Origin of the sequence: Flavobacterium sp. (assembly GCF_035299245.1) — a bacterium.
Taxonomy (GTDB): domain Bacteria; phylum Bacteroidota; class Bacteroidia; order Flavobacteriales; family Flavobacteriaceae; genus Flavobacterium.
The window spans coordinates 1-55,050 of sequence record NZ_DATGWY010000020.1; the positions used below are offsets into that span (position 1 = coordinate 1).

General features: G+C 34.4%; 48 protein-coding genes and 1 tRNA gene. 19 read left to right on the plus strand and 30 right to left on the minus strand.

Going from position 1 to position 55,050, the window contains the following annotated elements; translation table 11 throughout:
* Positions 1-1,549 (plus strand): OmpA family protein (locus VK161_RS13360; RefSeq protein WP_324215290.1); only part of this gene is annotated, 1,549 nt, incomplete at its 5' end.
* A gap of 65 nt (positions 1,550-1,614) precedes the next feature.
* On the opposite strand, the gene VK161_RS13365 is transcribed toward VK161_RS13360, so the two are convergent.
* From VK161_RS13365 to VK161_RS13380, 4 genes are all read right to left on the minus strand, one after another.
* Positions 1,615-2,856, minus strand: a complete 1,242-nt coding sequence (locus VK161_RS13365) for a gliding motility-associated C-terminal domain-containing protein (protein WP_324215291.1) — start codon at positions 2,854-2,856, stop codon at positions 1,615-1,617.
* Between the two features lie 10 nt (positions 2,857-2,866).
* On the minus strand, positions 2,867-4,120 hold the full coding sequence (locus VK161_RS13370; protein ID WP_324215292.1) for a hypothetical protein: 1,254 nt from the start codon (positions 4,118-4,120) through the stop codon (positions 2,867-2,869).
* A gap of 18 nt (positions 4,121-4,138) precedes the next feature.
* Positions 4,139-10,384, minus strand: coding sequence for a T9SS sorting signal type C domain-containing protein (locus VK161_RS13375; RefSeq protein WP_324215293.1), 6,246 nt, complete (start codon positions 10,382-10,384; stop codon positions 4,139-4,141).
* 151 nt (positions 10,385-10,535) lie between these two features.
* Positions 10,536-10,982 carry a KTSC domain-containing protein gene (locus VK161_RS13380; RefSeq protein WP_324215294.1) on the minus strand — a complete coding sequence of 149 codons (447 nt, stop codon included), beginning with the start codon at positions 10,980-10,982 and terminating at the stop codon, positions 10,536-10,538.
* Positions 10,983-11,164: 182 nt separating this feature from the next.
* Between VK161_RS13380 and VK161_RS13385 the strand changes: the two genes are divergently transcribed.
* The 4 genes from VK161_RS13385 to VK161_RS13400 all read left to right on the plus strand — a co-directional run bounded on the left by VK161_RS13385 (position 11,165) and on the right by VK161_RS13400 (position 13,561).
* Positions 11,165-11,497: a metalloregulator ArsR/SmtB family transcription factor gene (locus VK161_RS13385; protein ID WP_324215295.1), complete on the plus strand. Its 333-nt coding sequence runs from the start codon at positions 11,165-11,167 to the stop codon at positions 11,495-11,497.
* 12 nt (positions 11,498-11,509) lie between these two features.
* Positions 11,510-11,953, plus strand: a complete 444-nt coding sequence (locus tag VK161_RS13390; protein WP_324215296.1) for an SRPBCC domain-containing protein — start codon at positions 11,510-11,512, stop codon at positions 11,951-11,953.
* 118 nt (positions 11,954-12,071) lie between these two features.
* A tRNA-Met gene (locus tag VK161_RS13395) sits at positions 12,072-12,144 on the plus strand.
* A 52-nt stretch (positions 12,145-12,196) separates the two neighbouring features.
* Positions 12,197-13,561, plus strand: coding sequence for a site-specific integrase (locus tag VK161_RS13400; RefSeq protein ID WP_324215297.1), 1,365 nt, complete (start codon positions 12,197-12,199; stop codon positions 13,559-13,561).
* Position 13,562: 1 nt separating this feature from the next.
* Here VK161_RS13400 and VK161_RS13405 read toward each other — a convergent pair whose 3' ends face one another.
* The 13 genes from VK161_RS13405 to VK161_RS13465 all read right to left on the minus strand — a co-directional run bounded on the left by VK161_RS13405 (position 13,563) and on the right by VK161_RS13465 (position 26,123).
* Positions 13,563-13,775 (minus strand): hypothetical protein, encoded by a 213-nt coding sequence (locus tag VK161_RS13405; protein ID WP_324215298.1) that lies wholly within the window; start codon positions 13,773-13,775, stop codon positions 13,563-13,565.
* A gap of 17 nt (positions 13,776-13,792) precedes the next feature.
* Complete coding sequence (locus VK161_RS13410) at positions 13,793-14,170, minus strand: hypothetical protein (RefSeq protein WP_324215299.1); 378 nt, start codon at positions 14,168-14,170, stop codon at positions 13,793-13,795.
* A 103-nt stretch (positions 14,171-14,273) separates the two neighbouring features.
* Positions 14,274-15,071, minus strand: a complete 798-nt coding sequence (locus VK161_RS13415) for an endonuclease/exonuclease/phosphatase family protein (protein ID WP_324215300.1) — start codon at positions 15,069-15,071, stop codon at positions 14,274-14,276.
* 131 nt (positions 15,072-15,202) lie between these two features.
* Entirely contained in the window at positions 15,203-17,956 is a 2,754-nt protein-coding gene (locus VK161_RS13420; protein WP_324215301.1) for a TrlF family AAA-like ATPase, read from the minus strand.
* 394 nt (positions 17,957-18,350) lie between these two features.
* Positions 18,351-19,223, minus strand: a complete 873-nt coding sequence (locus tag VK161_RS13425; protein WP_324215302.1) for a hypothetical protein — start codon at positions 19,221-19,223, stop codon at positions 18,351-18,353.
* Between the two features lie 13 nt (positions 19,224-19,236).
* Complete coding sequence (locus VK161_RS13430) at positions 19,237-21,126, minus strand: phospholipase D-like domain-containing protein (RefSeq protein ID WP_324215303.1); 1,890 nt, start codon at positions 21,124-21,126, stop codon at positions 19,237-19,239.
* Positions 21,127-21,151: 25 nt separating this feature from the next.
* Complete coding sequence (locus VK161_RS13435; protein WP_324215304.1) at positions 21,152-22,204, minus strand: type I restriction endonuclease; 1,053 nt, start codon at positions 22,202-22,204, stop codon at positions 21,152-21,154.
* 5 nt (positions 22,205-22,209) lie between these two features.
* Positions 22,210-22,644, minus strand: a complete 435-nt coding sequence (locus VK161_RS13440; RefSeq protein WP_324215305.1) for a hypothetical protein — start codon at positions 22,642-22,644, stop codon at positions 22,210-22,212.
* Between the two features lie 86 nt (positions 22,645-22,730).
* Positions 22,731-22,970: a hypothetical protein gene (locus VK161_RS13445; protein WP_324215306.1), complete on the minus strand. Its 240-nt coding sequence runs from the start codon at positions 22,968-22,970 to the stop codon at positions 22,731-22,733.
* A gap of 227 nt (positions 22,971-23,197) precedes the next feature.
* A complete protein-coding gene (locus VK161_RS13450) occupies positions 23,198-23,485 on the minus strand; it encodes a DUF6804 family protein (protein ID WP_324215307.1) in 288 nt (95 codons plus the stop codon).
* 120 nt (positions 23,486-23,605) lie between these two features.
* Complete coding sequence (locus VK161_RS13455) at positions 23,606-24,268, minus strand: response regulator (RefSeq protein WP_324215308.1); 663 nt, start codon at positions 24,266-24,268, stop codon at positions 23,606-23,608.
* 8 nt (positions 24,269-24,276) lie between these two features.
* The gene (locus VK161_RS13460) at positions 24,277-25,917 is read right to left on the minus strand and encodes an ATP-binding protein (protein WP_324215309.1); all 1,641 of its coding nucleotides are present in this window, start codon (positions 25,915-25,917) and stop codon (positions 24,277-24,279) included.
* A 41-nt stretch (positions 25,918-25,958) separates the two neighbouring features.
* Entirely contained in the window at positions 25,959-26,123 is a 165-nt protein-coding gene (locus VK161_RS13465) for a hypothetical protein (RefSeq protein ID WP_324215310.1), read from the minus strand.
* 342 nt (positions 26,124-26,465) lie between these two features.
* On the opposite strand from VK161_RS13465, the gene VK161_RS13470 reads away from it, so the two are divergent.
* From VK161_RS13470 to VK161_RS13485, 4 genes are all read left to right on the plus strand, one after another.
* Positions 26,466-27,407 (plus strand): hypothetical protein, encoded by a 942-nt coding sequence (locus VK161_RS13470; RefSeq protein ID WP_324215311.1) that lies wholly within the window; start codon positions 26,466-26,468, stop codon positions 27,405-27,407.
* Between the two features lie 444 nt (positions 27,408-27,851).
* Positions 27,852-28,037, plus strand: a complete 186-nt coding sequence (locus VK161_RS13475; RefSeq protein ID WP_324215312.1) for a hypothetical protein — start codon at positions 27,852-27,854, stop codon at positions 28,035-28,037.
* 181 nt (positions 28,038-28,218) lie between these two features.
* Positions 28,219-28,404, plus strand: coding sequence for a hypothetical protein (locus VK161_RS13480; RefSeq protein WP_324215313.1), 186 nt, complete (start codon positions 28,219-28,221; stop codon positions 28,402-28,404).
* A 202-nt stretch (positions 28,405-28,606) separates the two neighbouring features.
* The gene (locus VK161_RS13485; RefSeq protein ID WP_324215314.1) at positions 28,607-28,792 is read left to right on the plus strand and encodes a hypothetical protein; all 186 of its coding nucleotides are present in this window, start codon (positions 28,607-28,609) and stop codon (positions 28,790-28,792) included.
* Between the two features lie 165 nt (positions 28,793-28,957).
* On the opposite strand, the gene VK161_RS13490 is transcribed toward VK161_RS13485, so the two are convergent.
* The 6 genes from VK161_RS13490 to VK161_RS13515 form a co-directional block, all read right to left on the minus strand.
* The gene (locus VK161_RS13490; protein WP_324215315.1) at positions 28,958-29,509 is read right to left on the minus strand and encodes a hypothetical protein; all 552 of its coding nucleotides are present in this window, start codon (positions 29,507-29,509) and stop codon (positions 28,958-28,960) included.
* A complete protein-coding gene (locus tag VK161_RS13495) occupies positions 29,509-29,634 on the minus strand; it encodes a hypothetical protein (protein ID WP_324215316.1) in 126 nt (41 codons plus the stop codon). The genes VK161_RS13490 and VK161_RS13495 overlap by 1 nt, the downstream gene beginning before the upstream one ends.
* 58 nt (positions 29,635-29,692) lie before the next feature.
* Positions 29,693-30,298, minus strand: coding sequence for an REP-associated tyrosine transposase (locus VK161_RS13500; RefSeq protein ID WP_324215317.1), 606 nt, complete (start codon positions 30,296-30,298; stop codon positions 29,693-29,695).
* Between the two features lie 350 nt (positions 30,299-30,648).
* Entirely contained in the window at positions 30,649-31,134 is a 486-nt protein-coding gene (locus VK161_RS13505; RefSeq protein WP_324215318.1) for a hypothetical protein, read from the minus strand.
* 2 nt (positions 31,135-31,136) lie between these two features.
* Positions 31,137-34,574 (minus strand): DUF6443 domain-containing protein, encoded by a 3,438-nt coding sequence (locus VK161_RS13510; RefSeq protein ID WP_324215319.1) that lies wholly within the window; start codon positions 34,572-34,574, stop codon positions 31,137-31,139.
* A gap of 5 nt (positions 34,575-34,579) precedes the next feature.
* Positions 34,580-34,921, minus strand: a complete 342-nt coding sequence (locus VK161_RS13515; RefSeq protein ID WP_324215320.1) for an RHS repeat domain-containing protein — start codon at positions 34,919-34,921, stop codon at positions 34,580-34,582.
* Between the two features lie 240 nt (positions 34,922-35,161).
* On the opposite strand from VK161_RS13515, the gene VK161_RS13520 reads away from it, so the two are divergent.
* Positions 35,162-35,596 (plus strand): SLATT domain-containing protein, encoded by a 435-nt coding sequence (locus VK161_RS13520; protein WP_324215321.1) that lies wholly within the window; start codon positions 35,162-35,164, stop codon positions 35,594-35,596.
* 103 nt (positions 35,597-35,699) lie between these two features.
* Here the strand turns inward: VK161_RS13520 and VK161_RS13525 are convergent, their stop codons facing one another.
* The 4 genes from VK161_RS13525 to VK161_RS13540 all read right to left on the minus strand — a co-directional run bounded on the left by VK161_RS13525 (position 35,700) and on the right by VK161_RS13540 (position 43,493).
* Complete coding sequence (locus tag VK161_RS13525; protein ID WP_324215322.1) at positions 35,700-36,815, minus strand: DUF2931 family protein; 1,116 nt, start codon at positions 36,813-36,815, stop codon at positions 35,700-35,702.
* A complete protein-coding gene (locus VK161_RS13530; RefSeq protein WP_324215323.1) occupies positions 36,790-38,610 on the minus strand; it encodes a phospholipase effector Tle1 domain-containing protein in 1,821 nt (606 codons plus the stop codon). The genes VK161_RS13525 and VK161_RS13530 overlap by 26 nt, the downstream gene beginning before the upstream one ends.
* Positions 38,611-38,663: 53 nt before the next feature.
* Positions 38,664-42,320 carry a hypothetical protein gene (locus VK161_RS13535; protein ID WP_324215324.1) on the minus strand — a complete coding sequence of 1,219 codons (3,657 nt, stop codon included), beginning with the start codon at positions 42,318-42,320 and terminating at the stop codon, positions 38,664-38,666.
* A 777-nt stretch (positions 42,321-43,097) separates the two neighbouring features.
* Positions 43,098-43,493: a hypothetical protein gene (locus tag VK161_RS13540; RefSeq protein WP_324215325.1), complete on the minus strand. Its 396-nt coding sequence runs from the start codon at positions 43,491-43,493 to the stop codon at positions 43,098-43,100.
* Positions 43,494-44,000: 507 nt separating this feature from the next.
* Here VK161_RS13540 and era point away from each other — a divergent pair.
* A complete protein-coding gene (gene era / locus VK161_RS13545) occupies positions 44,001-44,885 on the plus strand; it encodes a GTPase Era (RefSeq protein ID WP_324215326.1) in 885 nt (294 codons plus the stop codon).
* Here the strand turns inward: era and VK161_RS13550 are convergent, their stop codons facing one another.
* On the minus strand, positions 44,886-45,389 hold the full coding sequence (locus VK161_RS13550) for a hypothetical protein (protein WP_324215327.1): 504 nt from the start codon (positions 45,387-45,389) through the stop codon (positions 44,886-44,888). It lies immediately after the preceding gene.
* A 106-nt stretch (positions 45,390-45,495) separates the two neighbouring features.
* Here VK161_RS13550 and der point away from each other — a divergent pair, with 106 nt between their 5' ends.
* The 5 genes from der (at position 45,496) to VK161_RS13575 (ending at position 50,568) form a co-directional block, all read left to right on the plus strand.
* Complete coding sequence (gene der, locus VK161_RS13555; RefSeq protein ID WP_324215328.1) at positions 45,496-46,806, plus strand: ribosome biogenesis GTPase Der; 1,311 nt, start codon at positions 45,496-45,498, stop codon at positions 46,804-46,806.
* 215 nt (positions 46,807-47,021) lie between these two features.
* Complete coding sequence (locus tag VK161_RS13560; RefSeq protein WP_324215329.1) at positions 47,022-47,654, plus strand: 7-carboxy-7-deazaguanine synthase QueE; 633 nt, start codon at positions 47,022-47,024, stop codon at positions 47,652-47,654.
* A 3-nt stretch (positions 47,655-47,657) separates the two neighbouring features.
* Positions 47,658-48,404 carry an energy transducer TonB gene (locus VK161_RS13565; protein WP_324215330.1) on the plus strand — a complete coding sequence of 249 codons (747 nt, stop codon included), beginning with the start codon at positions 47,658-47,660 and terminating at the stop codon, positions 48,402-48,404.
* A gap of 57 nt (positions 48,405-48,461) precedes the next feature.
* A complete protein-coding gene (locus tag VK161_RS13570; RefSeq protein ID WP_324215331.1) occupies positions 48,462-49,616 on the plus strand; it encodes an aminotransferase class V-fold PLP-dependent enzyme in 1,155 nt (384 codons plus the stop codon).
* A gap of 31 nt (positions 49,617-49,647) precedes the next feature.
* Entirely contained in the window at positions 49,648-50,568 is a 921-nt protein-coding gene (locus VK161_RS13575; RefSeq protein WP_324215332.1) for an FISUMP domain-containing protein, read from the plus strand.
* Between the two features lie 204 nt (positions 50,569-50,772).
* Here the strand turns inward: VK161_RS13575 and VK161_RS13580 are convergent, their stop codons facing one another.
* The gene (locus tag VK161_RS13580) at positions 50,773-51,477 is read right to left on the minus strand and encodes a class I SAM-dependent methyltransferase (RefSeq protein WP_324215333.1); all 705 of its coding nucleotides are present in this window, start codon (positions 51,475-51,477) and stop codon (positions 50,773-50,775) included.
* 80 nt (positions 51,478-51,557) lie between these two features.
* Between VK161_RS13580 and VK161_RS13585 the strand changes: the two genes are divergently transcribed.
* Positions 51,558-52,055: a YkgJ family cysteine cluster protein gene (locus tag VK161_RS13585; RefSeq protein ID WP_324215334.1), complete on the plus strand. Its 498-nt coding sequence runs from the start codon at positions 51,558-51,560 to the stop codon at positions 52,053-52,055.
* Between the two features lie 45 nt (positions 52,056-52,100).
* Positions 52,101-52,334 carry a hypothetical protein gene (locus tag VK161_RS13590; RefSeq protein WP_324215335.1) on the plus strand — a complete coding sequence of 78 codons (234 nt, stop codon included), beginning with the start codon at positions 52,101-52,103 and terminating at the stop codon, positions 52,332-52,334.
* Here the strand turns inward: VK161_RS13590 and VK161_RS13595 are convergent.
* Positions 52,323-53,534 carry a DUF1343 domain-containing protein gene (locus tag VK161_RS13595; RefSeq protein WP_324215336.1) on the minus strand — a complete coding sequence of 404 codons (1,212 nt, stop codon included), beginning with the start codon at positions 53,532-53,534 and terminating at the stop codon, positions 52,323-52,325. The two genes, VK161_RS13590 and VK161_RS13595, sit on opposite strands and share 12 nt — an antisense overlap.
* Positions 53,535-53,600: 66 nt before the next feature.
* Here VK161_RS13595 and VK161_RS13600 point away from each other — a divergent pair, with 66 nt between their 5' ends.
* Positions 53,601-54,836, plus strand: a complete 1,236-nt coding sequence (locus VK161_RS13600; RefSeq protein WP_324215337.1) for an ABC transporter permease — start codon at positions 53,601-53,603, stop codon at positions 54,834-54,836.
* The last annotated feature ends 214 nt before the right edge of the window (positions 54,837-55,050 follow it).

The window sequence follows — 55,050 nt, forward strand, 5'->3', positions numbered from 1 at the left end:
TTATTTGGCTGTTATTAAGAAAAACTCAGGTCGTTATACTTTAGAGAATGCCGGAATCAATTCAGAGTTTTCTGATTATGGTAGCGCGTATTACAACAACAAAGTCATCTTTGCTTCGGCTAGAGATACCGGTGGAGTGCGAAAAAGCAAACACTCATGGACGGGTGAGAACTTCACTAACTTGTACTCAGCTGAAATGGGACAAGACGGTGCACTAACTTCTGCTGAGCGTTTCTCTAAAAGCATCAACTCGCGTTTTCACGAATCGACTCCTGTTTTTTCTAAAGACGGACAAACCGTATACTTTACTCGTAACAACTTCTTGACCAAAAAAGGAAAAGACAAAGACGGTGCGGTACTGTTGAAATTATACAAAGCTACTTTAAACGGTGATAATTGGGAGAACATTACTGAACTTCCTTTCAACAGCAACGAATACAGTGTGGCGCATCCTGCTCTTAGTCCGGATGGAAAAACATTGTACTTTGTATCGAACATGCCTGGAACATTGGGTCAGTCGGATATCTTCAAAGTAGCCATCAATGGTGATACGTTTGGAGCACCCGAAAACTTAGGAAATACAGTCAACACTGAAGGTAGAGAAACCTTCCCATTCATCACTTCAGAAAACGAATTGTTCTTTGCCTCTGATGGTCATCCTGGACTAGGTGGATTAGATGTATTTGCAACTAAGATTGAAGCGGATGGAACTTTTAAAAATGTAGTAAACGTGGGTGAACCACTTAATAGTTCAAAAGACGATTTTGCTTACCTTATCAACAACAAAACACATTTGGGTTATGTAACTTCCAATAGAGATGGCGGACAAGGAAATGATGACATCTATCGTTTTAAAGAAACTAAACCGCTTGTCATCAATTGTGAGCAAACACTCTCGGGTGTGGTTACAGATAAAGATACAGGCGCACCACTTGCCAATGCTAAAGTGGTATTGCAAAACAAAGACTACAAAGTTATTGGTGAGAAAATCACCGATAGCGAAGGTAAATTTGATTTTGGTACAGTAGATTGTGGAACCAAATACATTCTTAAAACCGAGAAACCAGATTACACTACCATCGAAACACCAACCATCACAGCTGAAGAAACGGGTAAAACGTTTGTGCCGATTGAGTTAGCAAAATCAGTGATACCTGTTACTGAAGGCGACGATTTAGCCAAAGCATTCGGAATCAAATTGATTTACTTCGATTTAGACAAATCAAACATTCGTCCAGATGCAGCAGCAGAGCTTGCTAAAATCTTAGACGTATTAGAGCAAAACCCAACGATGGAATTGGATATTCGTTCCCACACCGACTGTCGTCAAACGGCTAAATACAACATGGCATTGTCGGATAGAAGAGCCAAATCAACGATGGCTTGGTTGGTATCAAAAGGAATTGCTAAATCAAGATTGACTGCCAAAGGGTACGGTGAATCACAATTAGTAAACGATTGTGGTTGTGAACCAACAAATGCTTCTAACTGTACTGAAGAACAACATCAAGCCAACAGAAGATCCGAATTTATTATTACGAAATTGTAATCAATACATATGCAAATAAAAAAGAGACTTAGCGATAAGTCTCTTTTTTTATGTTTTATCCAGAATTAATTTAGAAATAAATACCCCGAAAATTTACTAGTTGAATCAGTAGCTTCATCGGTAATCTCAACAAAATAAAAGTAAGTGCCATCGGGCAATTTTTCTTTGTCTTTATACGTAACTCTTGCGTCAGAATATCCTTTAAAAACATTTCCAGCCGAATTGTAAGCCGTGGTTTCAAATACTTTTACACCCCAACGATTGTAAATGGCTACTTTGTTATTCGGACATTCTTCGATTCCGTCAATGGTGAAAACATCGTTAAAAGTATCGTCATTTACCGAAACTAAATTGTGTACTACAACACCATTTCCGTTACATGGTAAAATGATTCGCACACGTGCTAAAGTAAAAACTCCATAATCCGTCAACGGATTGATCACAGTGGTCACTTCTTTGGTAGAAGCATCTGCAATTCCACCTTCGTCTACCCACTTGTTCAAAGCAACATCCCAACGAACAATATGAATCTCTTCATAAGGTGTGCTGTAAATAGCGGTTGGAGTAGTGTCTTCATCCCAAGTCAAGGTCAAAAACACGTTACTGTTTCCTGCGGTTTTTTCAATCGTCCAATATTCGGCATTATCAATCAAAGTAATGTTTGGATCTACATTTGTATGCGGATACAATACATTGGAATCTTCAAAAAAGTATTTTCCAGTAAAAGCATCAGTACTAGTATTCGGTTCCGAAATCGAAGCATAACGATACTGACTTCCATCACCAATAGGAAATCGGAACGCTTCATTACCATTTTTACGAACAAAACCATCCACAAAACTGTCGTCGTCAACATTAAAATGATTGGCGCCGTTTTCAAAAATCATCAATCCACCAAAGTTATCGTTGTCAACAATTCCTTGAAAAAAATCGGCAGTTCCTGAAACACTCACTTCATTCGACAAATGAAAAGCAGGTTGAACTAAATTATTGTCAAATTCACAATCAAACCATCGCATCACATTCGAACCTGAAATATTTTGACTGCCCAACAAACCTCGCATTCGCGTCATTCCAGTTGTAGTTCCTGTTGTAAATGTCACGACACCATCATTATTATAATGATTGTAAACGTACAAATCGCCATCATTAGTCAGAGTTCCAGTTGCCAAATTATTGATTTCAGCCACCGAACCCGAAACACCAATGTTGGTAAAAACACCTTGATTGGTGGTTTGCCCGATGCTGTTCAATGAAAAAAACAGCAAGGTTCCCAACAATCGTATATGTATTTTTTTGTTTTTCATTTCAATGCAATTAATAACGAACCATTAAAACTCCAGTTGCTGTTCGATACAAACCACCAACCGGAACACCAGCCGCAGTTGCCGCAGCATTATCTGCATATACTTGACATCCTTCGATGATGGCCGGAGTCAAATCGGTACCTGTTTTTAGAATATGAATAGTAGCTTGTGGCGCATTCATGTTACCAAAACCACTTCTACCGTTTTTCAAAACCGTAATGATGTTCGAACGGTTGATCGGACTCGTTCCATTAGATAATTGAAAAAACGGATCGTCTGGCACTAAAAAGTCGGTTGGATTTCCGCCTGTCAACACATTGTAACGCCCAAACACCATACTTCCCATTGCTCCTGAAATGTTTCCTACTCCTAAAGTGTATGAAAAATCAGCCAGCGTTTCATTGTTTGCGCCATGTGCAACGGCATTTTCACCACTCACAATATTTTCTCTTCCCATGGCTGAGGCGTACAATCCGGCAACGACATTTCCTTCACCAACAACAAAACTTTTTTCGGCATTCACTACATTGTCAATTCCAATCGCCATGGCATTATTGGCATTCACTGTGTTATTATTTCCAATCGCACCCGAAACATTTCCAAAAACATCATTGTTGATTCCAGTTGCCGATGAATTACTTCCGGAAGCTGTATTATTGGTTCCGAATGCAGCAGAGTTGGCTCCAACGGTTCCCGAATTGGCAATTCCGCCTCTAATAGCACCTCTCACATCCAAAGCGGTTCCTGTCAACATATCGTTGGTTCCGATGCCCACATTTCCCAACTGGTAAATATTTTGAGTATTAACCGAAGCTTGAGTGGTAGTTTGCTCCACTTGCCAAGGCTCAATTTTTAATGAACTTAGATCAATTAGAGGATTATTTCCATCTTCATTATCATAATCCAAAATATTAGTTGTTGTGTTGAATGTCAATTGTGTTGATGTTTCAGTAATTTCTGAGGAAGGCGCAATACGTTCCCATTTGTCCACGTACCAATAGTAAAAACCCGGAGTAACATCGGCTTGCGTTGCCTCGTTATATACCAACAAACTGTTGACGTTTCCACTGTTGATGGTTGTTGCATCGGTTGTGCTGAGTAAGTTGAGTCGTGGAATCAGCATTCCTCTTTTGTTACCGTTTAAATCGGTCGATGTTACATCCAAATTGGCTGCTGTATTGGGAGTTGGCGAACCAATACTGACTTGTGAATGCATGGTTAAGGATAAAAATAATCCAGTAATGAGTACTAACGTTCTTTTCATGGTTTTAGGCTGTTTATGTTAGTTTATTATTTTTTTAATGGTTACTATTCCATCGGTGGTTTTGATTTCCACTAACAGTACTTGATCGCTTGTGCTGCAATCGGAAATGATTAATTGATTGGAATTAATTTTCGATTTTTCGTAGAGCAATCGACCGCTAATGTCGTGAATTTTAACTTCTTCCAATGCGAATCGACTCGAATTAATTTCAATTTTTTTATCAGAAGAAATTATGTCGATGCTGTTTTCAATCGAATTTTCAAGCAAACTCAACTGGTTAGTTGTGTAAATTAATTTGAATCGACTGTTGTGGTAACCGCTTTCCGTTTCAAATTGATACGGTGCAGTTTTTAAATTGTGAGTAATATTCAACAGTTCGTCTTTGATGTAAATCGATTGCGATTCAAACAATCCATCAACAGCAGCAATAGCAAAATTTAAGTTGCCCGAATTAGGTGCAAAATAACCAATGGGCACTTCATCATTCGCATCAAAAGGCAACATTCTTCCTTGCGTTTTGGTTGCTTGATTATTTGCTAATGAATAGACTGAAATAGCATTTTTGTTCGTATTCGGTACATCAAAAAAGTTGTCAAAATTGTTGGTCGCACCATCGATATACCCAATTAATGTTCTGTCGGATTGATTGTCTTCATTCACTACATCCAACCAAATTCGGTGACGTTCTAAATTGCTGTAACCTAAATTTTCTGCGGAAGTTCTGTAGAAAATAGTATTATCGTGTGGCACATTACTCAAATCACGTCGCATCGAATTATTGAATGTAACTGTTCCTGATGCCGCATTTCCTTCAATCATTTGCACAAAAAATCCTTGTCCAGCTCCAATTTTATAATCACCAACTGCTGGGCAACAACTGGCTCCGACTAAATTATACGTTAAATAATCATTCATATCATAATTATAAACATACGAGCCGTAAAACGGATTGGTAACTCCGGTTTGAATGTCAATTCCGTGACGCCAAATATTAATGAATCCGGCTAAAACACCACCATTCGCTTGACGGTTTTCAAATAAAAAATGATTAGCACTAATGGCCGAAGGATATGGATTTCCGATTAAATTCAAATTGTCGTCAAACTCGGTAAATGGTGTACCATTGGCACTAGTATAACTTCCCAAAGTAGCCGAAGTCATCGCACCTCTTGAAATCGTATAGGAAATATTCCCATTATTCGGAACGCCAATAAATGTACTCAAAAAAGGCGTGAGAACAGTGTCGCTGTAACTTGCCGGGCTTCGCGCAATATAACCTCTACCGATGTCCATAATGTTGCCTTGCGCATTGATCCAATTGCCTAAACCACCATTGGTGTTGAGTGTTGTAGGTTCCCATTTGTATTTGGGTCCAGTTGACAAAGAATTATTTAAATTATCTAAATTAAAATTAGCAACGGGCGATGACCAATACACATAATCGTATTTTTTGACCATCGCAATTCGCTTGTAGTTAATGTCGCCCGAATTACTCACATTGGCTATTTGTATCAATTGCGAATTGTTTTCAAAAATCAATGTTCCACCAAGTTCAACTGTAACTTCGTTTTGTACTAATAAATTGTGAGCCGAATTGAAAACAACGGTTCTTCCGGCTTTGACCAAAACCGAACACGCTTCAATGGAAGTCGTCGAACTAAAATTATCATCAAAAATCACTGCTTTTGAAATGGTTGGAGCCGAAGACCAAGCGCCAAGTGCAAAAATAGCGGTGCTTCCACCCATTGTAATCGTAGTTGGATTGGTCGGATGTGTAGTTACATTGTTCACATTACACGCTACTAATCCCAAACTCGGATTGGAAGTCAATTGTGTCAATCGATCTTGGGCAATTACATAATAACTTATGGTTCCAGCGGATAATCCAGTCATGGTAAAATTCCAATACCCATCAGTTCCTGTTCCCGATACCAAAGTTCCAGCAACACTGGTATAAGCGCCTGAATTGATTTTGTAATACAATCGTGGTACCAAAGTTCCACTTGTGGGAACTCCAGCCAAATCTACAATATGAACATTGGTTAACGTTAACGTACTCACCACTGCTCCGCAACTTCCTGGAATTGAAATTGGTCCGTAACTGATGTCAGGAACCATTGCAGTCGTTCCCGAAAACTGTAACGCACCCATGTCGGGTGAACTACCGCGACTCACATTTTTACTGTCTAAGTCGTATTCTGTGGTTAAAACTTGCGCTCCTAATTCGGCATAGGTTTCACCCGATGGTGTCCAATAACCTTCGTCAATTCCGGTGCCTTCGGTTAAAGTTACATTGTCGTAATAAGTATCGGAATCCGTGCCAAAATTACTTGCTCCACCATTCATTAGGGTTTTATACAAACTAGTGCATCCAGTAAATGGTGCAACATTGATGTTGGGATCGTTGATTGCGGCGGTGTTATGATCGATGTTGAATCGGTTGTATTCAGAGCCAAATCCATTTCCTTCGCAATAAAAATAGGAACGTCGGTTGTGAACCGATGGTGCGTAGAATAAATTATTATTGGATGAAGTATGGTAATTAGGCGGACGTATACCCGTTTGTCCCGGATTTGTAAAAGCGGTTGCCAAATCTACATCGTGGTTTTTGATGGCTGCCAAAGCTGATACGTAACCTGAACCTTTTGGCATCACATTCACGTATAAAATGTTATTACGCAAATCGGTCAAACCGGTTCCAACACGGTTGAGATAACCCACTGCTGCTGCTCCAAAATTGGTTGTAATGTTACTTGTTACGATGTTGGAATTATCGCCAATGACAATCGTATTATTGTACACCAAATGATTGACTTCTCTTGATGATAAAGCCATTCCGAATATTCCACCCAAAGTAGAAGCACTCGGATTGTACAATTTTGAAATGTGATTGTTGTAGATTTTATAATCGTTGATGACGGTGTTGAATGACATTCGAACCCAAATTCCGTTTGTATTGGCCGGAACTGGTTGACCAGTCGCAAATCCTGGTCCAGGATGAGTTCCAGTTACGTTATTATTAAGTGAAATGTTAAATATTCTGTTGTTTTTTATAGTCGGATTGTACGAACCTGTTAGTGCATAAATTCCACTGATGTACGTTCGGTTGTCGCAAGTTCCATTCGAGGAGACATTACTGATCACATTATTCGAAATCATATTGTTTTCGGCAGTATCCAACAAAATCCCTGCGATTTCAAAAATGGTCGTTCCTTTGCCCATCGAACCAAACACTTTTACAATTCTGTTGTTGTCAATGGTCGAATTATTCCCATAACTCCGAATGCCATAAATCATAGCAAACCAGGTCAACGCTACTTGATTTCCATTGGAAACCGCAGTATGATCGATCGTATTGCCTGAAATAATTGAATTAGAATTGTTGCTGTTAATTCCGTATGCAACAACATCGCCCAAAGAAGTATAGAAATCGGTTATAATAGTATTATTCGAAACGGTACTGTTGATGTCCGATTGAATTCCGGCCGAAGCGGTTGTTCCTGTTTGTGAATCGGAATTTACGGTTAGTGTATTTCCATCGATTAAACCCATGGAATAAATTCCGAAACTCGAGCTAGTTGTTCCTGCATTGGAGTAGGCAATCAAATTTAAATTCCCCGTAACCGTTGATGCTACAGTTGAATTAATAATTCGGGTTGAAGTACTATTGGCAGTCGAATTACAATTCAAAGTACAATTTGAATTATTGGTAAAAGAGGAAGTAAGCGCAGTGTTGTTGATTCCATAAATTCGTGCCGTACCCAAATTGGCGTTCAATGTTGCTTGAAGGTTTGAATTGGATGAAAAAACAGAATCGGAACCCGTATTGTTTAATCCGTTGATGACGCCATTTCCGTTGGAAATAGTCAATTGAATAGAAAGATTATTGTTGTTTTGAACAACCGTATTAGAAGCCGAATTGGTGATGCCTTGAACCGTTGTTGTGGTATTTGAATTGAATGTTAAAGCAATATTGTTGTTGTTTGAGATGGTTGTCGATGCGCCGCTATTGTTGATTCCGTTAGCAGTAGTTGCTCCTGAAAGCGAAGTGGCTGAAACCGTTATGGCGTTGTTGTTGGAAATTGTCGAATTTGCTCCAGAATTCGCTATTCCGTTCGAAGTAAAATTGACTCCAATTGTAGGTTCTGTTGATGATGGATTAATAAGAATTTTAGTAGAATTCAAGATGTTTGAATTAGCTGCACTGTTGCTAATTCCGATGCACGAAATGGTTGTGATTGTAGTGGGAATTACAGTCGGAGCGATTGTAATATCACTCATAGTTGCATTTAATGTTCCTTCAGCATTGCTGATACCTCTAATAATCGAAGTAACAGGCATTCCTATTGGCGAAATGGTTATGGTATTCGATGTTAAGTTATTGGTAGTACAACCCGTTGTCAGGAAAATGCCGTATGCATCAGGCGAGAACGTATTGATGGATACTGAATTGGAAGTTGCCGTTAGAACACCTGTTCTTCCTACTGTAATTCCGCTAGCACTTCCGCCGTAATTGGTGCCGATAATTGAGATTGTATTGTTTGAAAGTGTTTTGTCTGTTGCGGCTGTTCCGTCGTTATTTGTAATTCCGGAAATAGCAGTTGCTGCGTTGGTTGTAGCCGAATTAGTTAGCATTATAGTATTGTCAGTAATCTCATAAGTTGAAGTTGCCGAACTCGTATTATTACTGTAAATACCAGAAAAAATGGCTACCGAACTCACATTGCCTTTATCAATTGAAATCGTATTTCTTTTGATGCTAACTATTCCGGTTGTTGTTCCTGAGTGTGTAATTCCGAGAACTATTCCCGATGTACGCAGTGTTTTTCCTGATGCAGTTTGAAGCACATTGTCGTTGATTTCTCTTTTAATGTTAATGGCAACATCGGCTTGGATAAAATATGCAGCGTGAGCATGGTCGATGTTGTCGTAGCTGAACGTTATGGTATTGTTGGAAGTATTCAATTCGCCAATTGCAATGTCTTGCAAAATGCCTCGCATCGATTTGTTTGCCACTGCTACAGTTGAGGTATTTGATAATGTAATAGTATTATTGTTAATCGATTTAACCGAAGTAGCCGTTCCGGTACGTGACCATATGCCATAGGTGTTTTCAGACAATCCATTTGTGATGGAAATGGAATTAAAATTACAAGTTGAAGTATTCGACAAAGGTTGTACCATGGTTCCTGTCCAACCATTAAAAATTCCCAAAAGGGTAATTCCAGTTGTAGTTGTTCCGTTGGTACTGCTGATGCTGTTGTATGACACATTGTGATCAGCAATTTGATTGACTAAAATGCCTTGAACTGTACTTCCTAATTTAAGGTAAGCCGAGGCAGCCGTTCCGTTTCCAATGGCAAAATTCGTGATGGTATTTCCAGTTGCAGCAGTAGTTCCGCCAATATCCCAGCCCAAATCCATTGCAGCAGGCGAATTCGAGCCAATTGCTACAATTCCGAAATTGGCATTGTTAATGGTGTTTCCGTAGAGTTTATTATACGAATTGGAACCTGTAAAATTAGTAATTGAAGCAGCCGTAATTCCGTTTCTAAATGTGGTTGCTGTGGTTGAGAATATTCCGAAAGTATTTTGATAATTAGTACTTCCCGTGTTTAGAGTAATGGTACAATTTAGAATTTGATTGTTCTGTGAGCCGTTTGTTGTAGTTGAGTAGAAGAACCCATAACCAAATTCAGTCATAGTGTTGGTGGCAACTGCTGTTGTGGTGTTTAGCGGGTTTTCTTGAACATCAATTCCGTTGAATGTAATATAGTCAGTGCCAACAATTTTGATGATGCCGTCCATAATTCCGCCCGCAAAATGATTCGCCCCAGCGGTAACTAATGGATTAGCGCCTGAACCACTTTTTTGAAAAGTTACAGTGCTGGTTGCGCTTGTTCCCGCTATAACTCCAAATACAATTCCACCCGGAACTGTTGCCGAACTTCCCGCTGGCGCAGTTTCTAAATGATTGGCAGCAACATTAAAAACGACAGAACCAGAAATTCCATTAGCATTCAAGCTCAAGGCCGCATCGTTTATGGTAGCAAAATCGCCCGGAATTGCATAAGTTCCAGATAAGGGAATAAGCAACAATGTACCGTTCTTTCGTTCTGGAGTAGAAGAAAAAACGACGTTTGTCAATAGTAACGTTACGAGAACAATATAAAATGAAATCGATTTCACTTGTACTATGGTTTGCTTCTTGTTTTTGTTGTAAAAAGGAGAAGCTAATCTTCTGATTGCAAAGTAAATATACACTTTTTACTATTAGAATTAAAAGTTTTGATTTTCTTTTTAGCTAAAATCATTCCCAAAATTCAGTTGAATAGAAAAAAGTAAAGTAATTGACTTATAATCAATGCTTCAGCGAGGCAAAGATACAATCAAAATAATAGGTACAGTGTAGAATTTATTCGGTAGCAACCAATTTGCTCGCGCTACGGTACAAGAATTGGTTGTAAATATGACGGCGCGCAAAACGACTAGGTGATTCGGCGTTGATCATTTTGATGTACGTCTGTTTGGGAACGCCAAAATATTCAAACGAATTTCCATCTAAAAAATGCACATACAATACGCCGTTTTCCAAATAAAAATCAGCTATATTGGATGTAGTTGTAGTGTTAGTGTACTCTGCTTTTGTTTTCTCCAAAGTTTCTGGAGCAATACTTACTAAGAAATGATACGCCTCAATGATAGCGATGCTTTTTTGTTCGGCTTCCAAACGTTCATTTTCATCTGCAATCAAATCAGGATGAATGTCTTTCATACTGTTGCGATAGATTGTTTTCAACTCTTTTAATGTGGCTGTTTTGGTAACGTCGAGTAACGCTCGGTACTCAACAATTTTTTTCATGTTCATAATAAGTAAATAAAAAGCTCATTTACAGGGCTTTATTTTTGAAGCGGCAAAAGTAAGCTTAATAATTTGATTTTATTCTATTTCATTAAAATAAAAAAAATCAAATTTAATTTGCGTAACCGAATCATTACATATATATTTGTAACCAAATTGTTACACGTTAAAAGTAATACAGTATGAGAAGAGATGTTTTTCAGGCGATAGCCGATCCGACAAGAAGATCAATTATAGGATTGTTGGCAATGCAAACACTAACCTTAAATGCAGTTGCCGAGAATTATACTATAAGTCGACCTGCGATTTCAAAACACATTAAAGTATTGGAAGAATGCGGTTTAATTGAAATTAAGCAAGAAGGCAGAGAACGTTATTGCAAAGCAAAATTGGATAAGTTAAACGAGGTGAATGATTGGATAACGCAGTACAAACAATTCTGGGAAACCAAACTCGATGCTTTGGGTGACTATCTAAAATCGATTCAAGATCAAAATGTAACAAAAACCACTTAAAAATTTAGAATTATGGAAAATAAAAGTTTTTTGCTGACACGGACTTATGAAGCTCCTTTAGAACTAGTTTGGAAAGCCATCACCGAAAAAGAGCAACTCAAACAATGGTACTTTGATTTTTCGGAAGGATTCAAACTCGAGTTGGGAAGTACTTTTTTTTGGTCGGGTTGTGATCACGATGGGAAGAAGTTCATGCACAAAGGCGAAATGCTCGAAATCATTGAAAATAAAAAGTTAGTGCATTCGTGGGAATATCCCGATTATTCTGGAACATCAGTTGTGACTTGGGAGTTGAGTAAAATAGACGATAACACCACACAGCTTGACTTCAAACACGAATTTATTGTTCCTTTTGATCCATCAGAACCTTCGCTAAGAAGAGAAAGTTTTGTAGAAGGATGGACGCACATTCTTACGATTAGTTTGGTAGACTATCTGAAAAATAAAAATAACTAATGATTGACAACAAACTAATTCAATTTGCCTACGCTCAGTGTTTTAAGGATTAGTTTTTTATTTTTTAACTTTTTTCTTGACTTGTAAGATATTCGTTGTATATTTGCACTCGAAACAGCGCGGGATAGAGCAGTAGGCAGCTCGTCGGGCTCATAACCCGAAGGTCACAGGTTCGAGTCCTGTTCCCGCTACTAGGTCAAAACCATTGAAATGAACGGATTGTGTACGCAATCCGTTTTTTTTATGTCAAAAATTGTATTACTTTTACAGACAGTACACGAAATCGTACACGATTTTGCTATGAAAATGAATTTTTCTGAGCCTAAAATCTATACAGGAGGCGTTCTTTTATCACAATGGTCGAGACTTTCTAAAGCAGAACAAAGCAAAGCTTTAGATAAGGATTGGTATGTTTATTATTCTTTTCGCGATCCTAAATCCAACAAATTAACCCGTCAACCCAATATCAAAGGCGGAGCCAATAAGTTCAAAACCAAAAATGAACGTATTGAAATTTTAAAACGCTACCAGAAAAACTTACTACTCTTGTTGGAAAGAGGTTTCAATCCTTATGATACCAATATTGAAAATTATTCAGAGCTAACATCCCAACCTAAAAGCAATAGGATAGATAGTATTTCAAACGAAACCTATATTCAATCCACTATATTGCATAAAGAAGTTGTTGATTCAAATTCCAAAACAACAAACCTAGTAACTATCCGAGAAGCTTTTGATTTGGTTCTGAAACTGAAGAAAAACGTATTGAGTACAACTTCTTTTCCTAACTTTAATAGCAATGTTACTCGATTTGAAAAATGGTTGAATGAGCACGGACACGAAAATAAATCCATTGAAACCGTTACCAAGAAAATCACCATTGAGTATTTGAACGAAGTGCAGATTAAAACAAGTCCGAGAACAAGAAACAATACGCGAATTGATTTGAGTTCGCTTTTTCAAACTTTGGAAGACAATGAAATCATCAAAGAAAATTTCATTAAGAAAATCAATGTTTTAAAATCAACTCCAGAACGTAACAAAACCTACACTACCACTTTGCAGAGTGACATTTATTCGTATATGGAAGAAAATGATCCAACACTCTTATTGTTTGTAAAGTTCATTTCGTATAATTATTTACGTCCAATAGAAGTCTGCCGTTTGCGTTTGGAAGACATTGACTTGGTAGATCGAAAACTGTATGTAAAAGCCAAAAACAGTCCCGTAAAAACTAAAATCATTCCTGAAATACTTATTAATGATTTACCTGATCTTTCGAAAGGAAGTAAAAAAGATTTTCTTTTTACGCCTAGCGGAATTGGTGGCGAATGGGAAACTTCGGAAACCGACAAAAGAGATTATTTCTCTAAACGATTTAAAAAAGTAAAAGACCACTTCGGATTGGGTAAAGAATATGGATTGTACAGTTTCAGACATACGTTCATCACTAAACTCTACAACGAATTTGCCAAAAGCATGACTCCGTTTGAAGCCAAAAGTAAATTAATGCTCATAACAGGTCACAACACTATGGATGCTTTGGATAAATATTTGCGAGATATTGACGCGGTATTGCCAGAGGATTATTCAGGGTATTTGAAATAAACTAGTCTTCCCAACCACAAAGTGTTAATCCTAAATCTTTGGCTTCTTTTAAGGATTTTTTTACCACTTCGTGTTTGCAGGCATTCAGTCCGCGACAGTTTTCAGTATAGTGGTATTTTGACGATCCTTTTGGGCCACAAATGTAAACGTTTTCACTGATTTTGGTAAATGAAGTGAACGACAGTATAACAAGTACAACAAGTAATTTTTTCATGTTTTTTATTTAGAGGATCAATCCGCTATTTGTAATTCATATTCGTTTCCTTCAGCATCAACGGCTTTTAAAATTCCGTAACCGCTCCATTCTACTTCTACGGGAATTTCTTCGTCATTGCTGTTGGTGATCAAACCAGTACCTGATTTTCCTTCTACGTCAACTTGACCAGTAACTTCATTGCCATTTTCGTCTGTGCCAACTACTTCATAGGTGTATTCATAATGGCCTGATGTACCAGTTCGTTTTTCATACTCGTAAGAGGTGTCGATATGAACTGTTTTTTTCTTTTCAATTTGTTCTGTTTCTTGACTTGGACTGTAAGCGGGTTGAATTTCGCTTTTCTTACAAGCCGTTACTAACAATACTATAAATATAATACAATATGCCTTCATGATTCTATTTTTAAACAAAACTAGTTGGTTGAAAAATGGAATCCTTACGGGAAACCGTAATGAGTGGCTGAGTTTCTGAGAAACTGAGTGACTGAGTTTTTAACTATAAAAAATTCAACTCTACTGATATAGGTATGTGATCAGAGATTTCTCGTGCTTCTTGAAGGGTTGAAAATGACTCGTAAAAGTAGAGTGCTTTGGCGTTGGAGACTGAAATGGTTTTGGAATTGTACCAAATATTATCAAATTCCGATGCTAGGCAATTGTTGTTTACGCATTCTTTTTTGAGTGAGGTTTTTTGGTTTTGAAAGACGCATTTATAACCCATTTTTTGAAGCGGAATAAACACCGTATGCGATTGCGGACAATTGAAATCGCCTGCAAAAACTAGATTTAGTTTTGGGTATTGCGTGGGTAGAAACTTAAAGTATTTGATTTCGGTTTCAGGTTGTTTGCTTTTGGTGATGGCGTGGAAGTTGGCAATCGTAACTTGTTTGTTTTGGTATTGAAAAGTACAGTAAAACGGTTCGCGGTCAATTTGGAGGTGGTATTTTTTTTCGAGCCAAGCGTCACCGATTTTCTTGACTTTAGCGGTTTTCCATAAAAAGGCATAGCGTTCGGTTTTGTAGGCACTGCTGCTTGTTGGATCACTTATTGCATAATCCCATTTGGAACCTTTGCGATTGAGTTCCTCGGCCAATTGCGCTACCGCTTGTGCACCGCCATCGCCCGCCACAATTTCTTGCAAGGCTACAATATCATAACTTTTAACAGTATTGGCAATGAACTCAATATTTTCTTCCGATTTACTACTGCCTAAATTCTCAACGTTCCAAGAAAGGAGTTTGACTTGGGAGAAGGAGAGTGAGGAAAATAGTAAAAAGAAAATTAGGTGTTTCATGGAGTATGGCAAGGTGAGTAAATAAACTTAGGTGATGAAATAGTATGTAATTTTCGTTTCGGTATTGCTATATTCTAAAAATTGTAGATTTTATGTTGTTGTATTCAAATAAAATTTATGAGGTCATATTTTCAAAAGCCATATTTTTCTTCACGTTTTTTAAAAGCTTCTTTACCACCTTCAACTATTTCTGCAATATGTTCTCTAATTCCCATACTTTTTAATAGATCTTTTTCTGATTTTAGTTGAACGAAAGTGTTTTCAAGAGCTCCATTTATATAATCAAAAGTGTATGGGCTTTCACTTAGAATATCATTTTGACCTTTTTGATTGGCAACAATAATATTTTCGGCATCAGCATTAACTACAATATTTGGATTATGTGTAACCAAGATTATTTGTCTATCGGTCTTTTTTTCTTTTAAATATTCAACAAGTTCTTTAGAAACTGAGCGATTATCTAGATTATCTTCTGGTTGATCAATCAATATTGGACCTTTTTCTCTACTTAACTTTATCATTAGTTTTAATAAAATGAAACTTGCTTTACCAGTAGACATTTTGTGAATATCATCTTTGTCAGAAATCACATCCCAATGATCATAGAAGAAATCAGTCATTATTTTCTTGCAAGCTTCTTTAGGCTGATTTGAGCTAATTAATATGTAATTATTCTCTTCAATTCTATCAAAAAGATTTTTTAATGATTGAATAATTTGCTCGAAATCAAATTGTGACAACGCAGTTTTTTCATCATTATATAAATATTCAAATCCTTTTGTATTAAAGCTTCTTTTATCACTCATCGAATCAATTATTCTGTAGAATTTCGGATAATTATATTTTACAGAACCAATTATTTCTACTTTGTCATCTTGTCCTTTAATAGAAGAAATTCTAGGGGTTAATTCATTTATAATTTTATCGTATTCTTTATAATTGGTTTTAAAGTCATTAAATATTTTGTTTTTTTGTTCTGATAATGATTTCTTTTTTGTTTCAACCTCACTTTGAAATTGTTTGATTTCACTCAATTTTGTTTCATCATTAGAAATACTTTTTTGAATAGCATCTATTTGTATACTATTTTCTTGTTTTTCAATAAAAGGTTTTAAATCATTATCAAGTTTTAGGTTTTTACTTTTTATATTGTTAAGTGTTTTTTTTAATTCACTATCAGTTAAAAAGTCACCTTGATCATTCCTCAACAAATCTTTTTCAATAGAATTTATTTCTTCAAGTGTTTTTTCAATGAACTTATATTTTTGTTCAAACTGCTCTTTAATACTAGTTGTATTTATAGAATCTATAACAATTCGTTTTTTACTCAATTGTTCAGTCAGAACTCTTTTTAAATCAGCATTATAATTTTTGATTTTTTCATAATCAAGGTTAAGAGTATTTTGTTCTACGCTCGATTGATTTTTTTGTGCAACAAGGGCATTATATTTTTTAAGGTCTTCGTCTGTAAATGATTTACTTAATAAATCAATTTTTTTCTTGTTCGCATTAATTCCTTCTTGCAAAGATTTTGTATCACCTCTACTAGAAAGTTCACTTTCTTTTTTCTTAATTTCATCTTTTAAGGAAAAGTAATATTCAATATCTCTATTTCTTTGTTCATCATTTTTTTTAACTACATCCACAAAGTCGTCATATTTCTTTTTATATGTTATGTCTTCAAGAATTAAATTGCGAATTAACTCCTTAAGAGTTGCTCCGTTCTTTCTGCTTTTATCAACAAGATTTGATAAATGATTTTGAGGAATATATTTAATACTTGGCAATATGCTTGATGAAGTTTGTCTGTTTCTTAATGATTGACAACTTCCTGAAAAAAGTTCTACATTAAAATTAAAAGAAGAATCATAGGAATCTAGGTCGTATAAATCTTTTGTTTTTCCGTCTTCGCTATCTTTATACTTTAAAATATCATCGTTAGTATTTGCATACAATGTTTTTGCTATTTTATATAGCAGAATTGATTTTCCTGAAGATTTTCCTCCAATAATAACATTAAGATTCTTATTTAATTTAATAGGCTCGATAGTAAATTTATTATTTGATGATTCAAAACTTACTTCTTTTATCATCAAATTATCTAATTTCTCCGATTCAGGCTCTTCTCTTTGGATTTTAACTCTTTCTTTAGGTTCGTAAATAATTTGTTTTAATCCTTCAAAAGTTGGATCTGCTTTAATCCAAAGGTTTTGTTTTAAAATATATTCAGTAATTTTATGGTTATCTGAGCAAATAATCATGGGGACTCTGAAGCCTAAATGAGGAAAAACTTTTTCATTATAACTAATCTGATCAATTTCCTTACCTAATTCGAAAATATCTATATGACCTCTAACTAGTTCTGTTTTTTGAGCCATTTTATCTGGTAGTGAATTTGTGATATTCTCAAAAGTATTTGCTTTAGTTCCTGCATGAACAGTGACAAGCCCACCTAACTCGTGAATTAGATTTGTAGTTTCTTTAAAATCACATTGTATATAAGCATCACCGCCAATATTATTGATGTCAGTTTTTGTTATTTTACAAGTGGATTGTAATTTAATCCAAATATCATTTAGTTGTTGTTCATTTAGCTTTTCAGAAAAAATCCCTATATAATGAATAGATTCACTACCTCCCAATTCCGCCCTAAATTCAATACCAGGTAATACAGTAATTTCACTATCAATACCTAATCTTTGTAGTTCAATTATTCTTGCTACATCAATTAAATGATGGTCAGTTATTGCTACAACCTTTATTTCATTTTCTTTAAGTATTTCAATAATCTTTTCATTACTTATTGATTTATCTTTATAATCATATGAAGAAGGGGTGTGAAAATGTAAATCCCATTTCCTCCATTCAGAGCCTCTATTTTTCATAATTTTGTTTTATATAAATACTGCTTCTTGAGATTCAATTCGCAAAAATTAATTTGCATTAACATCATCATTTAGCTAGTTAATTTTGTTAAACATTAGAAATATTCTTTTTTAACTTAGAGAAAGTAGTTTAATTATTATTCTGATAGTTAAAGGATAATCCATTTTCAAATGTAATTATAAAATTTCTAGTTAATTAGTTGTTTCGATTTATCGCAATTTGATAATTAAAGAAATAAATATTAATCTTTTTTTGACTTTTTGACTTTTTCAATTCTAAGTGTTTATTAATAAGTACTTTTTTTCAGATAGTTTAATTAATCAATTTTCATTAGATTTTATTTGCTACAGTATTATTTAATAATGTTAAGAAGGCAGTATAAATTAAATTTTATCAATACTTTGACCATTCCATTTTTTTAAATCCACTTTCTTTTGCCCATTTTCGCCAAACTGCTTCAAGAATTTCATTGTCTCTTTGACCGGTATGATGTTTATAATTTTGTTGAATCAAATTTTTATCTCGTTCATGTGTTTCCATAATATGAAGAGTAATCAACTTATTTTGATTACTTCTATATGGCGGTAGCCCTAGTTTATTATTTATTTCCAAAGCTTTGTTTGCTGTAACGCCATTTTTGATGCAAAATTGACGAACTTTTTCAATTTCTTTTGTACCAAAATAAAACTGGCTATTTGACTTTTTATCCATGTATTCGAGATAACCATCTGTAAATATGTAGATGTGATTATCAAATTTAATGAATGTAGTGTCAATACCATTAGTTAAGTGTTTGTCTTGCTTAACTGTAGATTCATTTTCAATCTTTTCAATTAACAGGCTAATTAAGTCCAGTCCTTTGTTTCTCTTTGTTTTGTAAAGATTTCCAACAGTTTCTTTAAGCTCTTTTAGTTTTTGTTCTAATCCATTGTTACAGTACTTTCCAGTTGAGTTGATAAACTGTTGTTTTTCACCGAGATTTTTGATTTTATCAATGTCTATTGATGCAGCATTTTTTTCGGAAAAAACAGAAAAAGTTATACATGATTTATCTCCGATTTTTTCGCCAGGCTTAACGCATTCGGTTTTAAATCGATCAATAATTTTGAAAATTTCATCAGTGTCTTTTTGAGGTCTATTATCAAGGCGACTAGATAAATCTGAAAGAATAATGATATTTTGATAAATTAAATTTTTGTTTTGTGATTCACCACCACATGAATAAATCAAAGATGTAGCAAAACAAATTAATAGTACTGTTTTCATGAAATATTATTTATTAAGTTGTAATGATTTGCTCAATTTCTTTAACACGGTTTGCAACTTCTTCAGTTGCATAATATTCAGGAAGATATTCAATAAAGCCAAGTTTGTAGCTAGAGATGACATTATCTAGAATAACATCTGTGAATATTTTTCCACTAATAATTTTAGAATTAAAATCATCAAATATAGATTTGATTTGTTTCTGTAATACATCAAACAAACTTTCTATTCTTCTTTGTTCATCATTAGTGTCAAGCTCTAGCTTTTGTATTTTCTCATTATTTACTTTTATTAGCGCTTCTTTTTCTTGTATTGAATTATTTATTTTTTCCTTTTCATAGTTAAGCTCAATCATTTGTTCATCCAAAACTTGTAGTGATTTATTCTTTTCCGCATCAACTAGCTCTCTTTTTGAATTGGAGTAGGTATGAACAATGTTTTCAATTAGATAATGAGTAATAATTAAAGGAAACATTCCGAAAACAAAGATTAACCAAAACTCACCTTTGCCAAAAACTTCCCAAATTTGGAGCTGTGAATTTTCACCATTTAAAAGGCTTTTAATTTCACTAGTATTTAAAGCGACCATTATTGAGACAACTACATCAAAAACCATTAGTCCAACCCAAAACATAAGTTTATTAACGAATTTGTTTTTACTCCCTAATAATTTTAAGTTGGATAGCATTAATGGGATTAAGAAAAATAATAATGCAATGATACCAAATAGTGAACCCTGTTTTCTGAAAATTTTTATTGCGGCATTAGCATCAACTAATTGTGGAAGTCCGGGGTTAATGCCCGCTTCCAAAGAGTTACGAATTTCGTTACTTTCAAAAAAAACTTTGTAAACAGCTGATGCGAAAAATATGGATAAATAGAATGTGAATATGCATAACCCTATTAACGCAAGAATAGTTCCAGCAGTCCAAAACTTTTTTACAATTAATGATTGTTCAATTGATTTTTTTTCAAGTTGAATCTTTTCGATTTCTCTATTAATCTGTAATAATCCTTTTTCGCCAGAATTTTGATTGCCAGATTCTAGTAATGATTTTTCTCGATTTATATCTGATATTTTATCATTTAGCTGTCGCTTAATAATTTCGTTGTCTTCTTTTAAATTATTAAGTTGTGTTTGTTTATCAGTTTCAAGATTTATTTTGGCACTTTCAAAGGCATTAGTAATGTTAGATGTAATAATGGTTTTTTTATAGCTTAAATTTTCATCTGTAGCATAAGCCTTAATCTCTTCTTTGATATTCTCATATTCCATTTTAAAAATATCAATACTACCACGCCTATCTTTTGATGCCTGATAGCCTTTGCTTTTGTACTCCTCAGCATTAATTTGCGCAGATGAATAAACAAGGTTGTGTAGCTGTTGATAAAATGTGTCTATCATATTAACTTTTGGTAGTTCTAACGGTGCTATTTTTTGTGTTTGAAGTGAAGAGTTAATATCAAGTTCATGATCGATATTGTATTTTAATCGCTCAAATTCTGTAAAAAGTTGGCGATAAACATCCAATGAATCTGATACATGAATGTTTTCAACATTGTTATTACTTGCATTATACGAATAATTATAGGAACCATTTATTGAGATTTTCTCATCAATAAGGCAAAATTTATGGTGCATCATTCCTCTTTCATCTCCTGTATTAAATGCATGAACAGAAATGTAAGCCTCTTTAAACATTAGTTTTACCGTTTCATTCTGAGCATTTGATGAGAGAATAATATCAACAGTTATATTTCTTTTTTTTGCTTCAATAATTTCATTTGCAATATCTCTATCAGTAAAAAAAGCCATTGCTAAATAAACGGATTTCTGTGCTTTTTTTATCTCGCTAAGAATTCTTTGCTTTATCTCAGTACCATTGGTTAAAATCTCATTCATATCTTATTATTCTAAAGTTTATAAATTACTCCACATCATACAATTCCACCGTTTCCAACAACTCCTTTTCAAACAAATAGATATCGTCGATGGTTTCAATAGGTTGGCGGTTTTCAGATTTGTCTATGTTGAATAGTCCGATGTATTTTTTGCCTCCGTTGAGGTGCAAACGGCACAGTGGTTTTCGGTTGTTGTCGTCGAGTAGGATACCAAAATAGGATTGGGTGTCACGATGAACAATTCGGTTAACCGGTAATTTTCGGCGTAAAATAGCTACTACAATTCGGTAGGCTTCGAGTTCTTCTTCCGTGGTTATCACTTTAGTTTGCTCTGAATCTTCAATTTGATCTTTTTCTTGTAGAATGACTTCTTTGTTTAAGGCAAACTGTAACCGTTCATTGATTTTTTCACCAATTAATTGTCCAAAAGCTTTTTGAACCAATTCGGTAAATTCTTCCATTACTTTTTCGGTCAATCTGCCGTTGTAGACTTTGTTGGCAAATAATTTTACAAATTCGGGAGATGGAGTATTAATTTCTGTATCAATTAGTTTTCTGATTTCTTTGATGAACTTTAAGGAACTTGCATTATCAAGAATTTTGTTTACATCAAAGTTGGATTTATGAAACTTAGTGATTTCATGAATGGCATTGTCTTTTAAATTGGTAATGTCAAACTCTAAAAATGGCTTTTGATCCATTTTGTTTTTTTCATCTAAATCGGTGAAGAATTGATAGGTGATTCCGTTCGTTAATAAGGCAAATCGGGTTTTGGAAACATGAAAGTAACGGAACAGTTGTGAACCATGAACCGAAAGGCTTTCCTTCCAATTTTTACATTCGATGATGAGTATTGGTTCGTCATTTTGAATGATGGCATAATCTACTTTTTCACCTTTTTTTAGTCCTAAGTCGGCTGTAAATTCAGGTACCACTTCAGTTGGATTGAACGTATCGTAACCTAAAATATTAATGAACGGAAGTACAAAAGCATGTTTTGTGGATTCTTCGGTTTCGATTTTGTCTTTGAGCTGATTGATTTTATCGGCTAGAGACTTGAGTTGGTTTGCGAGTTCCATTCCTATTATTTTTTAGTTACAATGATTGGCTGAGCAGTACTAGGAGCAACGAAATAAGATGGATTGACATCTAATAATTTTAAGTCTTTTTCTTCTATGGTTCTGAAGTTTTTATAAAAACCTATCCATCCAGTTATTGTTAATTCTGTTTTACCATTTACGGTAACAGATTCAAATTTTGGTTCAATCAATAAATCGGCATTATATTCCTTAAGCAATTCTCTAATTGCTTCATTTTTAGCATCCTCAAATACTTCAAAGCTTTTTAGTTTTATTGTTTTTACTATTTTTTGTTGATTCACCTCCAAGTCTGCTACGACAGGTTTATGAATTACTCCAACGCCGACAATGTCTTTCGATTTAGAAGTTCCTGATTTTACTGTTTTACACGAAATAACTGTTGAAATTGTCAATAGAAAGAAGAATAATTTTAGTTTCATAATAATAGTTTTAGATTAATATTTCCCAAACTTATATCCAACAAAAATCAATTCCTTACGGTTTCCCGTAATGGGTGTAAAAAAGTTTATTGTATTGATCTTCTTTCCATTTTTGTGGGTTGACTTTGGTCTTGGTAATTGCAACACAATTCGCAACAGTAGACTTTTGGGTAGCTTTTTAGGGCTTTGTGTAGGGCGTATTTGGGGTGAGTGAAGAGTCCGATGTACTGTCGGTTGTGTGGCATGGGAGTAAAATAGCAGTTACCTGTGTGGAGTTCGTAGGCTTCTGGGTCGAAAGGTTGGGTGTTGATAAAATAGAAATCCATTGTGCTTTGGTTTGGTGGTTCAAACGTAAAGAGATGGAGTGGGATTATTTTACGGGAAACCGTAATTGGTTACTTTTACCGCAAAGACGCAAAGAAAGCGCTAGGTTAGCAAGGGTTGTTTCTTCGCTTAGCTCAGATGTTGGGACGCGGATTGGACGGATGCTTTGCATCGCAGATGGTGCGGATTTTTGAAACACAAAAGGCACAAAAGGGTTTTTTGGAATTGTTTAGTCTTTTTCTTTGAAGCCTTGGATGAGGAATAGGGCAGCAGTTAGAATGTCGAGTGGCATCCAAAGGTATTTTTTGTAGAGGTAAATGGGTATTATTGGGTTGAAAACAATGAGTACAACAATGAAAAGTATTCCAGTTAGAGTAACGTCACGTTTCATTTCGTTGACAAGTACGACTACTGCGCCAATTGAGGTGAAAATTCTGAGAAAGGTATAGTATTCGATGGGAAGAGGGAAAAGTGCCAATAGTAATGCCGTGGCACAAAGTGTGCAAAATAGTTTCATGGTTTTAATTTTTCTTCAAACTTAAAAAAGGGAAATTGGAATGGGTTACGGGAAACCGTAAGCCAGGTTTTTTTTAAAACACAGATTAAAGAAATTAGTGGAATTTTAAAATCTCTTTCTTTATGCAATTCCTAAATCTTTAGCTATTGCGACCAAATGTATGGTGTTATTAGCTTTGAAATAGTCTTTCAATTTGCTGATGCGTTTTTCGATAGTGCTTTTACTGTTGGGAGAAATACCGAGTTCTTTGAACTTAACGTCCATTTTTTCTTGTGGAATTCCAAATGCCAATTGTTTGATCAATTGAATATCGTACTCGTCAATCTCGTTAATGGATTTGTCGCGTAGCGTGTGTTCTAAATCGGGTGAAATGAAACTTTCTCCTTTGGATAACTTTTCTATTGCGGTTTTGAGTTCGGGTAAGGTTTTACGGCTTTTATGTACAAACGCATTGATTTTATAATGTTCGAATAATGATTTAACTCGGTAGTTTTTGTCTTCGATGGAACAGACCAAAATGGGCACATCAGGTTGCAATAAACGGATGTTTTTTATCAAGTCTTCTCCTGATTTTAGGGTAACTTCTCGATGATCGTCTTCGAAAGATAAGTCAGTAACCACTAAATCAAACGGTTGTTGATCTAAATTAGCTTTCTTTAATTTTAGTAATGCATCGTCGCAGTATTTGGTGTGGTGTACTTCGGCACCTGTTTCTTCTAACACCAGACGCATGGCAATGTTAATCATATCAATGTCTTCGGCAAATAAAATTTTTTTAAACATGGCTTTCATTATTTAGGGATTTTTATACTCGCTCTGAATCCTTTGTCGGTTTCAAAATCAAAAGTAATAGTTCCTTTTATGGCATGAATACGGTTTTCCGCATTTTGCAAGCCTTTTTTCGAATTTAACATTTTTACTCCTTTTCCGTTGTCAGAATAATTGATCTCAATATGCGATTTTTGATTGTTGAATTTCAGAATTACAAACGTGCATTCACTATGTTTTTTCATGTTAACCATGAGTTCTTGTAGTACACGGTAAATGGCTATTTTGGCTTCTTTTTTCATATCATCCCAATTGATAGTGGAAAACTCTTGAATAATCACTCGTACAGTGTCACTTTCATATTGTTTTAGTAAATCGGTGAGTTGTTGCGCAAATTGACTGTCGGTTTTGATTTCGCTGTTTTCACGTGAGATGTTTCGTGTGCGGTTGTAAATGGTATCGAGGTTGTCAAGTAAGGCTTCTTTTTTGTTGGGATCGCTGAGGTTTTGCGATTCGGCGAAGGTAAGTGCGTTGAAAACATCGTTGGCCAGTTCGTCGTGAATTTTCTTGGCAATGCGTGTTTCTGTTTCGTAAGAGATGGTTTTTATTTTCTCTCGGTTTCTTTTTCGAATGGTTACTATGATGAAGGATGCTGCCCCGCTAAACAATAGTAACAAAACCAAATAAAGATAGCTTTTGGTTTTTTGGATTTCGAGTGCTTGGACGGCTTTGTCTGAATTAAATCTCAAGTAAGCATATTGATTTTTAGCAGATTGTCTTACTTTGATGATGCTATCATTTAATGTGGAATGAATGCGATAGTATTCTTTGAGATTATTTCCTGAAGCGTTTTTAATTAAGAAATCTAAAGCTTCTAAACGGTCGTCAGGGTTATTAACTTTTGTAGCTGATTGGTATGCTTTGAAAGCATATTGATGAGACAGTTGGGGTTGCTTATCAAAGTAGTATTCCGATAAGTGCATTAGAGAAGCCGTAAGCTCATGATTGTCATCAAGACTGTCTCGGATTCTAATGGATTGATTTAAGTAGCCTATAGCTTTTTTGTCATTTTGCTTAAAATAACAATATCCTAAATTATCCATTATTTTAGCATATTCTTTAGGATGTTTTGATATAGTATCATTTTTTAATAACGTCTCTAAAATTTGAGTTGACTTTTTATAATCTTTAGCACCCATAAGAGCTACAGCAATGTTGTTTTTGGTCATTAATATACTGTACAGATTTTTGTCATTACTTAGGTTTAAGCGATAGTATTTTAAAGCCTTTTCATAATTATTTAACTCTTCATAAACTAGAGCGAGTAAATCGTATAAACTTGACCTATAGATGCTATTTTCTTTGATTGATAAAGCTTTTGTAATTGTTTCTTCAGCTCCAACGTAGTCGGCATTGATGCACTGGATGTCTGCAATCATAGTAAGTGCATAGATTCTCTTTTCAATGTCATTTTCGTCACACTTTTCAAGTGCTTTAAAAAAATAAGTTAAAGCATTTTTGTAATCTTCTTTATTATATGATTCTCTCCCTTTTGCAGTTAAGTTATTATAGATAACATTTTCAGGGTCTTTTTTTTCTAATTGACAAGAGAAGAAAAAAACAAGTAAAAACAAAATCGGGAAATGATTTCTTTTTGGTATCATTCCCCGAAGTTATTAATTTAATTTAACAATTGAAAATTAAATTATGGATAAGAAGGTGGCGGAGGTGGCGGAGGGATGTGTCCGTGTTGTCCACCCGTATCATCGGCAACCTGGTTTTGAACTGGTTCTACATTTTCATCGGCAGTGCACGATGTCATAGCCGCACTGGCTATTAATAATAACGAAAATAAAACTATTTTTTTCATAATAAAGAATGTTAAAAATTGAACAATACTTGACCTGTTCGGGATTTTCCCGAAGGCGTGGGACTTGCTTTTTTAGCTGTCCAAAAGGGTAAACACGTGTTTGTTTTTTTGGGAAGTGAAGTGGGTGAGTACAGAACGTTGTGATTCTACTTCCCGAAGAAAAATTCGGTTCTGTACCGCTCCACTTTTTGAACTAGTTTTGTACATTTGTTCTTATCGCGAAACAGAACAAGAACTAATTCTGAGGCAAAGGAATGGGGTTTTTGTTTGAGTGTTTATAGGGAATTCCGATAATTCGAATAATGTTGAATAATGTTGGTAAATCCGTAAAATTCTTTTTCTATGACAAAGACTTCAAATGATTATTGTATTACTTTAAAGCAGAAATACGAGTTAGAGAAATCTAGAAAGTACAGTGGCTTTTTGTTTGACCCAACTCCGGGTCTACTGAAGGAATTATGTTTGATTTTTTTTGATTCTGGATTGAAGAAAAAAGATATGGAAGTATTTGAAAGTTTTTTTACTCCAAGACCAGAAAGTGGATTGAGAAAGGCTATTGAAAGATTTGATGGAGAAAAATTAAGACCCGTTTGTAATTTTTTAAAAGGAACTTCTAAAAAGACTAATAGTAATATTTTAAATCTAATAGCTGTTTTGATTGATTTTGAAGATAGGCCATTTGCTCATTTTGTAAATAGCAATAGGCAAATTGATAATCAAGATAATGTTCAAGAAGAAGAAGTTACTCATGATGAAATAAATACTGAATCAAAAACCAGTGATAAAAAGGAAAAAGAAAGACCAACACCAATTGTTTTTGTTGTAGACGATAGTCATGCAGCTGAAACTAAATCATTTGTTGGAAAAAGCTTTAAAAATACTCCAAAGAAATCAATGAAAATTGTGGGAATTGGTCTTGGAAGTATAGCAGTCCTATCTTTTGGATATACAGCAAAGAATATGATTTTTCCGAATAAAGAATGTATGAAGTGGGTGCAAGATCACTATGAAATGGTGGATTGTTTGAGCGAAGCGCAAGGTGTAGGAAGTTACGGAGCTATTGTGCCCTATAATGAGGTTGAATTTAATAGGATAGAATTAAAAGTTTGTGACACTACTCAGTTTTTTATTGATGGAAATACAGAAAAACCAAAAGTGTGGTACGATAAAGAAAAAGACGAGCTTCGGTGCTTTAATATGGATGGGATCAATCCAGAAACTGGAGATCATTTGCGACCCATTACTACTTATATGATTAGTAAATATGTTGAGTCATGTAAATGACTTGTTATTTGTTTCTCTTAAAGACGTAGATTTATTTCGGGGTCCGCCTTTTTCCATCATTTTCAAGCAAATTTGCGCGTGAAACACGTGAATTATGCGTGAATTATGCGTGAAACCAACGCCACGCACTACGTGAATGTCGCACCACGTTCCGCGTGAAATCTACGTGGCGTTCTGCGTGAAGTTGCGCCACGTTCTGCGTGAAACCTACGTGGCGTTCTACGTGAAACGTGCGTGACGCAGTGCGTGAAAGTGCGCCACGCAGTGCGTGAAAATCAGACAAACTTCACTTTTAATGGTTTGAAATAAAAGCCTTACAAAAAACCAATGAAATCCGACGGAATCCGACGGAATCCGACGGAATCCTACCAAAATCCGACGGAATCCGATTTTTGAAATTTTTGGTTGTTTGAACTTTGCAACTACACTTTTTAAAAGAAGAATATGCTTGCCGAAGACATTTTTACAATAGCATCACACCTTTCCCGTGAGGAACAGGAGCGATTGTATAATATGCTAGGTGAGAAATTAAATAAAATCAAAATCCCAAAAAAGAAAAAGAAACCACTTATTACTGATGAAGAAGCAATTGAGTATTTGTATCGGACTGTATTTTGTCGGGTGAAATAAATAAGTTACTGTGAGTTTTCAGTGCATTAAACCATAAAAATGTTCGGAAATGTTACCCGAATCCTCGGAAATGTTCGGAAATCCTACCTGAATGTTCGGAAATCTTACCCTAAAGTTCGGAAATCCTATTTTTGATATTGTGAGATGTATAAACTTTGCAAGTACATTTTTAAAAATGATTATGCTTGCCGAAGACATTTTTACAATTGCATCGCACCTTTCCCTTGAGGAACAGGAGCGCTTGTATTGTATGCTAGGCGAGAGATTAAATAAAATCAAAATCCTCAAAAAGAAGAAGAAACCACTCATTACCGATGAAGAAGCTATTGAATATTTGTATCGGACTGTATTTTGTCGGGTGAAATAAATGGGTTATTATATGTTTTTCAGGTTTTTAATCCATAAAAAACAAACGTCAATGTTAATAGAATGTTTACCGATATTGGTAAAATGTAAGCAAATGTTATACGAATGTGAGCAAAAGTGAGCAAAAGCGGGCAAAAGTGAGCGAATCTTAAATCCACTATTTAAATAACCCCAAACTTTACAGGTATACCTTACTAATAGTTATGCTTGCCGAAGACATTTTTACAATCGCATCACATCTTTCCCGCAAGGAACAGGAACGTTTGCATCTTATGTTGAGCGAGAAACTAAATAAAATCAAATTCCCAAAAAAGAAAAAGAAGCCACTTATTACCGATGAAGAAGCGATTGAATATTTGTATCGGACAGTGTTTTGTCGGGTGAAATAAAAAAAAGCTACATCTTTTTGGATGTAGTTTTTCTATTCATTGTGGGCACGGATTGCAAATCCGCGCATCATTGTGAAGATATATCTGTGCTATCGGGAATCGGGCTGGTTAACACTCTATTCAGCTAAAATTTTTGTTTAAGCAACACTTTTAATAGATTACCCTTTATTCATTACCGTAGTAGAGAAAAATTACATTTATCGTATCGTCATAATTACCAGTGAGATTCATGCAATTAGTATATTTATTATAATATCCAATTGTCATCTTCATATAAATGACTTTAATATTTTGATGAGTCCTTTTATAAATTGAGTATTTTCCTTTTGATGTGATTTTAATGTCCTCAAACAATAAGGCATTTTCTTTGTCTTCGATACTAAGATTTTTTGATAAATCAACAAAATTGTATTTATCAACAATGATTGTGTCGTTAACTGAATCAGGAGCATAAAATACTGGAAAATAAACATTTTTTTTGCTTATTTTTATTATTTTATCGATTTCGATAGCTCTATTATTTTTAATATTTAAATTTTCTGCACTAAATATTTGACCAGGTTTTATAGAATTTTTTTTAATTGCCTTAAAATAGCTGAATGTTTTCAATTCTTCTATATTCAAAACATCAACATTTTCATCGAATTCCATTTTGAAATTCTGACAATAAACTAAATTTGCCATTAACAAAACAAATAGTAAATATTTTTTTTTCATTAGTTTACCGATTTTAATATTATGGTTCCTTTGCTTAAAAAATCTCCTTTTCCTTTATACTGCCCAACCACTTTTACACTATATTTTGCATTTCTTTCACCTATTTCCAATTGTTCTCCATTCATTTCTGAATTAAGAGAGCCCCCGCTGCGCAAAGTCTCCTGACTTTGAGCAAATTTATTGCTACTTTTCGTAACTATTGTATTTCACAACCGAACTTGACTTTAAAACATTTACAACAGGAATTTGAACAATCTCAACATCAATTATTCCTTTCAAATCTATGTAGTTCGATGCGCTAGAATAAATATAATCTTGAGGATTAGAGACAATACCTGCACGAACAGGATTAAAATGAATGTAATCTATTTTTGACCACATGAATTTTTCAGAATAAATCTCTTCCGCATGGTTACCTAATTGCCAAAATTGAAAATTTTTATTCCTTGAATGACTTTCGGTTGCTAATTTAAAACGCTCCAACATCCATTCTCTTCGGCTTTCGGGTTCTGATTGTATCTTTTCTAAAATTGTTTTGGAGGTGAATTTCTTAAAATCTCGAATTAAATCGGATAACTTTCCTTCATTTGATTGAACAATCATGTGAATGTGATTGCTCATTATCACATAACTGTATACAGTCATTCCTTTGTTTTTGATGCAATATTCAAAACACTCAATAACACAATCTCTGTAGCTTTTTCTTGAAAAAACATCTACCCAATCAACAATTGTGACAGTCAAAAAATGGGGCAAGCTTTGGTCTCTTATAACATATCCTTCTTTCATGGCGTTTAAAATTGAATTAAAAATAGGAAACTTTTCGTAAATTAAAATTATCTATTGAAAAAAAGCGCAAAGTCAGGAGACATTTGCGCAGCTTTTCATGGGAACACTTTGCGGAGCTGGTTAATTATACATAGGAAAGTTTTTACTTATCCAAGTTCCTTGTAAGTTTTTAATAGTTGGAATCATAGTTTTATCTGATTATAATTATTTGATATAAAGTTATAACTAAAGAATAACATATCCCAATTGATTAAATTTCGTGAGCTTTCATCAACTAAAATTTAATATTAACTACTAATTAATTATAAAAAAAACCACCTATTTAGGTGGTTTAAATTTTTGATAATATTTCAATCACAACTTATCCATTTTTGTTTATTTAATTTTTTTTCAGATGGCTTGTTCATGTTTTCATCTAATATTTTTATACTCTCATTCAAATAGGCCACTTCCTTTTCTTCGGATAAATTATTCTTTTTTAAAAAAGAAATTATTTCTTGCATTATCTCTAATGAATCCCCAGAGGTTAATATTTTAAACTTATTTCCATTTTTAAGAAGAAGATACTTTTGTCTACTTGGTTCATTAGAACAAAAATATATTCCAATTTCATTATAGCCCAAAACTTTCTTTTCGACTATTTCTAAAATATGTACTGAATTCCCATTGGATTCCTTATTGTTAAGTTTGTCTTTTTCAACAAAGAAAGAATTCAACTTTTCTCTAATACAATTTTCAACTTGAATATTTTTTGTTTGCGCAAAATTATTCACAACTGTAAAAAAACATGCTATAAGAATTATGCTTAGTCTTAAATTTATTACTCTTGTTATCATAATTATTGTTTTTTATTCTCTTTTGTCTCTTCTATAATTGCTGTATGAACTTTGGAAGGGTCTTTCTCATGGTCACCACCTTGAGCCCAAATCAATACGTTACCTTTATTAGTATGTCCTATCTCATGACCAAAAATCGCACCAATTATTTCAGAAAAATTAAATCCTTCGGGTACCTTAGTACCATATAACGACGCACTCGTTTTAGAATCTTTATCATTAGAAACCTCAGAAACTTCATCAATATTCTGCATATAAAATGTAATAGTTGATTTAGAAAAAGAAACATCCTCAACCTTACCTGTATCTGGGTCTTTACCCTCCATTAAATTAGTGAATGTAGTTTCTGCTAACGTTATATTTCCTTTTTTGTCCACAGGTTTGTCCGTTGTATTCAGAACTGTCTCTACAGGTGTTGTTGAATTCACTAACGTATTAAACTGGGCTTTACCTGTATCGGTTTGGTTTAATGATTTAGCTAAATTTCTGTGATTGTTAGTTGCAAATTCGGTAAATCCTCCTTTGCCATCATTCAGTTTAGGGTCATACACAACATTATTTTTAGCATCAACCCACTCAAGTCCTTCCAACTCTCTACCGTCTACAACTCTGTTTTCTGAAAAATTGTAAACTCCATTATAAGCATATTTCTCGGATAATGGGTCAACGCTCATAAACCTACCAATAGCATAATCATAATTTCTCCACTTAAAACTGTCCCAGTTCAGCCCCAGCTCGTCTTGGCGTTCCTGACCTTGATACTTATACTGATACGCCGTTGTAAAAAACGAAGGCACATTTTTAATTTTTAAGAACTCTTCTTCTTCTTTAAACGTTTTTAAAGTACCGTTGTAATTGGTATGTTTTAACCCAAATGGGTAATAATGGTTCTCTTCTAAAATTTTCAATTCGCTAGTGTCAGGATCAATAGCATAACTTACTCTGATATTTCCTAAATGATCGGTATAATTAAATACATAACTTATTTTGTACTGATCACTTAATTGACAATTCTCGCAATACGTTGTATTTACATAACCTTCTGCCGTTGGGAAGAACTGTAATATTTGGTTTTTATATTGAAATCCATTCATATAATCCGTTTTGTCTTGCGAGCCTACATTTACATCGACAACATATTTTTTCACTTTTCTTCCTGTTGCATCGTAAAGATACGAAATTGTTCCTGTAGTTCCAAAATCAATGATTACGGGTAAGTTCAAATGGTTGTACGTAATAAGTCCAATTCCTTTATTGGCATCGCTAATCATGTTGCCATTGGCATCATAACCATAATCGGTTCCAGTAGTCGGACTGTCTTTGAATCCCATCGGGTCAGCCGAGTCATCACGAACTTCTTTCAGTATATTGGTGTTAGGAAAATAGTCGTAATCCAAATCGTCAATCTCAAGAGTCATGTTTTGTTCGTCTAAATTTCCATTACGATTCAGGTCGGTGATATTACCGTTTTTATCGTATTTCAAATATTCATCATAACTATTGGTCACAATAATCGGAAACTCGTCTTTTTGATAAATGGCATCAGTCAATCGGTTCAAATGATCATAGGCATAACCGTATTTGCGCACCGCATTATCACTATTGGTTCGCCAAAAGGTCTCCGAAATGTTTCCGTTGTACAAAGGAACTACTGTTCCTTCAACACTAAGTTCGGGTGCATCATAGCTTATACGAAACGCAAACAAATCTTCGGGATCAGTGCCAATGGTTAAATCTCGTATGTTGTTGATATCGGTCAACCAACCTCTAATGTTGTAGCGGTAATCTACTTTTTGCAGGCCTACAAAAGTGGTAAAATCTTCACCACCTACTTGTTTGGTAATGAGTTGACCTAATTCATCGTATTCGTTATGAGCCAACAATTGCTTGCCATAATTACCCACGGTATGATAATGATTGAGCAATCGCCCTTGTGGTGTGTACTCAAATTCTTCTAAGGCTGTTACCAAGTAGCCACCATTTTCTCTTAGGTGATTTGTAAGTGTTTTCAAAACTAGACCTTCAAAATTGTATTTGGTTTTTACTTCGGTATAGCCACCCATATAATTAAAGGTTTTGGTCAAAATAGGGCGGTACTTTTTATTGTCGTAAAAGGTATGAGTAATCTCAAACAATACACTGCTAGGGTTTTCTAAAATTCGTACCCAAGAACCTGTGGCCAATCCTTTTACATCGCTCGCTGCCGTTTTGCCATAAATAGTTGCAGTAGGCACCGCCATTGCATTAGGATAGGTATAATTGTCGTAGTAATTAATGGTGAGTAATTTTAAATCGGTGGTTGGGTACACCACATTGGAGTAACCTGTATTGATGCTTTCTATACTCGCGTTCGATTTGTATTCATTGACAACGCTTGCTCCCGCATAATCCGTTTGAACACTTTTTCTGAGTGCATTAGTAATATTAGCCTGAGGTTTCCATGCTGTATAAACAGGTCGATTAAACGCATCGTATTTGGTAATCATCCAACCTGTATCGGTTCCGCCAAAAGGGTTGAAAGCAGGTCCTGTTGCAACAACTCGGTCAATTTTATCGTATACGATGTACTCTTTTTGCTTTCCGGGCAGCTTCTTTTCCACCAATCGGTTGCGGTAATCGTATTTGTATTGGTAACACAAACCATCTAAAACGGTAGTTGCTGTACTGCCTTCGGATAGCGGAGGAAGCACATAGGTTAGATTGCCGTATTGGTCGTAAACATAATAAGTGTCGTGGGCTTCATCATTATTGTAGGTGCGTTTTAAAACTACTTTGCCTTCTTTGTCTTTGAACTCAACTGTAGTATTGTTGTTACCATCGGTTAATTCCCAGTTTTCATCCTTGGTAATGGTTTTGTACAATTGGTTTGGCAGATAATGTGAAGTTCCACTTTCCGAAAATCCAGTCGTATACAAGCCTTCCGAATCACTCCAAGTAGCAACGGCTCTAAACAATTTTACTTCAAGTGTATCATTGGTTTGGTAGTCAAACTTAATAGTATGATCATTATTCGAATTAGGGTCAACGACCCAAGAGTTTCCTGGCGCACCTTGTTTTAACAAACGGTTGAGTGGTGAAGCTTCAAACACTTTTTGACTGTACGAAACCTGTTGGGAATAAGGTGTGTATTGCGCTTGTGCTGCAATAGCATTGGGTATAAAATCGAGGGTATTAGTTTGAGTGGTGTAAGGTAGATATTCCTTTTCTTGTCTGCCGAATTGATCATAAACAATAGGTGTTACAATGTTTTTCCCAGAAGCTGATTGCGCATTTGCAATTTGCTGAATGGGTCGACCAAGTCCATCAAAATAGGTAACGTTAATGACGCTATTTTGCGCTAACGAATCTTTGTAAGTAACCGATTTAATATAATTTTCGGTAGTAGTTTGACCAATAACCAGAATTGGTAGTAAAACGATAAGGTAAATTAACTTCTTCATGGCTATTAGTTTTGAGTTTTATAATGATAATCGTTTTCAGCAAGCTTATAGCCGTCTTTATCATAAACCGCTTTAAGTCGACCAAACGTGTCATATTCATAGGTTTGGACATCACCTTTTGGGTCGGTGATTGTATGAACACCCACTAAAGGAATGTAGGTGATAGTGGTAATCATGGCATTGGGTAAAGCGGTTCGGAGTGCGTTTAAAGCGCTTATCAAATTGGCTTCATCTGTTCCGTTAGATAGAGTTTGTAAGTTTGAAACATATGAACTCACCTGTGCATAGGTTGCATTTTCAATTTTGGCAATAGGTTGTGTTTTATTATAACCCCAAATGTACGACAAGACAGTACCGCCTTCTTGTTTGAGTTGGAGCGGATTGAAATTGAATATTATGAAGCCCTACATTTTTATCAACAAAATATGATTAGTAGTGCGCACACAAAAATTATTAATGCTTCAACTAGATTGAACATGATAAAAAAGATGCCAGACACAACAAGATTAGTCGATGAGATTTTTCTTAAGAAACAAAAACAAATTAATGTTTTAACACATATGATTATTAATTATAAATAAAAAGCTATGGAAGAACAATTACAATTATTGAAAGAGCAAATAGAAATTCGTATTAGAAATATAGATAGTCGTAGGATTTACTATAGGAAACGATCATTTTTTTCATTTATTAGCACATCAGTTTTAGCCGCAATAAGTACGCTTTTGCTTGGCTTAAATTTTATGAATTGGAAAGAAGAGATTCGTATATGCGTTTTAGTAATTACAAGCCTTATTACAGTAGTAAATACCTATAACTCTTTTTTTAATTACAAAGAATTATGGGTGGCCAATAATGACGCTTTAAATCAGTTTCGAGAATTAAATTTTAATATTGAATACTTCCAAAAAGGGAAAGTAGAAATTGATGATGCCACACTAACAGCGTTTAAAAATCAATATCAAACAATTTTAAATGAATTAAATCAGGTTTGGCACAAAAGCCGATTAGATAAAAAATAATCTTAATAAAAAAGGTGACCATTTGGTCACCTTTTTTATTTTGTATTGAAAATCAGAGTGTTGAAATTAATTTTTGTTGAGACAATATTTTTACCCATAACATTTATTTGTAATATATTATGTTCTTTGCGTATCCACCAGGATAAACCAAATGGTCCTCTGTTCTTATAGCATCTACCGCTTCAAAACGCATTAATTTTTCTCTCTTATCAGGACCATCTAACCAAATTGTACAATGTCTTCCATCTTTTTCAACACCAAAGATTAAATGATTATAATTAGTGAGTTTATTGTTTTTTGGGTTAATGTATGGAGTAGTATAAATTTTCACAAATTTTTTTGGTAAAGGAATGTTAGTGTACAAGTAAATACTGTCTTTAGGCTTTTCGCGATACCAAAAGGTTTGAATTAATACGGGTAATTGAAACTTATTTGTTTTTAAATCCATATCATTAATAGTCATATAGCTATTTCCGTAGGTAACTATCTTGCCTCCATAAATTTCATTTTCTTTTGATTTGTATAGTTGATCATTACTAGTAAAAACCCCTTCTTTTGATATAAGATGCGCCCAACCAAAAACCATAGTTGTGTCTACTGTATAGTATCCTAATCCCAAAGCATAGCGGGGATCTGATTTTTGCCAATTGCTGTAATCTAAACCAACTTTTTTATAATATTCGTTTGAAATTTTACTTATGCCATCTTGTGCTATACAATTGGAATCTATTTTTGTAAAATTGGCAACACCTCGTTTAATTTCGATGTTGTTTAAAAAAACACAAAAATTGCCCCCTGGAGCAAAGTTTACAGTGAAATCGAAACTATTGTATTTTTCTTTTTCTTTTAATTTTTTGTTTATATAATTACTAATAAAAGTGGATGGAAGTTTTAAACCACCTTCGTACCGATTACATGTGAGTTTATCTGTCCATTCTACAAATATACTGTCGGGATAATCACCTTTACCGCGGATACTTTGATTAGAATCGCTTGAACCCCATCCGAGATTGTCTCCAACATTACTATCAGAAATTCCACCAACTCTACTTCCATTTTTAAAAAATGAAGCAATTGGGTAATGTGCGGTATAAAATTTTGGAGCTCCAAGACAAATACCTATATCAATTCTTTGCTCTTCAATTTTTGTTTTTTTATCCTTACAACTTAAAAAAGTTATAAATAAGATACTACTAAGGAGATAAAATTTCTCTTTCATAAGGGGTCATTGTTTTATTTGATAATCTTGGATGGTTTATATATGCCATTTTGTTGATAAATTCCACTTCATTTAGGTTGTAAGTTACTTCATAATTATATTTTTTAACTACAACTGGTAACTGAAATTCAGGTTTGTTAAAATTAGAAGATAAATGAATATATTCATGCCTTATTTTATTAATTATTTCTGTTGTTAGTTTGCTTTTAGCTTTTACAATCTTTTTATTATACAAAAGTTCATACTTTTCAGTCGCAACCTCAAGAACAATCCTTAAGTAATCTTCTAAATCTTTTGGCACAATGTATTCAAATGGTTGGGGTTTAGTTTTACTTTCTTTGTTTTTTATTTCATTTAAATCATTAACCAATGGGACTCCCGCTTTTTGACTAATTTGTTTCATTACAGTTAAAGATACTGTTGAGTATCTTGGTTTAATTATTCTATTTGCTTCTAATCGCATTACTACACCATTTACCACACTAGTGTCTATATTGTTAATTTTAATCTTCTTTGTGATTTCTCCTATTTTTTTAAATTCAATTTCATTTTCTTTATTGCAAAAACCATCTTTGATAAAAAAGTTTTTCATTTCTTTTTCTTTTTTACCAATTTTAGGATAGTAAGTTTCTTCTTCATTTGTACCCGTTACAACTTTAAATAAATGAATTTTGGTATATTCCTTTTGCAAAGCAGCATAACCACCGCCAATATCTGAATGCGCACCTAACATTGGTATAGTTATGCCATAATTAGTTTTTGTAAGCGGAAAATTTTCTCTCCACTCGTCACGTGCTGTAAGATGCAAAACCCTTTTGATATTAAGCTTAGAAATGTCAATATTTGCTTCTTGAAGGCTTTTAACTTTTATTAACTCATTATACTCTTTTAGTTTGTCTAAATTAAAATCACCATAGTATTTGCTGATAAATTGAGAAACTACGGTGTCAAACAAACCTAAAAACCGAATGCTTACTTTATTATTATCTTCTACGGTTGAAAAATCGTCGGTAAATTTGTAATAAATTTTTTTATTTTTGAATTCATCACCAAGCATACCTAACGTATAAGATTGCGATTTTGGCATAAATTTATCATTTGACGAAACTCTTGTATTAACTATTTTGACAATTTTATTTTTGGAATTAGGCTCATTACTTTTAAAATTTGTAGTAATTGAATTTACACCTATTATTTCATTACAAAAATGACGAGCTGCTGCTGCACCACGACTAAAACCATATACATCAAAAGTGAGACTTCCTATAGCATAATTTTTGTTTTTTAATATGTCTGAAATTTGTCTGGAAATTTCAATACAAGCTTCTTGTACTTTGCCAATAACACCTCTCTTGTATATTCCAAAACCTGAACCTAAAATGTCATCATCTTCTTCCTCTAGTGTACCTATACCTTGAACATATTGTCTAATATAATAAGTATTTTTGTCTTTAGTTTTTTCTAAACCTATTTTGTATAGATCATGTAATAAAGCAACATTACTATAAGGATTCCAATAACTAGAATCCGTTTCTGCAATAAAATCCTTTTTTTTACTTTTTACTTTTGTCGGTTTATATTCTTGTTCGATTACATTGTTATTTTTGTCTAAATGCTTATAATAAACTAAATCAGAATTAAAACGATTATTACCGGTTCCATCAAAAAAAACACCAATAACAAAATCAATTTTTGTTTTACCAATTAAGTAGTCCGTTTCCTCCGTATTTTCTTTATTACCTAAACCAAGTCTTTTTACTTTATGAGTTTTTTGTGGCGAATTTATATTTTGCATAGTTTAAGAATTTTAAAAAGGTGGTGGAGTCTCCACCACCTTTTATTATTTAATTAGTTAGGATACAAAGTTGTATCACTTGTACCAGTACCTAAAAGCTGTGCGTTTTCTTGTAATGTGAAAGCTGTGTCAACTTCTAGTTGATCGGGGTTTTCACAGTTTTCAGGTTCGGTTTCAGGAAAAATTGGTAATGGCTTATTAGGGTCAGCATCTAATCCTGTAGAGTGAGCCTGTATAATAGTAAGCGTCGTAGGTATTCTAGTAATCCAGAATTTGCCTTGTGGTAATCCTGTTGGCTCAATCATTTCTGCTGCAATACTCATGTATAAAGGGTCGCCAATTATTGGGCTTTCTCCGCCCATCCATACTTTTCCAGTTTCTAAGAAATATTGAACAGCTTCTTCAAAACCAGGCTTAACTGTTACTATTACTCTTGCCATGCCAGATTGCAAGAAACTTCTAAATAAAGGATCAACATTTTCAGTTAAATAGAGTTCTTGCCATTGGCTTCTTTCAGCCCAAAAATAAGGATAGAAGGTATAATCTTTAGTACTCCACTCAAAGGCTTGTTCTAAAAATTTAGCGGTAGATGTGTATTTGTCTAAATCTTCACTTAAAATTACTTTGAAGTCTTCCATTTTAACTCCTTCACCATCATGGTCAAAGTCTTCACCAATACCTGACAGATAATTTTGTAATAAATAGGCAATACAATTGTGTTTTAACACATCTCCTTCAATAATACGGTAAAAATTACTTATTATATCTTTTTGCTCTTCTTGTTTGGCATTTTGTTCTGATTCAATAGCTGCTACATTCTCATTATGTTCAGCTAGTGCATTTGTATAGGCCTCGATTATTAGATTGAAGTTTTCTAGTTTCCAAGCATTGATAAACTCATCCGACAACTTACAATAAAAAGTTAAATATAAGGTAAACTCATATATATTAATTCCGTTATACATGAAAACATTCTCTCCAAAATAGTTTAAACCATTGATAGTAGTTGTCCCGTCATACGAACTATTATAGGACTGAAAAGAAACATTTCCACCTTTACAGTCGCTACAAGTTAACATTGATTGACCTATAAAAAGCTTTTTCTTTACATAATAACCTATTTTTAATGAAGTTGCTGTATAATTAGTTTCTATACTTAAAGCAGTACTTACGGGATTGAATTGTTGGAAAGAATTTGGGGTTCCTTTAATTTCATGATAAACTTCCTTATTTTGTTGCGGTAATTCTGTAAGTGTAACTCCATAAATATTTGCCCAATACTCTAATAGTTCATTTGTAGCAGTTGAAGCATTTGGCATTTTATGTGGAGCTTCTGCTGTACGTGGATCGACTGGAGCAACTATGGTATTTCCTTTTATGGCAGTTGCAATTCTATGTAATCTTGCAGGTTCAGGAATCATGAACTCAAACATTGTACGTTTACCGTAATTATAGATTTGGTTTTTCATTTTTTTATCTACCCATCTATAAACGCCTGTAATATGTTGTGGTCTTGCTGCTTCTGCATTATCAGTTTCGGTTACTTTACCTCTATTATCATATTCATGTACATTGGTTAAATTTACTTCATGAATAATTTTACTGATTCTTTCCTCAGAAATTTTAGACTGAACTCTTTCCATTGCTTTTTCAGTAACTTCTTGTGATTTTGTGACAACTTGTCGATTACTTATGAATTGTGCATTCGAACTAGCATAAGCAGTTCCAATATCAATTTTCCAAATTTTCTCTTTGCTAAAGTTTGCATGAGCATTAAAACTAGTTAGTTTATCAATCTCTTTAGCAACTTCAGTTTGCATTTCTGATCGGTTTACTTTAGTAGTATCAGATATTTTCTCTACTTCTTGAGTTTTTTGTGTAGTAATGGTATCTTCTGTACGAGTAAGCTCACTAATTGATTTATGACGTAACTCGCTAGCCATTACATTTTCTATGTTTGAAACTTCTCCCGGTATATAAGCATGTACGCTTTGAACTACTTTCATGTATTCAGCTACTCCTAATCGTTTTAGTCCATAATGCTTATCATTTGTTGGTGTATTTTCAACAGGGTTGCCAATATTAAGTTCTTTAAGAGATAAAATGCCTGATATTATGGTCGATGTCTTTTCTTCAATATTAAATAGATTATTATCAGCAGGTAAGTTTAAAGTCGTTTCTCTTCCATTAGTAAAGAAAACTTGAATACTCATATTTGTAATAGAAGTGTATTTATCTTTTAAGATATGTGGGAATGAAAGTTTATTATTCACAACTTGGATACTACCTATGGCTTGAGTTTCAATTCCAAAATTGGTGTTTGCAGTAACTATAGCATGGCTTACTGACCAAGAACTACTCTCAACATTAATTTGAAAAGCAATATATCTAAATACTGTAAAAAAATTAGATATTAAAAATGATGAACTTAACGAATAAGATAAATGAGGTAATTTATTAGTAGTATTTTTAGAAACAGGAATTAAAGTGCCTCCAATATTAACAAATTCATCTTGTGGCAAGAACGATTCTCTTAATACTCTTTCATTGATAATAGATATATGATTCTCAATTTTTTCAAATATTTCATTATAACTATCACTATTGAAGGTAAATAAATTGTCGTTTATTGATAGTTCATCATCACTATTAAATTCTATTTCAGCATTTGTTAGATCTATTTCAGACTCAATAGTTTCAGATGTAAAATTTTGCAAGAAAAAAGCAAAAGATATTGTGCTTAATTGCGTTTGAATATCTTCCCAATTCAATTCTTTTTTGTACTTAAAGTTAAAGCTTGGTAATTCGATTCTACTTAACGCGTCATAAGCTATTTTTAGTTCTGCCTCAGTAGCCTTATTTTCTTCTAATTGTTCAATAATATCTAATTGTTTTTGATAAGCTAGGATAGTTACTCCGTTATCTTTATTGTATTTTTCTTGAGCTAACTTTAAGGCTTTATTATAATTTTTGTTATAATTATTTCGAATAGATACTAACTCTTTTTTTAATTGTATTAAATTTTCCTTTTCAATTATACTATATTGTTCTTTCTCAAATTTTTCTGATTCCATAGCCATGAGAGTATTGTTTCTCATAGATATTTTTTGATTAGAACCAATAGAATTTATAGCTTCCGATTCTTTATTGAAAATCGATGAAGGAATTACAATAATAGCATTTAAAGCTATTGAAACAAAATCATCAGTTTCATTAATTTTTTTACGTTCTACAGTGGCATTCAAAGTTTGTACATAACCTACATGCAAGGCCTTTATGATATAAGCCAAAACTTCTTTTAAATAAAAATCTTTTTGAGTAAGAAACTGATAAATAAAATTATCCCATATATCTTTAACGTTCTCGGACCTTACGCTTATGCTTTGATAATCATTCTTACAAATTGTTAACTCATCAGCTGTTAGTTTTTCTTGTTTAGAAATCGATTTGCCTATCTTCATTAAGTTGTTAAACACCCCTGTTTCTAATTCTTCTATATTTTTAATAGAATCAGGCTCAAAATTAGCAGCAGCATCTAATAATGCATTATAACGCGCTTGACTTTGAGCTGTTATTACTTGGTCGAAAACACCTTCCATTCTCTCAGGGCGTTGAATAAACTTGAAGTTGTCTCTATCCGTTTCAACAAGATTCGGGTTTCTTAAATTAATAAATCTGAATAATGTTTCATGATTGTTGTTTGTGCTCATAATTTTTTAATTAAAAGGATTAATAATATTTTATTTGTATTTATGTATTGAAAAAGTAAAGAATTCCAATAGACTAATCATTGCTTGATATTGTAAATAACTGAGTGGGACTTGACCTAAGAAACACTTACAAAACGTGTTTCATTATTCCATAATTTATAATGGGTGATTTGTTGTAATTTTTGTTTTATTAATTTTGAAATTTTTAAACCAAGTCTATTGATAATTAAATCTTTGATCCCCTTGTCTATTTTATAAATGCCGTCTTACTTAGTTTTAATTAAACTTAATCCGTCAATCAAACTTTTTTAATACTTTTAAATTACTATTTCTAAAAAAAAAGCTATAACTTCTTTTAAGATTAGATCAAGTTGATATTAATTATATACTTTTGAAATAAAGTAAATACACTTATTAAAAGAAGGTCTCTGATTCGAGAATTAGATTTCTCAATTGTCTTATTTTAAAGTCTATTATTTTCATTTGAAAATATAACGTATTTAATTTATTAAAAGTATGACCTACTTTTTGTATTATTTTTAATTGAGTTATAAGTCTCTTATTTTTTGTTATTTTCCTTCTAAAGACTTCTAAAAGTTAATTAAGTTTTAAGTCCAAAATATTTAAATGAAGTTCCAATTATAGAGTTTCTTTAATTTTCACAAGTTTAATAAAGTGTATTTTGTATTTTCATTAAATGAGTTTAATACAAGTGAGTTACTAGATTCTTCCCAAAAATAGTACTTCCATTCTTCTTTGCCTTTAGCATTGAGTAAATCATACATACCCCCATGAATCTTCTTTTTTATCTAATCCTTTGTTAAAAGAATAAACACCAGCCAAAATGAATCCACCATCATTAGTCAGTGCAATACTTTGCAACAAATCACTACCCGAACCACCAAAACTTTTCTGCCAATCCAAATCGCCATTTTCATTCATTTTCCAAACCCAATAATCCAAATCACCTTTGTTATTATCGGATTTGTTACCTGTTTTGTTTGAGAGTGAACTTCCAGCGAGTATAAAACCATAATCGGCTGTAGGAAGTGCATCCATTAAATAATCGGCATGTAGTCCGCCGTAACTTTTCTCCCAGAGAATTTCTTGGGCAGTAGACGATTCTGTCAATACAAAAATCAACAGAATAAGCAGTAAATAGGATTTTTTCATCAAAAAAAGGTGTTAAATAGAGGTATTAAAGAACTTGACAAATGCGAAACTCAAATATTGCGGAATTTTAAAAAATGCAATAGCGTAGTTTTACGTGTTTTTACTTTGGAAAAGTAAAAAATAACATCAGTAACGAAGTACACAAAAAGTGTACATTTTGTTAAATCTCAGTTAAGCAACAATTTTAAACAAATACGTAAGAATGGGAAAGAGGAAAAACACCCTTTTTTGTAGAGGAAAAACACCTTTTTTTAATTTTAAATAGAAAAAATAGTTTCTCCAAAAAGAACTGTTTAAAACAAAAAATGACTAAATTTGCACTGTAAATCACAGTACACGATTTCGTACACACTTTTATAAGGTTTTTGCAATTTTGCGGGGTAAAGGGAGTTGAAAAATCCAACTCATAACCCGAAGGTCACAGGTTCGAGTCCTGTTCCCGCTACTAAAATCAATTAAAAACCGAAAACACTACTTGCGTTTTCGGTTTTTTTATTCTCAATCAAAATGGAACACAAAGCCGGTTTTGTCAACATCATAGGAAATCCTAACGTAGGAAAATCAACACTTATGAACGCTTTTATTGGCGAACGTTTGTCAATAATTACTTCTAAAGCACAAACGACTCGTCATCGAATTCTCGGAATTGTAAACGGAGACGATTTTCAAGTTGTGATTTCTGATACGCCAGGAATCATCAAACCTGCTTACGAAATGCAGAAATCAATGATGGATTTTGTAAAATCAGCTTTTGAAGATGCAGATGTGTTGATTTATATGGTTGAAATTGGCGAAAAAGAACTTAAAGACGAGGCGTTTTTTAATAAAATTATCCATGCTAAGATTCCGGTGTTGTTGCTGTTGAATAAAATCGACAAATCCAATCAAGAACAACTCGAAGAGCAAATTGATTTGTGGAAAGAAAAAGTGCCTAATGCCGAAATTTATCCGATTTCTGCTTTGGAAAACTTTAATGTAAAAGAGGTTTTTGCTCGTATTTTGGAATTGCTTCCCGTTTCTCCGCCGTATTATCCAAAAGACGCTTTGACCGATAAACCCGAACGTTTTTTTGTCAACGAAACCATTCGCGAAAAAATCCTATTGAACTACGATAAAGAAATTCCATACGCTGTAGAAATCGAAACGGAAGAATTCTTAGAAGACGAAAAAATCATCCGAATTCGCTCAGTAATTATGGTGGAACGCGATACGCAAAAAGGAATTATCATCGGACACAAAGGCGCCGCACTCAAAAGAGTCGGAATGCAAGCTCGTGAAGATCTGGAGAAGTTTTTCGGCAAGCAAATTCACATCGAGATGTTCGTCAAAGTCAATAAAGACTGGCGTAACAGTGCGTATCAGTTGAAACGATTTGGCTACAACCAAAAGTAATTAGCCTATTATTTTCTGACATTCTCTTTCCAATTCCTCCATTTGACCATAACCATTGGCTCTGGTTTGACGCGCAATGACGTACAATAAAATCCAACAAATGACCATCGATATCATAATGATAACGTCGTTTACTATCGATTGATTCAGTGCGTAATCGGAAAAGGCAAACATCAAAAAAGTGAGAAATATGCCCGCAATTATAAAATGCAGAAAAATAAAAAACGTCCACATAGTTTGTGCGGGTCCAAATAATCCTCTGATGTGAGTGGCATTTTTCTCATTTCCTTCTTTCTCTTCTAATTCAACCGACAAATACGGCGACCAATAGCGTTGTTTTTCTCCTTTAATGGTAAATTGAATGTGGTTGTTTCTGATTTTCATCAAAAAATCGGGTGAAATGACTTTAGAATAGTCCACAAATTTTTGTCGAACTACTTCAATGTTTTCGTCAATGTCTTTGTAAAACCGCAGACGTAAACGGATGGAATTTTCAGTGTTCATGCTGTAAAGTTGGTTTGGTTTGTTACCTCTAAATTAAAAAAATATCACTTTACATCCTGCATCCACAACCAACTTTATTACCTTTGCAGCTTATTTTAAAATCATTATGAATAACATTGTAGCCATTGTAGGAAGACCAAATGTAGGGAAATCCACTTTTTTTAACCGATTAATCCAACGCAGAGAGGCGATTGTCGACTCGGTAAGCGGAGTAACTCGTGACCGTAATTACGGAAAAAGTGAATGGAATGGAAAAGAATTCTCCGTAATCGATACGGGTGGATACATCAAAGGATCTGACGATATTTTTGAAGCTGAAATCCGCAAACAAGTTGAATTGGCCATAGACGAGGCCGATGCGATTATCTTTTTAGTGGATGTAGAAGAAGGCATTACACCCATGGATTCGGAAGTAGCCAAATTACTACGTAAAGTAACCAAACCGGTTTTGCTTGCCGTAAATAAAGTAGACAATTCCATGCGTGAAAAAGACGCAGTCGAATTTTATAATTTAGGGTTAGGTGAATATTTTACTATTGCCGGTATGAGCGGTAGTGGAACAGGCGAATTACTTGACGAATTAGTAAAAGTATTACCTGATTTACCTGAAACTACCGAAGAGGAAGAAGCGCTTCCGCGTTTTTGCGTAGTGGGACGACCGAATGCCGGAAAATCATCGTTCATCAATGCCTTAATTGGAGAAGATCGATACATAGTTACCGACATTGCAGGAACTACTCGTGACGCCATCGATACACGATACAATCGTTTCGGATTCGAATTCAACTTAGTAGATACTGCTGGAATTCGAAGAAAAGCCAAAGTAAAAGAAGATTTAGAGTTTTACTCGGTAATGCGTTCCGTGCGTGCAATCGAACACAGTGATGTGATTATTTTGATTATTGATGCCACACGCGGATTCGAAAGTCAGGATCAAAACATCTTTTGGTTGGCCGAAAAGAATAGAAAAGGTGTAGTGATTTTGGTCAACAAATGGGATTTAGTTGAAAAAGATACGATGTCAACCCGAGATTACGAAAATAAAATCCGAAAAGAATTAGAACCGTTTACCGATGTGCCGATTATTTTCATTTCAGCATTGACCAAACAACGTTTGCTAAAAGCGTTGGAAGAAACGGTAAAAGTACACGAGAACAGAAAACAACGTATTTCAACTTCGAAGTTCAACGACCATATGTTGAAACTCATCGAAAGTATGCCGCCACCAGCGTTAAAAGGTAAATACGTAAAAATAAAATACTGTATGCAGTTGCCAACACCAACACCTCAGTTTGTGTTTTTCGCCAATTTGCCACAATATGTAAAAGAACCATATAAACGTTTCCTCGAAAATAAAATCCGCGAAAACTGGGACTTCTCTGGTGTGCCGATTGATATTTACATTCGTGAGAAATAATTGGAGCGAATGGCTTGGGCTTTATCAGTAATGGTAATTCCTGCTGCCTTTCCAAAAATTTTATTGTTTGAAACCATTAGTTTCGTTGCGGAATTTTAGGTAACAATAAAATGTTTTTCCCTTGCATCAGGGCTATGAAACAATCCATTTTTTTGTTTGTAACCTTTTTGCAAAAAAATAACTTAGTGACTTAGCGCCTTCGTGGCAAAAATAATATGCTGAATAAACAAATACAACTCGCCGTAGAAAAAGGAGAAATGCTTCCGCTAATGGAAGAATTTTACACCATTCAAGGCGAAGGATTTCATACTGGAACTGCCGCTTATTTCATCCGAATTGGTGGATGCGATGTAGGTTGCCATTGGTGTGATGTCAAAGAAAGCTGGAATGCCGAACTGCATCCGCCAACTCAAACCGATTTGATTGTGGCCAATGCCAAAAAATACGCCGATACAGTCGTTGTTACGGGTGGCGAACCTTTGACTTGGGACATGTCTTTGTTGACTCAAAAACTAAAAGAGCAAAACCTAAAAGTACACATCGAAACTTCAGGATGTTATCCTGTGACGGGTTCATGGGATTGGTTTTGTCTTTCACCTAAAAAAAATAAATTACCTGTTGACGATGCCTATGCTATTGCCAACGAATTAAAAGTGATTATTTACAACAAACATGATTTTATTTTTGCTGAAGAACAAGCCGCAAAAGTAAATGGCAACGCTATCTTATTTCTTCAACCCGAATGGAGCAAGAAAGAAGAAATGACACCACTCATTGTTGATTATGTAATGAACAATTCCAAATGGCGTGTGTCGTTGCAAACGCATAAATATTTGAATATTCCTTAAATTATGAAGAAAGTAATTTTTGCATTTTTAGTAATAGTTTCTTTTTCCAGTTTTGCTCAAATTGGAGGTGAAGACGAAGTGTATTTAAATGGAGAGCGAATCGATCCAACCTTTAATGGTGGTGGATTGGATAAATTCTATAATTACATCAATAAAGAGTTTGATTTCTCAAAACCAACCAAGGAAGGAGCAATGATTACTTCATTCACCATTTCAGAAACGGGTGAAATTAAGAATATTAAAGTGGTTCAGTTTGTTGATATCGAATCGGCTACCGAAATGATTCGTGTGTTGAAAAAAGCACCCAAATGGAAACCGGCTACTCGTAATGGCAAAGAGATAAGCGTGGATATGAAGTTTCCTTTTAATTTGGTTAAAAAAAAGCCTCAAACAAATTCTGATACCATAAAAAAGGAAAATAATGATTCAAATGACAATTCACTTTACAGTACGAAAAGTGTTGAAGTTAAACCAGAATATCCAGGAGGAATAGAAGAGTTTTACAAATACATAATGAAAAACTTCAAGCAACCCAATGATAAAAATTTTAAAGGTGGAAAAATTTTTGTGATGTTTGTGATTGATAGAGATGGTTCATTAACTGATATAAAAGTTAAAGATATTGGCTTTGGAACCAAAGAAGAAGCGATTAGGCTTATGAAAAAGTGCAAAAAATGGACTCCCGCTATGCAAAAAGGCATTCCGGTGCGATGTTCTTACACTATACCTATAACTCTTCAAGGTAATTAACATAGAATCCCGTTCTCAATCGAATGGGATTTTTTATTTTTACCAAAAATTACATCCATGAAATCACATTTCCTTTTAGACGATTCAATTACATTTTTAAATCACGGTTCGTTTGGTGCTTGCCCAAAACCGGTTTTTGCCGAATTCCAACGCTTTCAATTGGAGTTGGAAACGGAACCCGTTAATTTTATTCAAAAGAAATTACCCGTTTATTTAAAAGAAGCCAAACTACCTTTAGCCGAATTTTTAGGTTGTGAAGCTGATGATTTCTTCTTTACTCCCAATCCGACATTTGCAATTAATACCATCATGCGCAGTTTGAATTTGCAAGCCGGCGATGAAATTTTAGCAACGGATCACGAATACGGTGCCATGGATCGAACGTGGAATTTCTATTGTAAGAAAACGGGAGCGAAATACATTCGTCAGGAAATTTCATTGCCCATAACTTCCAAAGAGCAAATCATAGAAGAGTTTTGGAAAGGCTATTCGTCTAAAACAAAAGTGGTGTTTCTGAATCATATTTCAAGTTCAACTGCCTTGATTTTTCCAGTGAAAGAGATTTGTGATAAAGCGCAACAATTGGGTTTGATTACTATTGTGGATGGTGCGCACGTTCCAGGTCATATCGATTTGAATATCGCCGAATTGAATCCCGATTATTACACAGGAACGCTCCACAAATGGATGTTGGCTCCGAAAGGAAGTTCGTTTTTGTACGTTAAAAAGGAATTCCAAAACGATTTGGATCCACTGGTGGTGAGTTGGGGTTACGAAAGTGTGTTTCCAAGTCACAGTCAGTTTTTGGATTACCACGAATACCAAGGAACCAACGACCATTCAGCGTATTTGTGTACGCCCAAAGTGATTGAGTTTTTGAAAGAAAACAATTGGAAAGAAAAATATAAAGCGTGTCGAAAATTGGTTTTTGACAATTACCAACGTTTTTGTGATTTGCTCAAAACCCAACCGATTTGCCCAATTACTGAAGAATTTTTAGGTCAAATGGCGAGTATTCCAGTTCAGACGGAAAAGCCAATGGAGTTGAAAGAGTTGTTATATACAAAATACAAAATTCAAGTTCCGGTGATGCCTTTGAACGGAAAAGTGTATTTGCGGTATTCGATGAACATGTACAATACACAGGATGATTTGGATGTGTTGTACAAAGCTCTAGAGGATATTCTGAGTAAAACAGATTTAATTAGCTGATTTTTTATAAATTAGCCATAAAAACAGCGTTATGAAAAAGATGTATCTCTTATTGTTATTTGTGTTTTCAATTGGAAACTGCTTTTCTCAAACTGTGGGAAGCGGAGTGACTGATGTGGATGGGAATAATTATGCTACTGTAATTATTGGTCAGCAAGAATGGATGTCAGAAAACTTAAACACAACCAAATATACTAATGGTGATATAATTGGGACAACTCCATATAACTCCTTTAATTACTTTACAGAAGACAACCCAAAATACGAATGGCCTTTGTTGGGTGTTCCTTCTTATGGGCGATTTTATACTTGGTATGCTGCAGTTGACCCGAGAGGTATTTGTCCTACTGGTTGGCATTTACCTACAGCAAACGAATGGGAAATTCTCTTCGAATTTTTAGGTGGTGTAAATGTTGCGGGCGGAAAACTAAAACAAACAGGTACAACAGATTGGGATGCTCCAAATATTGGAGCATCCAATAGTAGTGGATTCAACTCATTGCCTGCTGGATACCATCATTTTTATGGTAATTCAGACGCTCAGGGATTTAATTCGTTTTATTGGAGTTCAACAAGCATTACTGAAGATGATGCTTGGCATAATTACTTAAGCACTGTTGGAGAGAATGTGTACATAAACGGATTAAGTCCGACCAAAAAACTTGGTTTTTCTTGTCGTTGTTTAAAAAATGCTTCGCTGTCTTCAAGTCAACAAACACTCAATAATCTTAGGGTTTTTCCGAATCCAAATGCAGGAAACCTATTGTATATTGTATCTGACTTAGGATTGGAGAAACAGATTAAAGTGTATGATTTATTGGGTAAAGAAATCATTTACACAACAATTGAGGGTGAAACTCTCGATGTTTCTGGATTGGTTTCTGGAGTGTATTTTCTAGCGGTAACTGAAGCTGAAAACACAACCGTTTTGAAACTAATCATCCAACACTAATTTTTGAGCAGATTCTTGTTTTAGAACGCGCACTAGCCCAGATAGAAGTGAAAAGCGCAGTGCAGTTGAAAACCAATTTTTTGTTTTTGTAAAAAAGCGACCAACGGAAGCTGTTTTATAAATTACAAAAATGGTTTGAAACCAACTGCCTTGAAACGGATAGCTGGAAATAGCTACGGATTGCTTTGTCGTTCCTCCTTGTAATCACAATAAAGAAAGTTGTGCTAAATAATCAAAATGTTTGCCCTCGGTAATTAATTTGCAGTTCAAGCCATTGGCATGCGCAGCATTTTGCAAGGTATTGTAATCCAAATACAACCACGGAAACGGTTTTTCGGTTTGGTTTTTATAGGAAACGGTAAAGGTAAGTTCGCCGTAATAACCATCCGCTGGAATCCATTTGCTACCGTCTTCTTCTTCGTCGAATATGTAAATAATATCCGAGCTGTCAATGAGAATTTGACCATTGGGATTGAGCAAACTTTTTAGTTTTTGCAGGTAAATGGAGGTTTGTGCTAGTGTTCCAAAAATTCCAGTGCCGTTCATTAAAAGCAAAATGGTGTCGAAGGTTTCGTTGTGAATGTCGAGCAAATTTTGCACTCGTGCGTTTTTCAATCCGCGCAATTGACAAGCTTGAATGGCGTTTTCAGAAACATCAATTGAAGTGACATCGAATCCTTTTTCTTGCAAATACAAACTGTGACTTCCAGCGCCGCAACCCACATCGAGAATTTTTCCTTTGGATAACTGAAGCGCTTTTTGCTCCAATTTGGGCATCTCCTTGAAAGAGCGAAATAAGTAAGCAACGCTCATTTCATCGGCTTCCGAAATGTTGGTTTCGGTGATGAGGTCTTGAGGCTCATTATTAGTTTGATAGTCGAGAATGGCACGGCCGAATAAGTCTTTCATTTTTAAAGTTGCTGAGTAACTGAGTTGCTGAGTTTTTTGATTACTGATTTTAATTAACTTTGTCGCTCAACTTGAAACAAATGGTTAAACCATCATTAAACGAACTTGGTAAACTTGCCAAAGATAAGCATAACGAAAACAAAAAGTATTTCGATAAGCTGAAAAAGAAAACACCCAAGAAATTGGATTATGTGATGGAAGAATTGCACGAAGCCGAGTTCAAACGCACCGATTGTTTGCAATGCGCTAATTGTTGCAAAACTACTGGGCCACTCTTTACTTCGGCTGATATTGAGCGAATTTCAAAACATTTCAGGCAAAAACCACAGCAATTCATTGATCAGTATTTGCGTATTGATGAAGACAATGATTATGTGTTACAAAGTGTGCCGTGTACGTTTTTGGATACCGAAAACTACTGTATGATTTACGATGTTCGTCCGAAAGCGTGTAGAGAATTTCCGCACACCGACCGCAAAAAGTTCCAACAAATTTCAGATTTGACGTTGAAAAATGTGGCGATTTGCCCGGCAGCGTATAATATTGTAGAGGAAATGAAGAAAAAAATGCCATTGTAATACTAAGTAAATGTCTTTTCCGTTATTGTAAAAAAAACTGCTACAATGAAAAGACACTACTATGCATTAGTGGGAATTTACATTCTCTCACTAGTTTTCTCCGTTTTCGGATTTCTGGTGGATTCCGACCCCAACACCAATTCCATTTCGATGAACATTTTTGAAATTGTAATGCTTTCCTTTATGATTTTCGGAATGATATCGGGCGTGATTTATGGTTTGTACTTAATGTATTATTTGATAGTAAAAAAATTACTCAAACAAAAATTAGTAGATTAGGTACTTTTGACGCATTAGTTTAAAATCTTCAATGCCTTTTTTCCAAGTGTCTCTGATTTTTTCTTCAGGAAAACCTTCTTCAATTTGTTGTTGTAATTTTCGTGTTCCAGCTAATTTCGGAAAGAAATCGTTGAAAAACTTGGTTTTATCAGATGTGGTTTTGTAGGCTTTGATGAGCCATTGTAATTCGAGGCGAGTTACTTTTTTTACGGTAGATAAATCTTCGCCATAACACAAAACGCCTTTGTGAACAGGATCTTTGGCGCCTAAGTTGGGCATCGGCGTGAAACTGAAATCACTTTTCTTAGAAAGAAATGGAGAACCGTAAATTTGAAATTGTTTTTCAGTACCACGTCCCAAACTTACATTGGTTCCCTCAAACAAGCACAAGCTAGCGTAAAGATTAATGGCTTGGTCGTTGGGTAAGTTAGGCGACGGTTTTACGGGTAAGCTGTACGGCATTTCACGTTTGTAGTTTAGGCATCGTATGACTTTCAATTCACATTGAATTCCGTCTTTTAACCATTTTTCGCCATTAATCATTTGAGCGTATTCGCCAATGGTCATTCCGTGTAACAGAGGAATAGGATGCATGCCTACAAAACTGGTGAATTCTTTTTCCAAAACCGGACCGTCAACAATGCTTCCGTTAGGATTTGGTCGATCTAAAACTACTAAAGTGATTTTATTTTCGGCACACGCTTCCATTATATAATGTAGGGTAGAAATGTAGGTATAAAAACGCGCTCCAACATCTTGCAAGTCAAAAACCATAATGTCAATGCCTTTAAGTTGTTCTGGTTTGGGTTTTTTGTTGTTTCCGTACAGTGAAATAATGGGTAAACCTGTTTTGGTGTCTTTTCCGTCTTTGATTAATTCGCCTGCGTCAGCTGTTCCGCGAAAACCGTGTTCAGGCGCATATATTTTTTTTAGATCGATTTTTCGAGCCAATAAAAAGTCAACCAAATGGGTTTTGTCGGAAAGAATTCCCGATTGATTGGTTACAATGCCTACTTTTTTCTCCTTAAGTATCGGGAAATACGCTTCGATATTTTCTGCGCCAGTTAGAATTCCTACAGTAGCACCAGGATTTGAGGCAACAGCGACTTCACTTTTTAAAGTAATTGGCGTTCCTGCTTTACACGAAATGGAAAAAAAACTAATTACCAATAAGAACGAATAGGAGATAAGGTATTTCATAAACTTTTGCTATTTACACTTTTAAACTTTGTCTGTTTCTCTATCTTTGCAACAAAACAACGCGTATTGAAACTAGAATATTTCATTGCAAAACGACTTTTTAACTCTAAAGAGCATAAAAGTAGTATTTCTGCACCAATAATAAAAATTGCAATCGCTGCAGTTGCCATCGGAATAGTCATGATGATCGTTTCAATTGCTACTGGCATTGGACTACAGCAAAAAATACGCCAAAAAGTAGCGGCGTTCAATGGTCATATTATAATTTCGAGTTATACAGGGAATCAATCGGACGTAAGTACTGATCCTATTTCAATGAATCAGAAATTTTATCCTACATTCAAATCGGTCAAAGGCATTAAGCACGTTCAGGCAGTAGCAAGTAAAGCAGGTATGATTCGCACCGAAACTGCTTTTGAAGGAATAGTATACAAAGGTGTAGGTAAAGATTACGATTGGAGCAATATAAAGGAGTATTTGACTGAAGGTCGAATTCCGAATCTTAAAGGCAATCTTAACACAGAAGTAGTCATTTCACAATTCCTTGCTAATCGTTTAGATTTAAAGTTGGGTGATTCATTTAATACCTTCTTTATGAAAGAAGATGCAAACAAGATGCCTAAATCAAGACGATTTAAGATTGTAGGTGTTTTTAATTCGGGTTTTCAAGAATTTGACTCCTCGTTTATTTTAGGTGATATTCGACACATTCAAATGATTAACCGTTGGAAGGCAAATGAGATAGGCTCATTCGAAGTTTTTGTAGATGATTTTTCCATGATAAAAGAAAGAACCAACGAAGTCTACAATGAGATTCCTTCAACATTAAATGCGCAACCAATAACCGAAAAGTTTTATTACATCTTTGAATGGTTGGAGTTGTTCGACTTTAATATTATAGTTATTCTGGTAATTATGATAATAGTGGCTACCATAAATATGATAGTGGCATTGCTAGTTCTTATTCTCGAAAGAACTCAGATGATTGGGATTTTAAAATCGATGGGAACTACTAATTGGTCCATTCGAAAGATATTTTTGTACAATGCCTTCTACCTTATTTTAAGAGGTTTGTTCTGGGGAAATTTAATTGGGATTGGTTTGTTAGTACTACAGAAACAATTCGAAATCATTAAACTCAACCCCGAAAGTTATTACGTTACAGTAGCTCCTGTAGATATTAACTTGTTCTTTATTTTACTGCTCAATTTAGGTACAATTGCGGTTTGTCTTTTTGTTTTATTGGTGCCTTCCTATATAATTACCAAAATTTCTCCAGCAAAAACCATTCGTTTCGAATAGGTTAGAGTCTCTTTATTTTTTACTAGAAGCTAATCCGGCTATTCGCTCCAATCTGTCATTGCGAGGGATGAAGCAATCAAATCACCGATTGTTTGCGCAATGCCAGGATTTCCACTGCTATCCGGGCTATGGCATTTGTGATGTTAAGAAATGTAGTTTAACTAAGAAGAATAGCTTTAAAATCCCAAAAACCAAAAAAATCTGTGTTTCAAAA

What these genes read in the sequence shown, in the direction of transcription:
- VK161_RS13495 (WP_324215316.1), bottom strand. Translation starts at nt 29,634, where the DNA reads ATGAATGGAGAACAATTGGAAATAGGTGAAAGAAATGCAAAATATAGT.
- VK161_RS13490 (WP_324215315.1), bottom strand. Translation starts at nt 29,509, where the DNA reads ATGAAAAAAAAATATTTACTATTTGTTTTGTTAATGGCAAATTTAGTT.
- VK161_RS13445 (WP_324215306.1), bottom strand. Translation starts at nt 22,970, where the DNA reads ATGGATTTCTATTTTATCAACACCCAACCTTTCGACCCAGAAGCCTAC.
- VK161_RS13500 (WP_324215317.1), bottom strand. Translation starts at nt 30,298, where the DNA reads ATGAAAGAAGGATATGTTATAAGAGACCAAAGCTTGCCCCATTTTTTG.
- VK161_RS13535 (WP_324215324.1), bottom strand. Translation starts at nt 42,320, where the DNA reads ATGAGCACAAACAACAATCATGAAACATTATTCAGATTTATTAATTTA.
- VK161_RS13450 (WP_324215307.1), bottom strand. Translation starts at nt 23,485, where the DNA reads ATGAAACTATTTTGCACACTTTGTGCCACGGCATTACTATTGGCACTT.
- VK161_RS13550 (WP_324215327.1), bottom strand. Translation starts at nt 45,389, where the DNA reads ATGAACACTGAAAATTCCATCCGTTTACGTCTGCGGTTTTACAAAGAC.
- VK161_RS13365 (WP_324215291.1), bottom strand. Translation starts at nt 2,856, where the DNA reads ATGAAAAACAAAAAAATACATATACGATTGTTGGGAACCTTGCTGTTT.
- VK161_RS13585 (WP_324215334.1), top strand. Translation starts at nt 51,558, where the DNA reads ATGGTTAAACCATCATTAAACGAACTTGGTAAACTTGCCAAAGATAAG.
- VK161_RS13570 (WP_324215331.1), top strand. Translation starts at nt 48,462, where the DNA reads ATGAAATCACATTTCCTTTTAGACGATTCAATTACATTTTTAAATCAC.
- VK161_RS13430 (WP_324215303.1), bottom strand. Translation starts at nt 21,126, where the DNA reads ATGAATGAGATTTTAACCAATGGTACTGAGATAAAGCAAAGAATTCTT.
- VK161_RS13575 (WP_324215332.1), top strand. Translation starts at nt 49,648, where the DNA reads ATGAAAAAGATGTATCTCTTATTGTTATTTGTGTTTTCAATTGGAAAC.
- VK161_RS13380 (WP_324215294.1), bottom strand. Translation starts at nt 10,982, where the DNA reads ATGAAAAAAATTGTTGAGTACCGAGCGTTACTCGACGTTACCAAAACA.
- VK161_RS13520 (WP_324215321.1), top strand. Translation starts at nt 35,162, where the DNA reads ATGGAAGAACAATTACAATTATTGAAAGAGCAAATAGAAATTCGTATT.
- VK161_RS13540 (WP_324215325.1), bottom strand. Translation starts at nt 43,493, where the DNA reads ATGAAAAAATCCTATTTACTGCTTATTCTGTTGATTTTTGTATTGACA.
- VK161_RS13455 (WP_324215308.1), bottom strand. Translation starts at nt 24,268, where the DNA reads ATGTTTAAAAAAATTTTATTTGCCGAAGACATTGATATGATTAACATT.
- VK161_RS13370 (WP_324215292.1), bottom strand. Translation starts at nt 4,120, where the DNA reads ATGAAAAGAACGTTAGTACTCATTACTGGATTATTTTTATCCTTAACC.
- VK161_RS13385 (WP_324215295.1), top strand. Translation starts at nt 11,165, where the DNA reads ATGAGAAGAGATGTTTTTCAGGCGATAGCCGATCCGACAAGAAGATCA.
- VK161_RS13475 (WP_324215312.1), top strand. Translation starts at nt 27,852, where the DNA reads ATGCTTGCCGAAGACATTTTTACAATAGCATCACACCTTTCCCGTGAG.
- VK161_RS13400 (WP_324215297.1), top strand. Translation starts at nt 12,197, where the DNA reads ATGTCAAAAATTGTATTACTTTTACAGACAGTACACGAAATCGTACAC.
- VK161_RS13590 (WP_324215335.1), top strand. Translation starts at nt 52,101, where the DNA reads ATGAAAAGACACTACTATGCATTAGTGGGAATTTACATTCTCTCACTA.
- VK161_RS13390 (WP_324215296.1), top strand. Translation starts at nt 11,510, where the DNA reads ATGGAAAATAAAAGTTTTTTGCTGACACGGACTTATGAAGCTCCTTTA.
- VK161_RS13485 (WP_324215314.1), top strand. Translation starts at nt 28,607, where the DNA reads ATGCTTGCCGAAGACATTTTTACAATCGCATCACATCTTTCCCGCAAG.
- VK161_RS13410 (WP_324215299.1), bottom strand. Translation starts at nt 14,170, where the DNA reads ATGAAGGCATATTGTATTATATTTATAGTATTGTTAGTAACGGCTTGT.
- VK161_RS13530 (WP_324215323.1), bottom strand. Translation starts at nt 38,610, where the DNA reads ATGCAAAATATAAATTCGCCACAAAAAACTCATAAAGTAAAAAGACTT.
- VK161_RS13580 (WP_324215333.1), bottom strand. Translation starts at nt 51,477, where the DNA reads ATGAAAGACTTATTCGGCCGTGCCATTCTCGACTATCAAACTAATAAT.
- VK161_RS13505 (WP_324215318.1), bottom strand. Translation starts at nt 31,134, where the DNA reads ATGATAACAAGAGTAATAAATTTAAGACTAAGCATAATTCTTATAGCA.
- VK161_RS13415 (WP_324215300.1), bottom strand. Translation starts at nt 15,071, where the DNA reads ATGAAACACCTAATTTTCTTTTTACTATTTTCCTCACTCTCCTTCTCC.
- VK161_RS13465 (WP_324215310.1), bottom strand. Translation starts at nt 26,123, where the DNA reads ATGAAAAAAATAGTTTTATTTTCGTTATTATTAATAGCCAGTGCGGCT.
- VK161_RS13595 (WP_324215336.1), bottom strand. Translation starts at nt 53,534, where the DNA reads ATGAAATACCTTATCTCCTATTCGTTCTTATTGGTAATTAGTTTTTTT.
- VK161_RS13510 (WP_324215319.1), bottom strand. Translation starts at nt 34,574, where the DNA reads ATGAAGAAGTTAATTTACCTTATCGTTTTACTACCAATTCTGGTTATT.
- VK161_RS13440 (WP_324215305.1), bottom strand. Translation starts at nt 22,644, where the DNA reads ATGAAACTAAAATTATTCTTCTTTCTATTGACAATTTCAACAGTTATT.
- VK161_RS13420 (WP_324215301.1), bottom strand. Translation starts at nt 17,956, where the DNA reads ATGAAAAATAGAGGCTCTGAATGGAGGAAATGGGATTTACATTTTCAC.
- VK161_RS13470 (WP_324215311.1), top strand. Translation starts at nt 26,466, where the DNA reads ATGACAAAGACTTCAAATGATTATTGTATTACTTTAAAGCAGAAATAC.
- VK161_RS13460 (WP_324215309.1), bottom strand. Translation starts at nt 25,917, where the DNA reads ATGATACCAAAAAGAAATCATTTCCCGATTTTGTTTTTACTTGTTTTT.
- VK161_RS13425 (WP_324215302.1), bottom strand. Translation starts at nt 19,223, where the DNA reads ATGAAAACAGTACTATTAATTTGTTTTGCTACATCTTTGATTTATTCA.
- era (WP_324215326.1), top strand. Translation starts at nt 44,001, where the DNA reads ATGGAACACAAAGCCGGTTTTGTCAACATCATAGGAAATCCTAACGTA.
- VK161_RS13435 (WP_324215304.1), bottom strand. Translation starts at nt 22,204, where the DNA reads ATGGAACTCGCAAACCAACTCAAGTCTCTAGCCGATAAAATCAATCAG.
- VK161_RS13560 (WP_324215329.1), top strand. Translation starts at nt 47,022, where the DNA reads ATGCTGAATAAACAAATACAACTCGCCGTAGAAAAAGGAGAAATGCTT.
- VK161_RS13405 (WP_324215298.1), bottom strand. Translation starts at nt 13,775, where the DNA reads ATGAAAAAATTACTTGTTGTACTTGTTATACTGTCGTTCACTTCATTT.
- VK161_RS13480 (WP_324215313.1), top strand. Translation starts at nt 28,219, where the DNA reads ATGCTTGCCGAAGACATTTTTACAATTGCATCGCACCTTTCCCTTGAG.
- VK161_RS13565 (WP_324215330.1), top strand. Translation starts at nt 47,658, where the DNA reads ATGAAGAAAGTAATTTTTGCATTTTTAGTAATAGTTTCTTTTTCCAGT.
- der (WP_324215328.1), top strand. Translation starts at nt 45,496, where the DNA reads ATGAATAACATTGTAGCCATTGTAGGAAGACCAAATGTAGGGAAATCC.
- VK161_RS13525 (WP_324215322.1), bottom strand. Translation starts at nt 36,815, where the DNA reads ATGAAAGAGAAATTTTATCTCCTTAGTAGTATCTTATTTATAACTTTT.